At 72.1% G+C, this 53,781-nt stretch carries 57 protein-coding genes and 1 tRNA gene (1 of these 58 only partly in view); 30 read left to right on the forward strand and 28 right to left on the reverse strand.

Annotation, left to right across the window (positions count from 1 at the left end; genetic code table 11):
• Together ACLF3M_RS14585 and ACLF3M_RS14590 are read left to right on the forward strand one after the other, a co-directional pair.
• The coding region (locus ACLF3M_RS14585) for an energy transducer TonB (protein ID WP_430657671.1) at positions 1-571 on the forward strand (571 nt) is incomplete at its 5' end.
• Between the two features lie 161 nt (positions 572-732).
• Positions 733-1,293 carry a cob(I)yrinic acid a,c-diamide adenosyltransferase gene (locus ACLF3M_RS14590; protein WP_430657672.1) on the forward strand — a complete coding sequence of 187 codons (561 nt, stop codon included), beginning with the start codon at positions 733-735 and terminating at the stop codon, positions 1,291-1,293.
• Positions 1,294-1,315: 22 nt separating this feature from the next.
• Here ACLF3M_RS14590 and ACLF3M_RS14595 read toward each other — a convergent pair whose 3' ends face one another.
• Positions 1,316-1,939: a glutathione S-transferase family protein gene (locus ACLF3M_RS14595; protein WP_430657673.1), complete on the reverse strand. Its 624-nt coding sequence runs from the start codon at positions 1,937-1,939 to the stop codon at positions 1,316-1,318.
• Positions 1,940-1,986: 47 nt separating this feature from the next.
• Positions 1,987-3,096, reverse strand: coding sequence for an acyltransferase family protein (locus ACLF3M_RS14600; protein WP_430657674.1), 1,110 nt, complete (start codon positions 3,094-3,096; stop codon positions 1,987-1,989).
• Positions 3,097-3,195: 99 nt separating this feature from the next.
• Between ACLF3M_RS14600 and ACLF3M_RS14605 the strand changes: the two genes are divergently transcribed.
• Both ACLF3M_RS14605 and ACLF3M_RS14610 read left to right on the forward strand, forming a co-directional pair.
• Positions 3,196-3,678 (forward strand): disulfide bond formation protein B, encoded by a 483-nt coding sequence (locus tag ACLF3M_RS14605; RefSeq protein WP_430657675.1) that lies wholly within the window; start codon positions 3,196-3,198, stop codon positions 3,676-3,678.
• A gap of 2 nt (positions 3,679-3,680) precedes the next feature.
• Complete coding sequence (locus ACLF3M_RS14610) at positions 3,681-4,562, forward strand: hypothetical protein (protein ID WP_430657676.1); 882 nt, start codon at positions 3,681-3,683, stop codon at positions 4,560-4,562.
• Positions 4,563-4,568: 6 nt separating this feature from the next.
• On the opposite strand, the gene ACLF3M_RS14615 is transcribed toward ACLF3M_RS14610, so the two are convergent.
• From ACLF3M_RS14615 to ACLF3M_RS14625, 3 genes are all read right to left on the reverse strand, one after another.
• Entirely contained in the window at positions 4,569-5,729 is a 1,161-nt protein-coding gene (locus tag ACLF3M_RS14615) for a helix-turn-helix transcriptional regulator (RefSeq protein WP_430657677.1), read from the reverse strand.
• Between the two features lie 209 nt (positions 5,730-5,938).
• Positions 5,939-6,514 carry an HNH endonuclease gene (locus tag ACLF3M_RS14620; protein WP_430657678.1) on the reverse strand — a complete coding sequence of 192 codons (576 nt, stop codon included), beginning with the start codon at positions 6,512-6,514 and terminating at the stop codon, positions 5,939-5,941.
• A gap of 163 nt (positions 6,515-6,677) precedes the next feature.
• The gene (locus ACLF3M_RS14625) at positions 6,678-7,337 is read right to left on the reverse strand and encodes an alpha/beta hydrolase (RefSeq protein ID WP_430657679.1); all 660 of its coding nucleotides are present in this window, start codon (positions 7,335-7,337) and stop codon (positions 6,678-6,680) included.
• A gap of 41 nt (positions 7,338-7,378) precedes the next feature.
• Here ACLF3M_RS14625 and gluQRS point away from each other — a divergent pair, with 41 nt between their 5' ends.
• On the forward strand, positions 7,379-8,233 hold the full coding sequence (gluQRS, locus tag ACLF3M_RS14630) for a tRNA glutamyl-Q(34) synthetase GluQRS (protein ID WP_430657680.1): 855 nt from the start codon (positions 7,379-7,381) through the stop codon (positions 8,231-8,233).
• A 76-nt stretch (positions 8,234-8,309) separates the two neighbouring features.
• On the opposite strand, the gene ACLF3M_RS14635 is transcribed toward gluQRS, so the two are convergent.
• Entirely contained in the window at positions 8,310-8,918 is a 609-nt protein-coding gene (locus ACLF3M_RS14635; RefSeq protein ID WP_430657681.1) for a histidine phosphotransferase family protein, read from the reverse strand.
• A gap of 81 nt (positions 8,919-8,999) precedes the next feature.
• On the opposite strand from ACLF3M_RS14635, the gene ACLF3M_RS14640 reads away from it, so the two are divergent.
• From ACLF3M_RS14640 to ACLF3M_RS14705, 14 genes are all read left to right on the forward strand, one after another.
• Positions 9,000-9,194: a DUF3553 domain-containing protein gene (locus ACLF3M_RS14640; protein WP_430657682.1), complete on the forward strand. Its 195-nt coding sequence runs from the start codon at positions 9,000-9,002 to the stop codon at positions 9,192-9,194.
• Positions 9,191-9,946 carry a sulfite exporter TauE/SafE family protein gene (locus tag ACLF3M_RS14645; protein WP_430657683.1) on the forward strand — a complete coding sequence of 252 codons (756 nt, stop codon included), beginning with the start codon at positions 9,191-9,193 and terminating at the stop codon, positions 9,944-9,946. The genes ACLF3M_RS14640 and ACLF3M_RS14645 overlap by 4 nt, the downstream gene beginning before the upstream one ends.
• A 109-nt stretch (positions 9,947-10,055) precedes the next feature.
• On the forward strand, positions 10,056-11,048 hold the full coding sequence (moaA, locus tag ACLF3M_RS14650) for a GTP 3',8-cyclase MoaA (protein ID WP_430657684.1): 993 nt from the start codon (positions 10,056-10,058) through the stop codon (positions 11,046-11,048).
• 5 nt (positions 11,049-11,053) lie between these two features.
• Positions 11,054-11,446 (forward strand): hypothetical protein, encoded by a 393-nt coding sequence (locus ACLF3M_RS14655; protein WP_430657864.1) that lies wholly within the window; start codon positions 11,054-11,056, stop codon positions 11,444-11,446.
• A 92-nt stretch (positions 11,447-11,538) separates the two neighbouring features.
• Positions 11,539-11,910, forward strand: coding sequence for a hypothetical protein (locus ACLF3M_RS14660; RefSeq protein WP_430657685.1), 372 nt, complete (start codon positions 11,539-11,541; stop codon positions 11,908-11,910).
• Positions 11,911-11,969: 59 nt separating this feature from the next.
• Positions 11,970-12,842, forward strand: a complete 873-nt coding sequence (locus tag ACLF3M_RS14665; protein ID WP_430657686.1) for a carbon-nitrogen hydrolase family protein — start codon at positions 11,970-11,972, stop codon at positions 12,840-12,842.
• 163 nt (positions 12,843-13,005) lie between these two features.
• Positions 13,006-13,767 carry an NAD kinase gene (locus tag ACLF3M_RS14670; RefSeq protein WP_430657687.1) on the forward strand — a complete coding sequence of 254 codons (762 nt, stop codon included), beginning with the start codon at positions 13,006-13,008 and terminating at the stop codon, positions 13,765-13,767.
• Between the two features lie 166 nt (positions 13,768-13,933).
• Positions 13,934-15,130, forward strand: coding sequence for an MFS transporter (locus ACLF3M_RS14675; RefSeq protein ID WP_430657688.1), 1,197 nt, complete (start codon positions 13,934-13,936; stop codon positions 15,128-15,130).
• Between the two features lie 49 nt (positions 15,131-15,179).
• Positions 15,180-15,896, forward strand: coding sequence for an ATP phosphoribosyltransferase (hisG, locus tag ACLF3M_RS14680; RefSeq protein WP_430657689.1), 717 nt, complete (start codon positions 15,180-15,182; stop codon positions 15,894-15,896).
• On the forward strand, positions 15,893-17,188 hold the full coding sequence (gene hisD, locus ACLF3M_RS14685; protein WP_430657690.1) for a histidinol dehydrogenase: 1,296 nt from the start codon (positions 15,893-15,895) through the stop codon (positions 17,186-17,188). The genes hisG and hisD overlap by 4 nt, the downstream gene beginning before the upstream one ends.
• Positions 17,189-17,299: 111 nt before the next feature.
• Positions 17,300-17,518: a translation initiation factor IF-1 gene (gene infA / locus ACLF3M_RS14690; RefSeq protein ID WP_026033499.1), complete on the forward strand. Its 219-nt coding sequence runs from the start codon at positions 17,300-17,302 to the stop codon at positions 17,516-17,518.
• A gap of 134 nt (positions 17,519-17,652) precedes the next feature.
• Complete coding sequence (locus ACLF3M_RS14695; RefSeq protein ID WP_430657691.1) at positions 17,653-18,246, forward strand: Maf family protein; 594 nt, start codon at positions 17,653-17,655, stop codon at positions 18,244-18,246.
• Positions 18,231-19,349 carry a ribonuclease E/G gene (locus tag ACLF3M_RS14700; RefSeq protein ID WP_430657692.1) on the forward strand — a complete coding sequence of 373 codons (1,119 nt, stop codon included), beginning with the start codon at positions 18,231-18,233 and terminating at the stop codon, positions 19,347-19,349. The genes ACLF3M_RS14695 and ACLF3M_RS14700 overlap by 16 nt, the downstream gene beginning before the upstream one ends.
• Entirely contained in the window at positions 19,346-19,525 is a 180-nt protein-coding gene (locus ACLF3M_RS14705; protein WP_430657693.1) for a DNA gyrase inhibitor YacG, read from the forward strand. Before ACLF3M_RS14700 ends, ACLF3M_RS14705 begins: the two co-directional genes overlap by 4 nt.
• Here ACLF3M_RS14705 and ACLF3M_RS14710 read toward each other — a convergent pair.
• Positions 19,471-20,688, reverse strand: coding sequence for an FAD-dependent oxidoreductase (locus ACLF3M_RS14710; protein WP_430657694.1), 1,218 nt, complete (start codon positions 20,686-20,688; stop codon positions 19,471-19,473). The two genes, ACLF3M_RS14705 and ACLF3M_RS14710, sit on opposite strands and share 55 nt — an antisense overlap.
• A gap of 144 nt (positions 20,689-20,832) precedes the next feature.
• On the opposite strand from ACLF3M_RS14710, the gene ACLF3M_RS14715 reads away from it, so the two are divergent.
• The 6 genes from ACLF3M_RS14715 to ACLF3M_RS14740 all read left to right on the forward strand — a co-directional run bounded on the left by ACLF3M_RS14715 (position 20,833) and on the right by ACLF3M_RS14740 (position 27,971).
• Positions 20,833-20,908, forward strand: a tRNA-Phe gene (locus tag ACLF3M_RS14715).
• A gap of 688 nt (positions 20,909-21,596) precedes the next feature.
• Positions 21,597-22,625, forward strand: a complete 1,029-nt coding sequence (locus tag ACLF3M_RS14720) for an ABC transporter substrate-binding protein (protein WP_430657695.1) — start codon at positions 21,597-21,599, stop codon at positions 22,623-22,625.
• A gap of 27 nt (positions 22,626-22,652) precedes the next feature.
• Positions 22,653-23,675 (forward strand): ABC transporter substrate-binding protein, encoded by a 1,023-nt coding sequence (locus tag ACLF3M_RS14725; protein ID WP_430657696.1) that lies wholly within the window; start codon positions 22,653-22,655, stop codon positions 23,673-23,675.
• A complete protein-coding gene (locus ACLF3M_RS14730; protein WP_430657697.1) occupies positions 23,675-24,688 on the forward strand; it encodes an ABC transporter substrate-binding protein in 1,014 nt (337 codons plus the stop codon). Before ACLF3M_RS14725 ends, ACLF3M_RS14730 begins: the two co-directional genes overlap by 1 nt.
• A complete protein-coding gene (locus ACLF3M_RS14735) occupies positions 24,685-26,901 on the forward strand; it encodes an ABC transporter permease (protein WP_430657698.1) in 2,217 nt (738 codons plus the stop codon). Before ACLF3M_RS14730 ends, ACLF3M_RS14735 begins: the two co-directional genes overlap by 4 nt.
• Entirely contained in the window at positions 26,898-27,971 is a 1,074-nt protein-coding gene (locus tag ACLF3M_RS14740; RefSeq protein WP_430657699.1) for an ABC transporter ATP-binding protein, read from the forward strand. The genes ACLF3M_RS14735 and ACLF3M_RS14740 overlap by 4 nt, the downstream gene beginning before the upstream one ends.
• 192 nt (positions 27,972-28,163) lie before the next feature.
• Here ACLF3M_RS14740 and ACLF3M_RS14745 read toward each other — a convergent pair whose 3' ends face one another.
• The 15 genes from ACLF3M_RS14745 to ACLF3M_RS14815 all read right to left on the reverse strand — a co-directional run bounded on the left by ACLF3M_RS14745 (position 28,164) and on the right by ACLF3M_RS14815 (position 43,209).
• Positions 28,164-28,964, reverse strand: coding sequence for a MetQ/NlpA family ABC transporter substrate-binding protein (locus ACLF3M_RS14745; protein WP_430657700.1), 801 nt, complete (start codon positions 28,962-28,964; stop codon positions 28,164-28,166).
• Between the two features lie 11 nt (positions 28,965-28,975).
• A complete protein-coding gene (locus ACLF3M_RS14750; RefSeq protein WP_430657701.1) occupies positions 28,976-29,773 on the reverse strand; it encodes a MetQ/NlpA family ABC transporter substrate-binding protein in 798 nt (265 codons plus the stop codon).
• Positions 29,774-29,786: 13 nt separating this feature from the next.
• On the reverse strand, positions 29,787-30,449 hold the full coding sequence (locus ACLF3M_RS14755; RefSeq protein ID WP_430657702.1) for a methionine ABC transporter permease: 663 nt from the start codon (positions 30,447-30,449) through the stop codon (positions 29,787-29,789).
• On the reverse strand, positions 30,446-31,501 hold the full coding sequence (locus ACLF3M_RS14760) for a methionine ABC transporter ATP-binding protein (protein ID WP_430657703.1): 1,056 nt from the start codon (positions 31,499-31,501) through the stop codon (positions 30,446-30,448). The genes ACLF3M_RS14755 and ACLF3M_RS14760 overlap by 4 nt, the downstream gene beginning before the upstream one ends.
• A gap of 90 nt (positions 31,502-31,591) precedes the next feature.
• Complete coding sequence (gene ssuD, locus ACLF3M_RS14765; RefSeq protein WP_430657704.1) at positions 31,592-32,791, reverse strand: FMNH2-dependent alkanesulfonate monooxygenase; 1,200 nt, start codon at positions 32,789-32,791, stop codon at positions 31,592-31,594.
• Positions 32,788-33,726, reverse strand: a complete 939-nt coding sequence (locus tag ACLF3M_RS14770) for a sulfonate ABC transporter substrate-binding protein (RefSeq protein WP_430657705.1) — start codon at positions 33,724-33,726, stop codon at positions 32,788-32,790. Before ACLF3M_RS14770 ends, ssuD begins: the two co-directional genes overlap by 4 nt.
• Positions 33,727-33,746: 20 nt before the next feature.
• Positions 33,747-34,514, reverse strand: a complete 768-nt coding sequence (locus ACLF3M_RS14775) for an ATP-binding cassette domain-containing protein (protein ID WP_430657706.1) — start codon at positions 34,512-34,514, stop codon at positions 33,747-33,749.
• Positions 34,515-34,516: 2 nt separating this feature from the next.
• On the reverse strand, positions 34,517-35,353 hold the full coding sequence (gene ssuC, locus ACLF3M_RS14780; protein ID WP_430657707.1) for an aliphatic sulfonate ABC transporter permease SsuC: 837 nt from the start codon (positions 35,351-35,353) through the stop codon (positions 34,517-34,519).
• Positions 35,350-36,300 (reverse strand): sulfonate ABC transporter substrate-binding protein, encoded by a 951-nt coding sequence (locus tag ACLF3M_RS14785; protein WP_430657708.1) that lies wholly within the window; start codon positions 36,298-36,300, stop codon positions 35,350-35,352. Before ACLF3M_RS14785 ends, ssuC begins: the two co-directional genes overlap by 4 nt.
• 12 nt (positions 36,301-36,312) lie before the next feature.
• Positions 36,313-38,058, reverse strand: coding sequence for a hypothetical protein (locus ACLF3M_RS14790; protein WP_430657709.1), 1,746 nt, complete (start codon positions 38,056-38,058; stop codon positions 36,313-36,315).
• A 476-nt stretch (positions 38,059-38,534) separates the two neighbouring features.
• Positions 38,535-39,548, reverse strand: a complete 1,014-nt coding sequence (locus ACLF3M_RS14795) for a Bug family tripartite tricarboxylate transporter substrate binding protein (protein WP_430657710.1) — start codon at positions 39,546-39,548, stop codon at positions 38,535-38,537.
• Positions 39,499-40,731 carry an FAD-dependent oxidoreductase gene (locus ACLF3M_RS14800; RefSeq protein WP_430657711.1) on the reverse strand — a complete coding sequence of 411 codons (1,233 nt, stop codon included), beginning with the start codon at positions 40,729-40,731 and terminating at the stop codon, positions 39,499-39,501. The genes ACLF3M_RS14795 and ACLF3M_RS14800 overlap by 50 nt, the downstream gene beginning before the upstream one ends.
• Positions 40,728-41,522 carry a shikimate dehydrogenase family protein gene (locus ACLF3M_RS14805; protein ID WP_430657712.1) on the reverse strand — a complete coding sequence of 265 codons (795 nt, stop codon included), beginning with the start codon at positions 41,520-41,522 and terminating at the stop codon, positions 40,728-40,730. Before ACLF3M_RS14805 ends, ACLF3M_RS14800 begins: the two co-directional genes overlap by 4 nt.
• Entirely contained in the window at positions 41,522-42,310 is a 789-nt protein-coding gene (locus ACLF3M_RS14810; RefSeq protein WP_430657713.1) for a TIM barrel protein, read from the reverse strand. Before ACLF3M_RS14810 ends, ACLF3M_RS14805 begins: the two co-directional genes overlap by 1 nt.
• The gene (locus ACLF3M_RS14815) at positions 42,307-43,209 is read right to left on the reverse strand and encodes an alpha/beta fold hydrolase (protein WP_430657714.1); all 903 of its coding nucleotides are present in this window, start codon (positions 43,207-43,209) and stop codon (positions 42,307-42,309) included. The genes ACLF3M_RS14810 and ACLF3M_RS14815 overlap by 4 nt, the downstream gene beginning before the upstream one ends.
• A 44-nt stretch (positions 43,210-43,253) precedes the next feature.
• Here ACLF3M_RS14815 and ACLF3M_RS14820 point away from each other — a divergent pair, with 44 nt between their 5' ends.
• Positions 43,254-44,099 carry an IclR family transcriptional regulator gene (locus ACLF3M_RS14820; RefSeq protein WP_430657715.1) on the forward strand — a complete coding sequence of 282 codons (846 nt, stop codon included), beginning with the start codon at positions 43,254-43,256 and terminating at the stop codon, positions 44,097-44,099.
• On the opposite strand, the gene ACLF3M_RS14825 is transcribed toward ACLF3M_RS14820, so the two are convergent.
• From ACLF3M_RS14825 to ACLF3M_RS14835, 3 genes are all read right to left on the reverse strand, one after another.
• Positions 44,024-44,923 carry an alpha/beta fold hydrolase gene (locus tag ACLF3M_RS14825; RefSeq protein ID WP_430657716.1) on the reverse strand — a complete coding sequence of 300 codons (900 nt, stop codon included), beginning with the start codon at positions 44,921-44,923 and terminating at the stop codon, positions 44,024-44,026. The two genes, ACLF3M_RS14820 and ACLF3M_RS14825, sit on opposite strands and share 76 nt — an antisense overlap.
• Positions 44,920-45,561: a nuclear transport factor 2 family protein gene (locus tag ACLF3M_RS14830; RefSeq protein WP_430657717.1), complete on the reverse strand. Its 642-nt coding sequence runs from the start codon at positions 45,559-45,561 to the stop codon at positions 44,920-44,922. Before ACLF3M_RS14830 ends, ACLF3M_RS14825 begins: the two co-directional genes overlap by 4 nt.
• A gap of 519 nt (positions 45,562-46,080) precedes the next feature.
• Positions 46,081-46,962 carry an aldolase gene (locus tag ACLF3M_RS14835; RefSeq protein ID WP_430657718.1) on the reverse strand — a complete coding sequence of 294 codons (882 nt, stop codon included), beginning with the start codon at positions 46,960-46,962 and terminating at the stop codon, positions 46,081-46,083.
• 194 nt (positions 46,963-47,156) lie between these two features.
• Between ACLF3M_RS14835 and ACLF3M_RS14840 the strand changes: the two genes are divergently transcribed.
• Both ACLF3M_RS14840 and ACLF3M_RS14845 read left to right on the forward strand, forming a co-directional pair.
• The gene (locus tag ACLF3M_RS14840) at positions 47,157-47,939 is read left to right on the forward strand and encodes a DeoR/GlpR family DNA-binding transcription regulator (RefSeq protein ID WP_430657719.1); all 783 of its coding nucleotides are present in this window, start codon (positions 47,157-47,159) and stop codon (positions 47,937-47,939) included.
• On the forward strand, positions 47,939-49,411 hold the full coding sequence (locus ACLF3M_RS14845) for a mannitol dehydrogenase family protein (protein ID WP_430657720.1): 1,473 nt from the start codon (positions 47,939-47,941) through the stop codon (positions 49,409-49,411). Before ACLF3M_RS14840 ends, ACLF3M_RS14845 begins: the two co-directional genes overlap by 1 nt.
• Before the next feature lie 28 nt (positions 49,412-49,439).
• Here the strand turns inward: ACLF3M_RS14845 and ACLF3M_RS14850 are convergent, their stop codons facing one another.
• On the reverse strand, positions 49,440-50,603 hold the full coding sequence (locus tag ACLF3M_RS14850) for an acyl-CoA dehydrogenase family protein (RefSeq protein WP_430657721.1): 1,164 nt from the start codon (positions 50,601-50,603) through the stop codon (positions 49,440-49,442).
• Positions 50,604-50,703: 100 nt separating this feature from the next.
• On the reverse strand, positions 50,704-50,928 hold the full coding sequence (locus ACLF3M_RS14855) for a hypothetical protein (protein ID WP_430657722.1): 225 nt from the start codon (positions 50,926-50,928) through the stop codon (positions 50,704-50,706).
• 117 nt (positions 50,929-51,045) lie between these two features.
• On the opposite strand from ACLF3M_RS14855, the gene ACLF3M_RS14860 reads away from it, so the two are divergent.
• Entirely contained in the window at positions 51,046-52,104 is a 1,059-nt protein-coding gene (locus ACLF3M_RS14860) for an amidohydrolase family protein (protein WP_430657723.1), read from the forward strand.
• Complete coding sequence (locus ACLF3M_RS14865; protein WP_430657724.1) at positions 52,101-53,204, forward strand: amidohydrolase family protein; 1,104 nt, start codon at positions 52,101-52,103, stop codon at positions 53,202-53,204. Before ACLF3M_RS14860 ends, ACLF3M_RS14865 begins: the two co-directional genes overlap by 4 nt.
• Here the strand turns inward: ACLF3M_RS14865 and ACLF3M_RS14870 are convergent.
• Positions 53,201-53,781 carry the 3' portion of a Bug family tripartite tricarboxylate transporter substrate binding protein gene (locus tag ACLF3M_RS14870; protein ID WP_430657725.1) on the reverse strand. 400 nt of this gene lie beyond the right edge of the window, so only the last 581 of its 981 coding nucleotides appear in the window; its start codon lies off the right edge, out of view; its stop codon occupies positions 53,201-53,203. The genes ACLF3M_RS14865 and ACLF3M_RS14870 overlap by 4 nt on opposite strands.

The raw sequence follows: 53,781 nt of genomic DNA on the forward strand, positions 1-53,781 counted from the left end.
GCAATTGCCGGTGACGCCGGTCCCGCCACAGTTGCCCCCGCCACCGGCCGCACCGGCCCCACCGGCGCAACTGGCGATGCTGCCGCCGCCCCCGCCGCCGGAGGAACGGCAGGCCTCCGCGCCGCCGCCGGCCGAGGCGCCGAGCACGCCGCCGGCACCGCCGCGCCCGCCCCCGCGCCCGGCCCAGCCCGCGCAGCCGGCGCCGCGCACCATCTGGTCCCCGCCCTCGCGCACCGCGCCACCGGGCGAGGGCGTGCCGATGGCCAGTGGCGCCGGCACCGCGGCCGGGGCGCTGGTGCCGCCGCGCACGGCCTCCGGCGTCCGCAATCCGCAGCCCGACTATCCCCTGGCGTCCCGCCGGCGGGGCGAGCAGGGGCGGGTCGTGCTGCTGGTGCACGTGGAGCCGGACGGGCGGGTGCGAGACCTCGCCGTGGTCGGCTCCTCCGGTTATCCCACCCTGGATGCGGAGGCCGAGCGCGCCGTGCGGCGCTGGCGCTTCGAGCCTGCGACGATCGACGGCCGCGCCACCTTTTCGACCACCACCGTCGGCATAAGTTTTAGATTGGAGTAAGCCTCGATCGCCGGCGCGCGCTTGGCTTGCGCGCCTACGCGCTGTTGCGTGGGGCCTCGCTGTCGTTCTGTGCGCGGGGCCGCGTTCGCGGCCCTGCTGCCGGCGAATGGTCGGTGGGACCTGCTGTTGCGCTTGGGGGTATGCGGGTTGGAAGGGGTCGGATGGTCAGGCTCGACGTGATCGCGACGCGGGGCGGGGATGCCGGGGAGACGTCGCTCGGCGACGGCAGCCGCGTGCGCAAGGACGCGCTGCGGGTGGAGGCCTATGGCACGGTGGACGAGGCGAACGCCGCGATCGGGCTGATCCGCCTGCACCTCGCCGGTGACGCCGAGGCCGACGCGACGCTCGCGCGCATCCAGAACGACCTCTTCGACCTCGGCGCCGATCTCTGCGTGCCGGGCGAGGGCGGCGAGCGCCTGCGCGTGACCGACGCGCAATGCGCGCGGCTCGACGCCGAGCTCGCCGCGATGAACGCCGCCATGCCCCCCTTGCGCAGCTTCGTCCTGCCCGGCGGCAGCGCGGGGGCGGCGCATGCGCATCTCGCGCGCACTGTCGTGCGGCGGGCGGAGCGGCACGTCGTCGCGCTCGCGGCCGCCGAGGCGGTGAACCCCGCGGTGGTGCGCTACCTCAACCGCCTCTCCGACCTGCTCTTCGTCCTGTCGCGCCGGCTCAACGCGAACGGGGCGCAGGACGTGACCTGGCAACCCGGCGCGACGCGCTGAGCCGCCGGCGCGGCGCGCGCCGTCAGGTCATCGGCAGCGCGACGTGCTTCGCATAGCCCGGGCGCGTCTTCAGGCGCTCGAACCAGGCCTCGAGCCGCGGCATCGGGGCGCGCTCGATCGGCAGGTTGAACCAGCGCCAAGCATAGACGCCGAGCACGATGTCGGCGAGGGTCAGCGCCGCGCCGCAGACGTAATCGCCCGCGCCCAGCCTGGCATCCACCATCGCCCAGAGCTTCTCCGCGGCGTCGCGCGCCTTCGCCGTCGCGGCCATGTCGCGCTCGGGCTCCGGCGTGCGGACATAGGTGAAGAAGATCGTCGTCATCGGCGCGTTCAGCGCGCTGAGCTGCCAGTCCATCCAGCGCTCGCAATCCGCCGCGGCCTTCGGGTCGGCCGGCAGGATCGCGCCACCCGGCGCGCGGGTGCGCGCGAGGTAGCGCAGGATCGAGTTGCTCTCCCACAGCGTGAAGTCGCCGTCCTGGATCGTGGGCACGAGCGCGTTCGGGTTCATCGCGAGGTAGCCCGCGTCCTGCGTGCGGCCGAAGGCGCCGCCGGCATCGATGCGCTCGAAGGCGATGCCGAGCTCCTCGCAGGCCCAGAGCACCTTCATCACGTTCGACGAGCTCGTGCGGCCCCAGATCGTCAGCATCGCGTCCTCCCTTGCCGGACGGCGGCCCGCGCCGCCATCGCCCTCCGTTACCGCGCGCCGGCCCCGCCCGGCAACCGGCGCTTCAGCGCCTGGCACGGCGCCTCGACCAGGTGCCAGGACAGCCAGGCCATGAGCAGGATCGGCGGCAGGGACAGCAGGAAGATCGCGAAGGGCCCGAACCGGCCATCCGCGACCAGCAGCAGCGTGTTGGTGATGGGGAAGGAGTAGAGATAGACGCCGTAGCTGAGGTCGCCGGCCGCCCGGTGCAGCCGCTGTCCCCAGTCGCCGGCGATGGCGACGGCGAGCACGAGGTAGCCCAGGCAGAACTTCAGCAGGAACATCGCCATCGGCGTGCCGCGCGCGGCGACCAGCAGCAGGAGCGCGACCGCTGCGCCGCCCGCCGTCACGCGGAGCCGGTCGCGGTACTTCCAGGCGCAGACCCCGGCCATGAAGTAGCTGAAGTAGATGACGAAGACATAGACCGGGATGCCGCGGAAGACCTGCGGCCCCTGCTCGTTATCCATGCCGAGCTGCTTCATCATGAGCTCGGCGCAGACGGTCGCGGCGAAGACGGCCAGCCACAGCGCCCGCCGCATCCGGATCAGCGACGCCATCACGACCAGGCAGAGATAGAACGAGACCTCGAGCGGGATGGTCCAGAGCGAGCCGTTGACCACGTTGTGCGGCAGCCCCGTGAAGACGTTCGGCACATAGGGGTCCTGCGGCCAGAGCAGCAGGTTGCGCAGGTGGAAGCCCAGCCAGCGGCGCCCGTATTCCGATAGCGGCCCTTCGTAGAGCAGCGGCACCAGGACGAGGGCCTGCAGCAGGATGACGACGGCGAAGGCGGGATAGATCCGCAGGAAGCGCGCGGCGACGAAGCGCCCGGTGCTGCCCTGTTCCTGCGACGCCGCGACGAGGAAGCCGCTGATGAAGAGGAAGACCCAGACCGCGACGAGCGCGGCGGAGCTGTAGCCCAGGAAGGCGGAGAGCGGATCGGTCGGTCGGCCCGCGAGCGACCAGGTGTGGGAGAAGGTGACGACGAAGGCGGCGGCGAGCCGGATGGCGTCGAAATTGTTCACCCGCGGATCGAAGCGAGCGGCGAGCGTCGCGGCCTCGGCGCCCGCGCGGCGATCGGATGGGGCGGGTCCGGAATCCATGGCCGTCGCGGCCTTACCAGGGATCGGGGGGCGGACCAAGGCGCGGCGTGGCGGGGCCAGGTGGTTGCGGGCCCGCCGGGGCTGGCGGAAGCTCGCGCCATGCAGTTCGCCCTTCTCGCCGCGGCGCTGTCCGCCGCCGCCCCCCTGATCGCGCTCGGCAGCGAGACCTGGCCGGGGCTTGCGCCCTGTGCGCTCTGCCTCTGGCAGCGCTGGCCGTATTGGGTGGCGGCGGCGATCGCCGTTGTCGCGGCCTTCCTGCCGGAGGAGGCCCGGCGCTGGGCGCTGCGCGCCTCGGCGGTGGCGGTGCTGGTCTCCGGCGCGATCGCCTTCCTGCATGTCGGGGTGGAGTTCAAGTTCTGGCCCTCGCCGCTGCCGGCCTGCCAGGCCGCGACGGCGGGGCCGACGGCGACGGTGGAGGACCTCATGCGCTCGCTCGCGCCGGGGGCCAACAAGCCCTGCGACGAGCCCGCCTTCTTCTTCGACTTCCTGCCCTTCTCGATCGCCGAGATGAACCTGGTCTACGCGCTGTGCCTGGCGATCTTCATCTGGCGCGGCACGCTGGCGCCGAAGCCGCGGGGCTAGCGATGGGGGCCTGGGGCCGCGGGCTCTACGCCAACGACTTCGCGCTGGACCTGCGCGCGACAATCGCGGCCATCGCCAAGCTGCCCTTCGACGGGCCCGAGCTGCTGCGATTGGCGCGGGAGTCCGAGCCCGGCGCGGCGGCGAGGCCGGACGACCCCGACCACGCGACCTTCTGGCTGGTTGTCGCGCAGCAATTCGCGCGGCGCGGGATCGCGGCGCCGGAAGCCGCAGCGCGCGCGCGCGGCCTGCTGGCGGCGCTCGAGCCCGCGGATGCGAAGCGGCGCGCGGAACTCGCGGCGCTGGCGCGCGAGATCGAGGGCGCGCCGGAGCGGACCGTCGCGCGCAGGACGCTGGCGGCGCCGCAGCCGCTGCTCTTCGTGCCGGGCGACGCCTTCGCCTTCCCGGTGATGCGCGGCAAGGGGATCAACCCCTTCTTCCCGGTCGAGGCCGGGCTGCGCGGCTTCCGCCCGGACGGGCGCGCGGTCTGCGTGATCGTCCAGGCCGGGCGCGCCTTCGGCTACCTCGCCTGGTACGTGCCGCTGATGCTGGCCGATGCGGTGGCCGAGGATCCGCCGCTCGCCGCCCTGGCCGGGTCGGGTCCCTGGGCGATCGGCACGCCGGGAACCTACGGGCGCAGCCAATTCCGGCGCATGCAGGCCGCGCCGATCGGCAGGATGGCGATCGACGAGGCAAAGCTCGCGCATTGGCTCGGGCCGCTGAAGGACGGCCGATCCGCGGCGGTGTCCGACATCAGCATGTGCAACACCATGCACATCCGGCCCGCGATGCCTGACCGCGTGCTGGTGCCGCCAGGCGAGCAGGCGAGCATCCGCGGCCTGCGCCAGGCCCGCACCGTCGCGCGGCTGGGCGACATTCTGGCCTGAGCGCGCTCAGCCGCCTTCGACCGGCGGGGCGAGGCGCGCGACCAGCGCCAGCAGATCCGCCTGCCGCGTCACGCCGGCCTTGGCGAGGATCCGCGAGAGATGCGTCTTGGCCGTACTCTCCGCGACGGTGAGGCTGCGTGCGGCCTGCACCAGCGTCTCGCCGGCAATGAGCCGCTCCAGCACGCGCGATTCCGCCGGCGTCAGGTCCAGCGCGCGGCTGACGATGTCGAGCCGCGTGCCGCCGACGGCCGGCGCGACGAAGACCGCCGCGGCGGCGCGCGGCACCAGCCCCGGGCGCAGCTGCCCGCCTGTCAGCGGCAGGACATGGGCGACGGAAGCACGCTCCGCCCGGGCGGGGCTGCCCAGCACCACGCCGAGTCCCTGCCGGCCGAGCCGCGATTCGTCGCGCTGCGCGGTGCCGATGGCGGCGAGAAGCTCCGCCGTCGCCTCCGGCCGGCGCGCGGCGAGCCGGCCGCCGCTGTCGCGGATCGGGCCTTCCGCATCGGCCATCATGGCGCGCGCCGCGGCGTTCGCGTGCAGGATCGCGCCGTCGGCCGCGACCACGCCGACGCCGACCGCCAGGCCGTCCATCGCGTCGCGCAGCGCGGCCGCTTCCAGGGCGCGCATGTCGAGCATGTTGCCGATCGCCACCGCGCGTCGGAGATGCGGGGCGAGCAGGCGCATCAGCGCGACCTCGCGGTCGGTGGCGACCCCGACGCTCTCGTGCCGCGCGGATCCGAGCAGCCCGACCCGCCGGTCCTCTTGCAACACCACCGCGGTGATGGCGTCGCAATAGCCGAGCGTGCCGGCCCAGCCGCGGAAGAAGTCGGACCGGACGAGTTCCTCGGCATGCGGCAGGCGGCGCAGCACGAAGGGCTCGTCGGGGTCGGCATCGGCGGGACGCGCGGCCAGCGCCTGGCGCTGCCAGTCGGAACTCGGGCCCTGGTAGCGCTCGACCAGCAGCCGCGTCGCCTCCGGCGGCTCGCCCCAGCCCGTGGCGAAACTGTGTCGCCCGGTCTCGAGGTCCAGCAGGTAGAGCTGGCTGGCGACGCAATCCAGCGCCTCGCAGACCTGGCGCAGCGCGTCGGGCCAGCGTTCCGGCGCCATCGCGCAGTCGTAGATCGCGCCGATCAGCGCCGAGAATTGCTGGGCTGGCAGCTCCGCCATGCTTCCGCTCCGTCCACCTTTCCCAGAAGGTACCGGCCGCAAAGGGCTGGCATCCTCCGTTCGGGTGATGCAAGCGCGGCGGTGTCAGACCGGCGTGGGTGCGATGGGCCGGGCGCAGATCGGGCACGTCCGTCCATCGCGCTCAGCCTGCCAAGCCGGCTGGCGCGCGAATCCCGGATGAGCCGGGCGCGGGGGACGCGGCGGCGCCTTCAGCTCTCCAGCTCGGAATCCCAGTAGAGGTAGTCGCGCCAGCTCTCGTGCAGGTAGTTCGGCGGGAAGGCGCGGCCGTTCTCCTGCAGCTCCCAGCTCGTGGGCTGGCGGGGCTCCTGCCGGGGCAGCATGTGGCATTCCCGCGGCAGGCGGTTGCCCTTGCGCAGATTGCAGGGGCCGCAGGCCGTGACGACGTTGTCCCAGGTCGTGCGCCCGCCCTTCGAGCGGGGGATCACATGGTCGAAGGTGAGGTCCTGGGTCGGCCGGTGGTCACCGCAATACTGGCAGGCGAAGCTGTCGCGCAGGAAGACGTTGAACCGCGTGAAGGCGGGGCGGCGAGCGGCAGGGATGTATTCCTTCAGCGCTATGACGCTCGGCAGCTTCATCCGCAGCGACGGCGAATGGACGACCGCGTCGTATTCCGAGAGGACCGAGACGCGGTCGAGGAACACCGCCTTGACCGAATCCTGCCAGGACCAGACCGAGAGCGGGAAATAGGACAGCGGACGGAAATCCGCGTTCAGCACGAGGGCGGGATAGGACCGTTCACCGACGAAGGCTCCGCCATCAGGCAAGCGCCACTCCTCTCAGCCAAGGAGCGGTCCCAAGCCCTGGGGCCGATCACGGCAGGCTGGCCCCAGATACTGTGGCACCGCCGCGTTGTCCCGCTTTCATGCCAGCGCTTGCGCCGCGGTGCAACAGAGCCGGCGCGCGGCGGAGCGTGGTGTCACCGCCGCGTCATGCGGCGCCGAGGCGGGCGGACAGCAGATGCGCTCCCAACGCGATGCCGTGCTCGTCGATCCCATGGGCCAGGCCGGGACGAAAGGCGGCCTCGACCGGGACGCCGGCCTCGCGCAGCGCGACCTCGGCCAGTCGCGATTCGGCGACGGGCACGACGTCGTCAGCCTCGCCATGGACCAGCAGGACGGGCGGGCGGCTGCGCAGCTCGGCGGCGAGCAGGTCGCGGCCAACCAGGCGGCCCGAGAAGGCAAGGATCGCGGCCGGGCCGGGATCGCGGCGCAGCCCGGTGAAGAGCGCCATCATCGCACCCTGGCTGAACCCCATGAGCGCGACGTCGGGCATCCCGATGCCGAGGCGCGCGGCCTCGGCGTCGAGGAAGGCGTCGAGCGCGACCGAAGCGGCCCGCGTCCCGGCCAGGCGCTGCGTGTCGGACCGGTCCCCGACGCTGAACCATTGCCGGCCATGGGGGGCGACGTCGCAGGGATCGGGCGCGTGCGGGGCGACGAAGAGCGCGTCGGGCACCGCCTCCCCCCATGTCGGCGCGAGGTCGATCAGGTCGAAGCCGTCGGCGCCGAGGCCGTGCAGCAGCACGACGAGCTTGCGCGGCGTCTTGCCGGAGGCGGGCCCCCAGCGGGGTCCGTCGAGGAGCGCGGTCATCCCCGGTTCCTTGTCGCGTGGCTTGAGGGTAGGGCTTCAGGATGGCGCCGGTTCCCCGCCCCGTCACCCGTTTCGCGCCGAGCCCGACGGGTCTGCTGCATCTCGGCCACGCGCATTCCGCCCTGCAGGGCTGGCGGCGGGCGCGGGCGGCGGGCGGGCGCTTCCTGCTGCGGATCGAGGACATCGATCCCGGGCGCTGCCGCCCGGAATACGCGGCAGCGATCGAGCAGGACCTGGCGTGGCTGGGCGTGGATTGGGACGGGAAGGTGCGCGTGCAGTCGGCGCATCTCGGGGAATACCGCGCGGTGCTGCACGCGCTGGCGCGGCGGGGGCTGGTCTATCCCTGCTTCTGCACGCGGGCGGACATCGCGCGGGAGGTCGCAGCAAGCGCGGCGGCGCCGCACGGGCCTGACGGGCCGCTCTATCCCGGGACCTGCCGGCGCTTGACCGTGGACGAGCGGCAGGCGCGCGTGGCGGCGGGAGAGCCGCATGCGCTGCGCCTCGACATGGCGCGCGCGCTGGAATGCGTGCCGGCGCTCGCGTTCGAGGAGGAAGGGCAGGGGCGCATCGCCTGCGATCCCGCGCGCTTCGGCGATGTCGTGCTGGCGCGGAAGGACGCACCGGCGAGCTACCACCTCTGCGTGACCCATGACGACGCGCTGCAGGGGGTGACGCTTGTCACACGGGGCGAGGATTTGAAGGCCGCGACGGATGTGCACCGGCTGCTGCAGGCGCTGATGGGCTGGCCGGCGCCGGCCTATGCGCATCACGGGCTGCTGCTGGATGCGGGCGGTCGAAGGCTGGCGAAGCGGGACAGGGCGGCGACGCTGCGGGACCTGCGGGAGGCCGGGCGGAGCGCGGCGGAGGTGAGGGCGATGGCGGGGTTTCCGGACTAGGTTGCGCGGGCCCCTGCGCTCCCCGGCTGCGCGCGGGCCCCTCCCTCCCCCGCAAGCGGGAGAGGGAACATCGGCGCTACCCCAACACGGTCAGCATCAGCGGTGACGGGCCATGGCCCACCGCGCCCATCAGCAGGTCGAGCCGCACCTTCCCCGCCTTCGCCGTCGCGGCGAGCAGGGGGAGCGCCACGGTGCGCGGGGTCGGCACCGGCTCGTCGCCGGCGACGAGCGCGGCGAGGCCTGGCGGCCAGGCCGCATGAGGGCCGTCCGGCAGCAGGGTGAAGCCGACCGCCGGGCCGCCCGCGACGCGCAGCGCCCCGCCGCGGGGCAGGGCCTCGACGCCGACCAGCATGGCGAGCAGCAGGGGTTGCGCGACCTCGGGGCTCACCTGGCAGCCCGGCGCCAGGCCTGACAAATCGACCCTGGCCTTGCGGCCGAGCGTCAGGCCCTCGACGAGCTGCGCGAGCTCGGCGGCGTCGAGCTCGCCCGACGCGCCGCCCACCGCGACGCGCCAGAAGCGCAGCCGCCGGTCGATGATCCGCGCGGCGTCGCGCGCGACCTCGGCCGCGTCGTCCGCCGTGTCCTCCAGCATCTCGAGCGCGCCGCCGAGCGCGCCGACCGGCCCGCCGAGGTCGTGGCAGAGCCGCGTGCACACGGCCTGCGCGAGCGCGAGGGTGTCCGCCATCCTGGTCTCCTGGCCCGGCGCGTTCTGCGGCCGGCACGTTGATCAAGCCTTCCTACCAGACGGCTGGTCGACGGATCGTTAATGGATGTCTATGGCTGCAACGTGTCCAGCGACCTCGTCCCCGGCCAGCGCATCCGCCTGCCCGCCCGCCCGGATTGGGGCATCGGCCAGGTGCAGTCCGTCGCGGGCGACCGGGTGACCGTGAACTTCGAGAATGCGGGCAAGGTGACGCTGCGCCTTTCCGGCGCCGAGATCGAGCCGGTGGAGGATCAGTGACGGGCTTCCTGTCCGAATTCGTCGATCTCCTGACGGATTGGCGCGTCATCGCCGCGGCGCTGGTGACCGCGGTGGCGGGGCTGATGCGGGGCTATTCGGGCTTCGGCACGGCGATCCTGCTGGCGCCGGCCTATTCGACGCTCTGGGGTCCGCGCATCGGCATCCCCGTGATGCTGATGATGGAGCTCTTCGTGTCCATGCAGTTGCTGCCCAAGGCCTTCGGCCAAGCGGACAGGCGGGTGATGCTGCCGATCGGGGCGGCCGCGATCTGCTTCACGCCGCTCGGCGCCTGGGTGCTGATCACCGCCGACCAGGAGGTGCTGCGGCGGGCCATCGGCCTGCTGGTGCTGGTCTTCGGCTTCGCCCTGATGTCGGGCTGGCGCTACCACGGGTCCCGGCCGCTGCCGCTGAACCTGGCGGTGGGGACGGTCGCGGGGCTGCTGAAGGGCGCGGTCGGCGTCAGCGGCCCGCCGGTGATCCTCTATCTCCTGGCGGGGCCGGAGGAGGCGAAGCGCCACCGCGCCAACCTGATCCTGTTCTTCGCCTGCATCGCGGTGGTCTCCGTCATCCCGCCGATCTGGGCCGGGCTGGTCGGCCAGCGGGAGATCGCGAAGCTCGTCCTGCTGCTGCCGATCCTGCTGGCATGCGTGCCGATCGGCGCGCGGCTGTTCCATGTGGTCCCGGAGCGCTGGTACCGGCGTTTCGCGTTCGGGCTGCTGGTATCGACGGGGGCGGTGGCGCTGCTGGCCTGAGGGCCTGCCCGCCCCGCCGGCCCGGGGCTTGCGCGCGGGGGGGCCTCCGGACCAGATACCGCCGCAAGGGGGCGGGGATCACGGCCGCCCCGTGGGAATGACGCCTGCCATGATCGACCCCTTCGGTCGCACCGTCAGCTATCTCCGCGTGTCGGTCACCGACCGCTGCGACCTCCGCTGCGTCTACTGCATGGCGGAGGACATGACCTTCCTGCCGAAGCGGGAGGTGCTGACGCTCGAGGAGCTGGACCGGCTCTGCGGTGCCTTCATCGCGCTCGGCACCGAGAAAATCCGCCTGACCGGCGGGGAGCCGCTGGTTAGGAAGGGGGTGATCCAGCTCTTCCAGAGCCTCGGCGCGCGGCTGGATGGCGGCGGGCTGAAGGAGCTGACGGTCACCACCAACGGCACGCAGCTCGTGAAGATGGCGGAGGACATCGCGAAGGCCGGGGTGAAGCGGATCAACGTCTCGCTCGACAGCCTCGACCCCGCGACCTTCACCGCGCTGACGCGCTGGGGGAAGATCGAGCCGACGCTGGACGGCATCTTCGCCGCCAAGGCCGCGGGCCTGGCCGTGAAGATCAACGCTGTCGCGATGAAGGGCGTGAACGAGCACGAATACGACCGCATGATCACCTGGTGCGGCGAGCACGGCTTCGACCTCTGCCTGATCGAGACCATGCCGATGGGCGAAATCACCGGCGACCGCACCGACCAGTACCTCCCGCTGTCGCGCGTGCGCGACAGGCTGCGCGAGCACTGGACGCTGCAGGACACGGACTACAGCACCGGCGGACCGGCCCGGTACTACGTGATCAAGGAGACGGGGCGGCGCATCGGCTTCATCACGCCGATGACCCACAACTTCTGCGAATCCTGCAATCGTGTGCGCCTGACCTGCACGGGAACATTGTACATGTGCCTCGGCCAGGACGATGCGGCCGACCTGCGAGCGCCGTTGCGCGACCCCTTGGTTGACGAAGCCGGGCTGCAGGAGGCCATCCTGTCAGCGATCGCGCGCAAGCCGAAGGGGCATGACTTCGTGATCGACCGCCGCAGCCAGGCGCCCGCCGTGGCGCGGCATATGAGCGTGACCGGAGGTTGAACGAGGTGCTGCAGCAGATCGCCCAGGCGCTGACCATCCCCGGCCTGCCGGACTGGGCCGGGCTGGTCGTGCTGCTCGTCGGGCTGCTGGTCGCGCTCGCCTACCTGCTGATGCCCTTCAGCGTCTTCGGGGTGAAGGGCCGGCTCGATTCGATCGAGGCGCAGCTGGACGAGATCCAGACGGAGCTTCGCACGCTTGCGCTGCGGCTGCCCGAGCCCGGCCGCGCGCGCCGCCCGCCGCCCTCGGAGGATGACTGGGCAGAGCCGCCGACGACCTTCCGCCGCGCCGAGGCGGAGCCGCCGCCGCCACGCGCCACCCCGCCGGTGCCGCCGCCCGCGGCCTGGCCGGAGCCGCGGTCCGGCCGCGCGGAGCCGCGCATCGAGTGGCCGCGCCGCTGAGGCGGAAACCGGGGCTTTTCTTCAACTCGAGGTCATGATCCCTTCATGTGCGCCGGGACTCGCCGGCGCGCATCAGGAGGGACCCTTTCAGCATGAATCGTCGCTTCGGTTTTGCGGCCGTCGGGCTGGCCGCTCTCGCGCTCGGCGCCTGCACGCCGCAGGCGCAGAACGTGGTGGTGGTGCCGAGCCAGGCCTGCGACACCTCCTTTCGCGTCGCGAACAACTCCACCATGACGGTGAACCAGCTCTTCTTCAGCCATTCCAGCCTGGCGGGCTGGGGCACCGACCAGCTCGGCAACTCCGTCCTGCCGCCGGGGCGCTTCGTGAACTACCGCGCCGCCAACACAGGCAACTACGATTTCCGCGTGGTCTGGTCGAACGGCCAGGCCGCCGAGATCCGGGGCGTGAATGTCTGCCGCGCCAGCCAGATCACGGTCACCAACCGCGGGTTGACGGCGAGCTGACGCGCCGGGGGCGCGGCGCCCCCGTAGGCGCGCGCCTGCCGCGGTCGTAAGGTCGCGGCATGCGCGTTGCCGTCATCCAGATGAACCAGGGCTCCGATAAGGCCGCCAATATCGGCCAGGCGCGGCGCTTGATCGAGGGCGCGATCGGCGCCGACCGTCCGGACATGGTCTCCCTGCCGGAGACCTGGACCAATCTCGGCGGCGGGCGCGACGCGCGCTTCGCGGCGGCCGAGGCGCTGCCCGAGCCAGGGCAGACCGGCGGCGAGGCCTATGAGTTCCTGCGCGAGGTCGCGCGCGCCAACCGCATCCATGTCCATGGCGGCTCGATCATCGAGCGCGGCGAGGACAAGCTCTTCAACACCTCGCTGCTCTTCGACCCGGACGGGAGGGAGATCGCGCGCTACCGCAAGATCCATCTCTTCGACATCACGGCGCCGGACGGCACGGGGTATCGCGAAAGCGCGCTCTATGGCGCGGGGACGGAGCTGGTCTGCGTGAAGGCGGGCGAGGTGATGCTGGGGCTTACCGTCTGCTACGACATGCGCTTCGCTGAGCAGTATGTCGCGCTGCGCCGCCTGGGCGCGGAGGCGATCTTCGTCCCCTCCAACTTCACCCTGCAGACCGGCAAGGACCATTGGGAGGTGCTGCTGCGCGCGCGCGCGATCGAGACGCAGTGCTGGATCGTCGCCGCGGCGTCGCATGGTTCGTACGAGGAGCGCGGCGCGACGCGTCAGGTCTACGGGCATTCGCTGGTCTGCGATCCCTGGGGCCATGTCGTCGCGAAGTGCAGCGACGGCACGGGCTGGGCGACGGCGCGCATCGATCCCGCGGTGACGGCGCGCGTCAGGCGCGACATGCCGGTGCTGGAGCATCGGGACGCGAGGCGGGTGGACGCACTGGACGATGCGCGGCGGGTGGAGGGGTTGCGGTGAGGGGCGGGATGGTTCGCTTCCCCGCGGCCCTGTCCCGGCGGCGGCAATCCGGCACCGATCGAGCGCCGATCTTTCCCGCCCCCCTCGCCCATCCGTCTCCCCCCTGTGGGGGAGGAGGGTATGCGAGCGGCGGGGGAGGGGGCCGCGTGCGGTCGGCGCGCCCATGACCGCCATCGCCTTCCTCGCCGCACCGACCGAGGTCGCGCGGGCCGCGCAGGATGTGCTGGCCGAGCGCTACGGCGCAGCGCCGCTCGATCGCGCGAAGGCCGTGGTCTGCCTCGGCGGCGACGGGATGATGCTGGAGACGCAGCACCGCCTGCTCGGCCGCAACCTGCCGGTCTATGGGATGAATTGCGGCTCGGTCGGCTTCCTCATGAACGACTACCGCGAGGATGGCTTGGTCGAGCGGCTGGAGGCCGCGCAGGCCGCGATGCTGCATCCCCTGCGGATGCGCGCGCATACCGGCCATCCCGAGCCGACCGAGGCGCTGGCGATCAACGAGGTCTCGCTGCTGCGCGAAATCCGCCAGGCCGCGAAGATCCGCGTGATGGTGGACGGCAAGGTGCGGCTGCCCGAGCTGATCTGCGACGGCATCCTGGTCAGCACGCCGGCGGGCAGCACGGCCTACAACCTGTCGGCGCATGGGCCGATCGTGCCGCTGGGCGCGAATCTGCTGCCGCTGACGCCCATCAGCCCCTTCCGCCCGCGGCGCTGGCGCGGCGCGTTGCTGCCGGCCGAGGCCGAGGTCGTCTTCGAGGTGCTGGAGCACGAGAAGCGCCCGGTCGCGGCGGTGGCCGACTATACCGAGGTCCGCGACGTCCGGCGCGTGGAGGTGCGGGAGGACCGCAGCGTGATGCTGACGATGCTGTTCGATCCCGACCACGGGCTCAGCGAGCGGATCATCGCGGAGCAGTTCACGGTGTGAGCTTGCGCTGCTGCGCAAACCCCCACCCCGACCCTCCCCGGCAAGCGGGAGAGGGAGCAGTCGCGCCCTTGAACCCTCCCCCGCTTGCGGGGGAGGGTGCCGAGCGTAGCGAGGCGGGTGGGGGTCGGCGCGCCTCGGCCAGTTTCGGGCACGCCTCCACCACCCCATGACCGAACGCTCCCTCATCTGGTCGATCGCCATCCACCAGCTGATCGTCTGGGGCACGATCTACCTCGCCTTCCCCGTCTTCATCGCGCCGATGGAAGCCGAGCTCGGCTGGACCCGCGCGGAGATCTCCGGCGCCTTCACCGCGGGGCTCTTCGTCTCGGGCCTCGCGGCGATCCCCGCCGGGCGCTGGATGGACCGGGCGGGATCCCGCGTGCCGATGACGGTCGGGACCGCGATCGGCGCGGCGCTGCTGGTGGCCTGGGCGATGACCGACAGCCTGGCGGCCTTCTACGGGATCTGGATCGCGATTGGCGTCACCCATGCGCTGTGCCTGTCGGAACCCGCCTATGCCGCGCTGACCGCCAACACCCGCGACCCCAGGCGCGCCATCACGCAGGTCACCTTCGTCACGGGCTTCACGACCTCGGTCTTCGTGCCCCTCGGCGCCTGGATGGTCGGCTGGATGGGCTGGCGGGAGACGCTGGTCGTCTTCGCTGCGATGCAGCTCGTCATGGCGGCGCTGCCCGCGGTCTGGCTGAAGGGCGCGCGCGGCAGCCTGACGGGCTCGACGCTGGCGGCGGGCGAGCCGCTGCGGCAGGCGATGCGCCGGCGCGCCTTCTGGGCGCTGATGCTGGCCTTCTGCTGCCAGGCCTTCATGGGCACCGGCATCTCCTTCCATATCCTGCCGCTGCTGCAGGAAAGCGGGATGTCGCTGAACGCCGCGCTGGCGGTGATCGCGATCTTCGGCCCCTGCCAGGTGGCGTCTCGCGCGGTGCTGGTCTGGCTCGGCCCACGCGCCGGCGACATCCGCCAGGTCGGCATCTTCGCCTTTGCCATGCTGCCGGTGGCGCTGACGCTGCTGGCGGTGGGGCCGCCATCCCTGCCGCTGGCGCTGCTCTACGGCGTCGCCTTCGGGATCGGGAACGGGCTGATCACCATCGTCCGCGCCGTGGGCCTGGCCGAGATCCTGGGGCGGGAGGGCTACGCCCAGATCTCCTCGGCCATCACCATGGCGGCGATCCTGCCGCGGACGGCCGCGCCGCTGGCGCTCGGCCTGATCCATGACGCCGCCGGCAGCTACCATGCCGTGCCCTGGATCCTGGCCGGGGTGATCCTGCTCGGGGGCTTGGCCTTCCTCGTTGCGATCCTCGATCGCGTCCCGTCAGGGGGCAGACCCGCGCGACGGGACGGTTGACCCGCCGCGCCGGCTCTGCGATGGCCGGCCCCGCCGCAGTGCCAAGCCCATGGAAACCCTGACGACCGAGACCATCCCCGCCGATCCTTCCACCCCCGCCGAGGCCGGCGGGGCGCTGATCCTCGCCCTGCCCAAGGGCCGGATCCTGAAGGAGCTCGCGCCGGTGATGGCGCGCGCCGGGATCGTGCCGGCCGCCGACTTCGCCGATGAGAACAGCCGGCGGCTGCGTTTCGAGACCAACCATCCCGGCCTCGATGTCGTGCGAGTGCGGAGCTTCGACGTCGCGACCTTCGTGGCGCATGGCGCGGCGCAGATCGGGGTCTGCGGCGCAGACGTGCTGATGGAATTCGACGACGACCAGATCTATGCGCCGCTCGACCTCGGCATCGGTCGCTGCCGCGTCAGCGTGGCCGAACCGGTGGAGAGCGCAGGGCAGGACCTGGCGACGGCGTCGCGGGTCAGCGTCGCCACGAAATATCCGCAGATCGCGCACCGGCATTTCGCGCAGCGCGGCATCCAGGCCGAGGTCGTGCACCTCAACGGCGCGATGGAGCTGGCGCCGGCGCTCGGGCTCGCGCGGGTGATCGTGGACCTCGTGCAGACGGGCTCGACGCTGAAGGCGAACGGGTTGGTGGAGACGGACGTGATCGCGAACGTCACCTCGCGGCTGATCGTGAACCGCACCGCGCTGAAGACGCGGCCGGAGGCGATCGCCGGCTGGATCGCGCGCTTCCGCGCGGCGCTGGCGGAGCGGGATGCACGGTGAAGATTCTCGGCACGATCGATGTAGGCTTCGACGACGCCTTCCGCGCGCTCCTCGACGATGCGCGCGAGACCACGGCGAAGGTGGACGGCGCCGTCGCCGGGATCATCGCGGAGGTCCGCGCGAGGGGCGATGCCGCGCTGCTCGACCTTACCGCGCGCTTCGACCGCTGGACGCCGGCCGGCGCCGCGGCGCTGCGCGTGACCGCAGCCGAGATCGAGGAGGCCGTCGCCGGCATTCCGGCCGCGCGCCGCGACGCGCTCGCGACTGCGGCGAGGCGAATCGAGGCCTTCCACCGCGCGCAACTGCCGCGTGACGTCGAACTCTCCGAGCCCGGCATTCGCACCGGCATGCGTTGGGGCGCGCTGGACGCCGTCGGGCTCTACGTGCCCGGCGGCAAGGCGGCCTATCCGTCCTCCGTCCTGATGAACGCGCTGCCGGCGCGCGTCGCCGGCGTCGGGCGGATCGCGATGTGCGTGCCGACCCCGGACGGCGTGCTGAACCCGCTGGTGCTCGCAGCGGCCCGGCTCGCCGGCGTCACCGAAGTTTTTCGGATCGGCGGCGCGCAGGCCGTGGCGGCGCTGGCCTGGGGGACGGACACCATCGCACCCGTGGACCGCATCGTCGGGCCCGGCAACGCCTATGTCGCGGAGGCCAAGCGCCAGGTCTTCGGCCGCGTCGGGATCGATTCCATCGCCGGCCCGTCCGAGGTCGTGGTGATCGCCGACGCATCGAACGACCCCCGTCATGTCGCGCTCGACCTGCTGGCCCAGGCCGAGCATGACGAGGCCGCGCAATCCATCCTGGTCACCGACGACGCCGGCTTCGCGTCGCGCGTCGCCGCCGCGGTCGAGACCGAGCTCGGGACCCTGCCGCGCGCCGCCATCGCCGGCGCGTCCTGGGCGCAGCACGGCGCGGTAATCGTCGTCCGCGACTGGGACGAGGCCGCAGCGCTGACGAACCGCCTCGCGCCCGAGCACCTGCAGATCATGGTCGCCGACCCCCGCGCGCTGTTCGGCAGGATCCGCCATGCCGGCGCGGCCTTCCTCGGCCGCTGGTGCCCGGAGGCCGTGGGCGACTACGTCGCCGGCCCCAACCACGTCCTGCCGACGGCGCGCACGGCCCGCTTCGCCTCCGGGCTGTCGGTCTTCGACTTCCTCAAGCGCACGACCTGGGTGGAGGTGGACGAGGCCGGGCTCGCCGCCATCGGACCCGCCGCCGTGACGCTCGCCGAGGCCGAGGGGCTCGACGCCCATGGGCTCAGCGTGGCGGTCCGCCTGGGCCTGCGTCCTTGACCACGGGGGCCGCGGCGCTCATGTTCCGCGCCCAACCGCGATTTTGCGCCTGTCCCGCCTTCCCCATGCCGGGGGATCGCGGGGCGGGCCGACCTGCATAGAAGGAGCCTCATGTCGAAAGAGGACATGATCGAGTTCAGTGGCCAGGTGGTCGAATTGCTGCCCAACGCGATGTTCCGCGTGAAGCTGGACAACGACCACATGGTGCTCGCCCACACCAGCGGGAAGATGCGCAAGAACCGCATCCGCGTGCTGGCGGGCGACCGCGTCAACGTCGAGATGACGCCCTACGACCTGACCAAGGGCAGAATTACATTCCGTTTTAAGTAGCCTCAGACGCCCGGCGCCGCCTCCGGCGGCTTGGCTTTCGCGCAGGCGACTGTCACGCTTGTTGCGCTGTTGGTTTGTGCGCGGGCCGCATTCGCGGCCTCGGCCCCTGCGGGGCCGCCAGCTCGGAATTGGTGATGTCCATTGCGGGTGTACGCCCGCCGCTGGTTCTGGCGTCCGCCAGCCCCCGGCGGCTCGAGCTTCTCGCGCGGATCGGCGTGGTGCCGGATCGCGTGCTGCCCGTGGACCTCGACGAGAACCCGCTGAAGGCGGAACAGCCGCGCGCCCTGGCGCAGCGCCTGGCGCGCGCCAAGGCGGAGGCCGCGCATGCCGAGGCCCCCGACGCGATCGTGCTCGCCGCCGACACCGTCGTCGGGGTCGGCCGCCGCCAGCTCGGCAAGCCTGCGGACGAGGCGGAGGCGCGCCGCTTCCTCGACCTGATGTCCGGCCGCCGCCACCGCGTGATGACGGGCGTCTGCCTGCTCCGGCCCGATGGCAGCTGCTCCGAACGCCTGGTGACCACCATCCTCGCCTTCCAGCGCCTGACGCCGCAGCAGATGGACCAGCACATCGAATCTGGCGAGTGGCGCGGCGTCGCCGGCGGCTACCAGATCCAGAAGCGCGCCGAGGCCTGGGTCCGCTTCCTGTCGGGCAGCCATTCCAATGTCGTTGGCCTGCCGCTCTTCGAGACGGCGCAGCTGCTGCGGGGCGCGGGGTGGCTGAAACCCTAGTCCGCGTCTCCGTCTCGCCTGGCGAGCGCCGCGTCGCGCTGCTGCGCGATGGCGTGCTGGACCTCGCCGCCATCGAGCGCCCCGCGCGGCCCGACAGCGTCGGCGACCTGCACCGCGGCCGTGTCACCGCCGTGTCGAAGCCGATGAGCGGGGCGTTCCTCGCGCTGGCGGACGGCACGACGGCCTTCCTGCCGGAATCCGAGGCGCCGGACCGCAAGGCGCTGCAGGAAGGCGCGCTCCTGCCCCTGCGCCTCACCCGCGCCGCGCAGGGCGGCAAGGGACCGCGCGCCACGGCGCGGCTGACGCCGGAGGAGATCGCGGCCTGCGCGGGGCAGGGCGCGGCGCTCGTGCGCCGCGGGCCCGACGCCGTGCTGCGCTTCGCCACGCGCGCGCCTGTCGTGCTGGACAGCCCGACGGAACTCGCGCGGCTGCGCCCCCTGCTCGGCGACCGCGTGACGCTGGACCGCGCCGCCTTCGACGATGCGCTGGAGGCCGAGTTCGACACCCTCGCCGGCCCCGAGGTCGCGCTGCCCGGCGGCGGGCGGCTCACCATCCACCCCACGCCCGCGCTGACCGCCATCGACGTGGATGCCGGCAGCCATGCCGGCGGGCGCGACGCGGAGGCGCTCGCGCGGCTCAATCGCGACGCGATGGCGGAGGCCGCGCGGCAGATCCGGCTGCGCGACCTCGCCGGCGCCATCCTGCTCGACATTGCGGGCATGCCGGTGAAGAAGCGCGAGGCGCTCGCCGCACCGCTCGCCGCCGAGCTGGAGAAGGACCCGCTGAAGCCGCGCCTGCTCGGTCTGACGCGGCTTGGCCTGTTCGAGATCCAGCGGCCGCGAATCCACCCGCCGCTGCACGAGGTGCTGGGCTGGCCGCTCTCGCCCCTGACGCATGGGCTCGCCGCGCTGCGCCGGGCCGCGAAGGAGGCAGCCGCCGCGCCTGGCACCGCGCTCCGCCTGCGCGCCGCGCCCGCCGTGACCGCTGCGCTCCAGGCCATGCCGGAGGCGCTGGCGGACTACGCCGCCTCGGCCGGCCGCGTGCTGGTCCTGCTCCCCGATCCCGCGATCCCGCCGGGGCGCGAGGCGTTGGAACCCGCATGACCAGGCCTCCGCCGAAGCCCGTCCGCAAGTGCCCCGTCTGCGGCAAGCCGCTGCAGCCGGGCCAGCGCTTCTGCTCCGAGCGTTGCCAGCGCGTGGACCTCGGCCGCTGGCTGTCCGGGGACTACGCCATCGCGGCGGAGGAGGAGGAGCCCGCTGGCGACGAGAGCGAGGCCTGAGGCGCGTCGGCGCCCCAAAGCCCGTCCTTCAGCCCGGCCAGCGTCAGCAGCGCCTGGCGCCGCACCGGCGGCAGCCGCCCGACCGGCCCGGCGAAAGCATCGCGCAGCGTCCCCAGGCCTGGCCAGTCCGACTGGAACACCGGCGTCAGCAGCCGGCTCGCCCAGCGGTAATAGCCAGCCCGCCGGCGCCGCGCCTGCCAATAGGCGGCAAGCCGCGTCTCGAGCGGCGCATCCATCTCCAGCGCCTCCGCCAGCGCCCAGGCATCGCGCAGCGCCTGGGTCGTGCCCTGGCCAAGCTGCGGCGAGGTGCCATGCGCGGCGTCGCCGATCACCACGAGCCTGCCGGCGAAGGGCGGATCGGCCCAGACGTCGCGGTAGCTCGCATACTCGACCTCAGCCTGCGTCAGCCCGTCGAGCAGCGCCGCGGCCCCGGGCCAGGCTTGCGCGACCTGGTCCTGCCAGGCCGCGAAGGGCGCGGCGCGCCAGGCCGGGACGTCGGCGTTGCGGATGCTCCAGTAGAGCGCGGCGACGCGCCGGCCTGCCGCGCGTCCTGTCGGCAGCACGCCGACCATGATCCGCGTGCCGACGCAGCGCTGCGCCAGCACCTCGCCCGGCCAGTCATCGGGCAGCGGCACCGTCGTCCAGAGGCAGCCCCAGGGATAGAGCCGCGCGCGATGCCCCGGCCGCCCAGACCAGAGTGGCGAATGCGTACCGCTGGCGACCACGACGAGGTCGTGGGAGAGCCGCGCGCCGTCCGCCAGCGCGACCTCGCCGGCTTCCGTCGCCCCCACCACCTCGCAGCCCGCGAGCAGCCCGGCGCCGGCGCGCGCCGCCGCATCCCGCAGCGCCTGCCAGATCGCCGGCCGCGTCAGGCCGAGGCCGCAGAGACCGGGCGCCAGCCCGGCATAGTCGAGGTCGATCAGCGTCGCGCCGGAGCGCGCCCGGCTGTCGAGCCTGGTGATCCGCGCGGCATCCGGCAGCAGCGGCGCGAGCGCCCCGATCCGGTCGAGGATCGCCGCCCCGGGCGGCTGCAGCAGCAGCCCTGCGCCGAGCGGCCGCGGCGCCGGCGCGCGTTCCAGGACATCCACGCGATGGCCGCGCCCCGCGAGGCACGCCGCCGCGGCGAGTCCCGCCAGACCGGCGCCGATGACGGCAATGCGCAAGCCGATAGCCCCGTGCCGAACGCCTGCGAGCCTGCGCCGTCGTTGCGGGCGCGGCAAGGCGGCGGGATGGGTGGACAGCCCCGCGGCCTTCCGCTATCTCCCGCGGCCTCTGCCGGCCGGCCCTTCGCGGGGCCGTCGCGATGGGCCCAGGTAGCTCAGTTGGTAGAGCATGCGACTGAAAATCGCAGTGTCGGTGGTTCGATTCCGCCCCTGGGCACCACTTCATGTTCCAGCAGGATTTGGCGATTTGGGCAGGCCGTGGAACGGCTCGTTGGAACCGTGTTCCGGCATCGCGGACCTACGGCGAACTCATTTGCCCTGATTGCGCCAGGCGCGCTTCCGCTCACCGTATGTGCCGAAATCGCGGCAGGACCCTAAGCCGGGCAGGGCGTGCAACGCGCGGGCTGAACCCGTTGGGTTGCGCTGGACCTGTTGCACTTGCCTGCGACGATGCTGAATAGCGAAGCCGCGACGTCCGAACGACTGGATTGCTCTTGTGCAGGGAGCGGCCCCAGATCTTCCGCTTCGGTGGTTACCCCGCCCAGCCCACGGCAGGTCAAGGTTCGGCCTGGATCGCCGCCCGCTCCGACAATTCGGCCGGATCACCCCGGTGCCCCCGTCTCCCGGCCGCTGGCTCGTTCGGCCAGCGCCTGGCGGACCGCGTCGTCGCCGTTCGGCAGCAAGGCCGGCGCGATCTGCGCGTTCGGCAAGCCCCTGATGCGGGTGCGGTAGACAGGCAGGGGCAGGGCGCGGATGGCGACATCAGGTTGGCCTCTTGCCACGACTGTACCGTTCGCGGCAGCCGCCCGCGCTTGCGATTGTGACAACTTTGTTGCAAGGAGGTCAGGCGATCCGGTCGCCCCGCGTCACGGCGCGGCAGCGGGGATCGGCAATGAGGGAGGAAAGCCGTGCACCGCCGCCTGCTCCATCTTGTCGCGCTCGGCGCACCGCTTGCCTGGTCCGCCCCGGCCGCGGCGCAGGGTCAGCTGAACCTGATCTGCTCCGTGCAGATCGAATGGTGCCAGGCGGTCGTCACCAACTTCCAGCGCGACACCGGCATCCGCGTGAATATGACGCAGCGCGGATCGGGCGAATCGCTCGCCGCCATCCGCGCCGAGGCGCAGAATCCGCGCAGCGACGTCTGGTTCGGCGGCACCGGCGACCCGCACCTGGCCGCGGCCGAGGAGAACCTGACCCAGGCCTACGAATCCCCGAACAACGCCCAGCTTCAGCCCTGGGCGCTGACGCAGTGGCGCCAGTCCGACCGCCGCGCCGTCGGCATCTACGCCGGCGCGATCGGGTTCGGCTACAACACGGAACTGCTGGCGCGGAAGAACCTGCAGCCGCCGACTTGCTGGGCCGACCTGCTCGATCCCCGCTACCGCGGCGAGGTGCAGATGGCCAACCCGAACTCCTCCGGCACCGCATATGTCATCATCGCGACATTGGTGCAGTTGATGGGAGAGGACCAGGCCTTCGACTACCTCAAGCGCCTGCATCCCAACATCAACAGCTATGCCCGCAGCGGCACGGGGCCGATCAAGGCCGTGGCGCGCGGCGAGAGCGGCATCTCGCTCTCCTTCGTCCATGACGCCGTGACTGAGCGCAATGCCGGCTTCCCCGTGGCCTACAACACGCCCTGCGAGGGCACGGGCTTCGAGATCGGCTCGATGTCGATCGTGCGCGGCGCGCGCAACCTGACGCAGGCGCGGCGCTTCTACGACTGGGCCCTGACCGCGCCGGCGCAGCGGCTGGGCTTCGACGCCGGCGGCCAGCTGCAGACGCCGTCGAACCGCGAGGCCCCGCTGCCGCAGGGCGCGCCCGACCTCACGCGGATCCGCCTGATCGACTACGACTTCGCGAAGTATGGCCGCGCCGCGGAACGCCGCCGGCTGATCGAGCGGTGGGACCGCGAGGTCGGCTCCCTGCCGCGCTGACGCCATCACCCCCAGGGGATCACCGCCATGCCGTTCCGCCGCCTGCTGCTCGCCGCCGGGCTGACCTTCGCGATCAGCGCGCCCGCCGCGGCGCAGGGCCAGCTGAATATGCTCTGCGCGCCCGCCGCGGACTGGTGCGAGGCGATCGCCGCCGGCTTCACCCGCGACACCGGCATCCGCGTGAACATGACGCGCAAATCGGCCGGCGAGATCCTGGCGCAGGTGACGGCGGAGGCGCAGAATCCGCGCACCGACGTCTGGTTCGGCGGCAGTGCGGAGACGCATATCACCGCGGCGCAGCGCAACCTGCTGCAGCCCTACACCTCGCCCAACATGGGGCAGCTGCAGGACTGGGCGGTCGCGGCCTATCGCGCGGCGCAGCAGAACTGCGTCGGCGTGTCGTCGGGTGCGATCGGCATCGCCTACAACCGCGAGCTGATGCAGCGGAAGAACCTGCCGATCCCGCGCAGCTGGGAAGACCTGCTGAACCCCGCCTATCGCGGTGAGGTGCAACTGCCCAACCCGAACAGCTCCGGCACCGCCTACACGATCATCGCGGGGCTGGTGCAGCTCTGGGACGAGGATCGCGCGTTCGACTACCTGAAGCGCCTCAATGCCAACGTGAACGCTTATGCCCGCAGCGGTGCGGCGCCGATGCAGGCGGTGGCGCGCGGCGAGACCGCACTGGCCGTCAGCTTCAACATGGAGGTCGCCTCCATGCGGGAGGCCGGCTTCCCCATCGACATCGTCTACCCCAGCGAGGGGACCAGCTACGAGGTCGCGTGCCTGTCCATCATCCGCGGCGCGCGCAACCTGACCCAGGCGCGGCGCTTCGTGGACTGGTACCTGACCGCCGGGGCGATGGATATCGGGCCGCGCGTCAACCAGTGGCACGTGCCCGCGCATCGCGGCGCCGCGCCCGATCCGCGCATCCCCGACCTCTCGCAGATCCGCCTGGTGGAGTACGACTTCGCGAAGTTCGGCGATGCCGAGATGCGTCGGCGCATCCTGGCTCGCTGGGATCGCGAGATCGGCTCGCTGCCGCGCTGATGCGGGCAGTCCTCGCGGCGGCGCTGATCGCGCTGCCGCTGCCCGCGCTGGCGCAGGGGCAGCTCAACCTCTACTGCTCCGCCACGATCGAATGGTGCCAGCCCATCGCACGCGGCTTCGAGCGCGAGAGCGGCATCCGCGTGACGCTGAACCAGAAATCCACGGGCGAGATGCTGGCCGCGATCCGCGCGGAGGCCCGCAACCCGCGCGGCGATGTCTGGTGGGGCGGCACCGGCGACCCGCATGTCGCGGCCGGCGAGGAAGGGCTGACGCAGGCCTATGAGAGCCCGCGCATCGCGGAGCTCTGGGACTGGGCGCAGGCGCAGTGGCGCCAGACGCAGGGGCGGACGGTCGGTGTCTATGCCTCCGTCCTGGGATTCGGCTTCAACACGGAGCTGATCGCGCGGCGCACCCTGCCGACGCCGCGCTGCTGGGCCGACCTGCTCGATCCCCGCTACCGCGGCGAGATCCAGGTGGCGAACCCGAATTCCTCCGGCACCGCCTACATCGTCATCGCGACGCTCGTGCAGATGATGGGCGAGGACCCGGCCTTCGATTACCTCAGGCGCTTGCATGCCAGCGTGAACGCTTATCCCCGCAGCGGCACCGCGCCGATCACCGCGGTCGCGCGCGGCGAGACCGCGGTCTCCATCTCCTTCGTGCACAACGCGGCAGAGGAAGCCGCGGCGGGCTTCCCCGTAGGCCACGCCGTGCCCTGCGAGGGCACAGGCTACGAGATTGGGTCCATGTCCATCCTCCGCGGTGCGCGCAATCCGGCCAACGCGCAGCGCTTCTACCACTGGGCGCTGAGCGCGGAGGCGCAGACGGAAGCGAGCCGGGAGGCGCGCAAACTGCAGACCATGGCGAACCGCAACGTGCCGCTGACCGACGGCGCGCCGAACATGGCGACCGCTGCGATCATCGATTACGACAACGCCCGCTTCGGCGCCTCGGCCGAGCGGCGCCGCCTGCTCGCGCGCTGGGACCGCGACGTCGGCGCGCTGCCGCGATGAGGTTCCTCGGCACTTCGCTCTTCTTCTGGACGCTGGCCGCGATCGGCGTCGCGCTCTTGCCCTGGCACATGCAGCAGGACGGGCTGGACCTCGGCACGCTCTTCGCGCTGGGGCAGGAGGATCCGGAAGCCGCCAGCGCGCTCTGGCAGGCCGTCGCGCATCACCGCTTCTGGTTCTGGCCCGTCATCGCCTTCATCGCGCTGGCACTGCCCGGCGCGCTGCCCGTCGGCACCAACGCGCGGCGCGCGATCTTCCTGCTGGTGGGCGGAGGGCTCGGGCTGCTCGCCATCGTCGTGCAGGGCCTCGCGATCGGCGTGCAGGGCTGGTCCTGGCCGTGGCTCGAATCGACCTTCGGCCCGCTCGACGACCGACAGTTCGGCATCGGGCTCGGTGGCTGCATGGCCTTCGTGGGCTGCCTGGTGATGCTGACCGACGGGCTCGCGCTGCGCGGGCTCTTCAAGGGCGACCGCTTCGTCGCCGGGGCGGTCGGACTGCTCGTCGCTTCCATCGTGATCTTCACGGCCTGGCCGGTGCTGACGATGATGTCGCAGGCCTTCACGCCGCGCGGCGAGCTCTCGGTCGGCGCGGCGCTGGCCGACCGCTTCATGGACCGCAAGATCTGGGGCTTGTCCTGCCTGACGGGCTCGGTCAACTGCGGCGTGTTCTGGAATACGCTGGCGCTCGCGACCTCCACGGCGACATCAGCGACCATGCTCGGCCTCTGCTTCGCGCTGATCGTCACGCGCACGGCCTTTCCGGCGCGCCGCGCGCTGCGCATGCTGACGGTGCTGCCTATCATCACGCCGCCCTTCGTCATCGGGCTCGGCCTGATCCTGATCTTCGGGCGGTCGGGCGTGGTGAACCAGATCGTCGAGGCGACGATGGGCATCCAGCTCGGCCGCTGGATCTACGGCTTCGACGGCGTCTTCCTCGCCCAGGTCTTCTCCTTCACGCCGACCGCCTTTCTCGTGCTGATCGGCGTGGTGGAGGGCATCTCCCCCACCATGGAGGAAGCATCGCAGACGCTGCGCGCGTCGCGCATGCGCACCTTCCGCGCGGTCACGCTGCCGCTGATGATCCCGGGCCTGGCCAATGCCTGGCTGGTCGTCTTCGTGGAGAGCCTCGCCGATTTCGGCAACCCGATCGTGCTCGGAGGCTCCTATGGCGTGCTGTCCACCGAGATCTTCTTTGCCGTCGTCGGTGCGCAGCAGGATTTCGGCCGCGCCGCGGTGCTGGCGGGGATCATGCTGGTGGTCGGGCTTTGCGCCTTCCTGCTGCAGCGCGCGGTGGTCGGGAAGCGATCCTATGTCTCGGTCACGGGCAAGGGCGATTCGGGGCTGCAGCAGACGCTGCCGCGACCCGTGAAGATCGTCGCCTTCGCCGTCGCGATCCCCTGGGCGATCCTGACGATCACGGTCTACTGCATGGCGCTGGCCGGCGCCTTCGTCCGCGTCTGGGGTCGCGACTGGACGCCGACGCTGTCGCATTTCCAGCGCGCCTTCGCGATCGAATGGGCGGCGGACGGCCGCATCCTGTTCTCCGGCGGCGCGTGGCATTCGCTGGTGACGACCATCGAGCTTGCCGCGATCGCCGCGCCGATCACGGCCGGCATCGGGCTGCTCGCGGCCTGGGTGCTGACGCGGCAGCGCTTCGTCGGCCGCACCGCTCTGGAGTTCAGCCTGATGCTGACCTTCGCCGTCCCGGGGACGGTGATCGGCGTCGCCTACATCCTGACCTACAACATCCCGCCGCTCGAGATCACGGGCACGGCAATGATCCTCATCGCCTGCTTCGTGTTCCGGAACCTGCCGGTCGGCGTGCGGTCCGGCGTCGCGGCGATGAGCCAGCTCGACAAGTCGCTGGACGAGGCCGCGATCACGCTGCGCGCCTCCACCTTCCGGGCGCTGACGACGGTGGTGCTGCCGCTGCTGAAGCCCGCCATAATCACCGCGCTGGTCTATTCCTTCGTGCGCGCGATGACGACGGTCTCGGCGGTCATCTTCCTGGTCTCGGCGGAATACGAGATGGCGACGGTCTTCATCATCAACCGCGTGATCAACGGCGACTATGGCCTGGCCATCGCCTATTGCGCGGTGCTGATCGTGCTGATGATGGCCGCCATCGGCCTGATCAACCTGGCCGTCGGCCGCCGCAGGCTGGGCCGTCGCGCCGCCGCGGCGCCGGCCGTCCTTCCCGTCGGAGGCCGCGCATGACGCTCGCGCTCAAGACCCGCGGCGCCGAGGTCCGGCTGCAGGGCATCGGCAAGCGCTACGGCCTGGTGCAGGCGGTGAAGCCGCTCGACCTCACGATCGAAGGGGGCACGCTGGTCACGCTGCTCGGGCCTTCGGGCTGCGGCAAGACGACGCTGCTGCGCATGATCGCGGGGCTGGAGCAGGCAACCGACGGCCGGCTCTTCATCGGCGGCAAGGACGTCACGCTGCTGCCGGCGGGCGAGCGCAACGTCTCCATGGTGTTCCAGTCCTACGCGCTCTTTCCGCACATGAGCGTGCTGGACAACGTGGCATATGGCCTCGTCTCCTCGGGGCTCAGGAAGCGCGACGCGCATGCGCGCGCCGAAGCCGCGCTGGAGACGGTGGGCCTGAAAGGCTTCGGCGGCCGCCTGCCGTCGGAGATGTCGGGCGGGCAGCAGCAGCGCGTGGCCGTTGCCCGCGCGCTCGTGCTGGAGCCCGAGGTGCTGCTCTTCGACGAGCCGCTGTCGAACCTGGATGCCAGGCTGCGGCGGTCCATGCGGGAGGAGATCCGCGCGCTGCAGCAGCGCCTCGGTCTGACCGTCGTCTACGTCACGCACGACCAGTCGGAGGCGCTTGCCGTCTCCGACCGCATCGTCGTGATGCGCAACGCCGAGATCGCGCAGGCCGGCACGCCGGCCGAACTCTACACTCAGCCCAATTCCGTCTTCGTCGCGACCTTCATGGGTGAGGCGAACCACATCCGCGGCCGCATCGAGACCGTGCAGGACGGCATCGCGCATGTCTCGCTGGACGCGCTGCGGATCGACCTGCCGCATCGCGGCCTGCCGCCGGGCGAGGCCGATCTGGTGGTGCGGCCCGAAGCCGTGCGGATCGCGGACCCGGACGAGCCCGGCACGCTCCACGCCACGGTCTCCCGCGCGACCTATATGGGCTCGCACACCGAGTACTACTTCGCGACGCCGGTCGGCGAGCTCTTCGCGATCGGCCCGGACCGCCTGTCCCGTCGGCAGCCGGGCGAGGCCGTCCGGATCCGCTTCGACGCGCAGGGTGTGGTGCTGGTCCGCCCGTGACGGGGCAGCCCCCCAGTTCCGCTGTCACCAAGCGGAGCGATGCCCCGCGAGAAGGTCTGCATTACGCCCTGTGGTGACAGTCACATACCGGCCTGACCGATAGCGACGCGGCTGTTCAGGAACGTTGCCCCGGGCCGCGTCCTGTCGCCGGGCGTGAGCGCCGGCGCGGAAGCGGCCATGGCGACGGACGCGTCAGGCGCCGGGGATGACGGCGCCGCCGAAAGTCGTCACGACGAAATCCTTCACCTCGGGATGCGCATAGCCGCCCGCGAGGCGCCTGGCCCAGGGCCGATCGGCATCGGCGCGCCGCACGACGACGAGCACGGTGTAGACGCTCTGCTCGGTCTCGCGCGCGAGCGCGTCGCGAAGCGGGTTGAGCCCTGCGGGAACGGCGAAGTTGCCGGTGATGGCGGCGGCGTCCACGTCGTCGAGCGCGCGCACGATGGATGCCGCCTCCAGCTCCACGATGCGGATCCGCTTCGGGTTGTCGGCGATGTCGGCGACGGTCGCGCGATGATCCACGCCCGGGCGCAGGCGGAAGGCACCATTCTCCGCCAGCAGCAGCAGCGCGCGGCCGCCGTTCGTCGGGTCGTTGGGGATCGCAATGCGCGCGCCCTGCGGGAGCGCGTCGAGGCTGCGGAGACGGCGGGAGAACACGCCCATCAGCGTCAGCACGGTCCGTCCGACCGGCACGAAGTCGTAGCCGCGCTGCGCGCGCTGCGCCTCCAGGAAGGGCAGGTGCTGGTAGGCGTTGGCGTCGAGGTCGCCGGCCGCCAGCGCGGCATTCGGCTGGATGAAGTCGCCGAACTCCACAGCCCGCGTGACGAAGCCGTCGCGCGCCAGCACCGTCTGCACCTTCTCGAAGACCTGGGCGTGCACGCCCTGCGTGACGCCGACGCGCAGCGGCCGCGCGGCCGTGCCGGGCTCCGGCGTTTGGGCAGAGGCCAGCGCCGGCAGCAAGGCGGGCAGGGTCAGGACCGAACGTCGCAGCATCGTCGTTCTCCTCAGAAGGCCGGCACCACGGCGCCGCCGAAGGTCGCCTGCACGAAATCCTTGATCTCCTGCGTCTGGTAGGCCGCGACGAGGCGCCGCACCCAGGTCGCGTCGCGGTCCTGCTCGCGGACGGCGATCAGGTTCGCATAGGGGCTGCCCGCGCTCTCGATCGCGATGGAATCGCGGACGGGATTGAGCCCGGCCTGCAGCGCGAAGTTGGAGTTGATGGCCGCCGCCTCCACCTCGTCCAGCGCGCGCGGCAGCTGCGCGGCCTCCAGCTCAACGACCCGGATGCGCCGCCCGTTCTCGGCGATGTCGGCGACGGTGGCACGGAAATCCGCGCCGTCGCGCAGCCGGAAGGCACCGTTCTGCGCCAGCAGCACCAGGGCGCGGCCGCCGTTCGTCGGGTCGTTCGGGATGGCGATGCGGCCGCCGGCCGGCACCTCGGCGAGGCTGCGGTGCCGTCGCGAATAGACACCCATCGGGAAGACCAGCGTCTTGCCGACGGAGACCAGCGGCAGCCGGCGGTCGCGCACCTGCTGATCGAGGAAGGGCTGGTGCTGGTAGCTGTTGGCGTCGAGGTCGCCCGCCGCCAGCGCGGCGTTCGGCTGGATGAAGTCCTGGAACTCGATGATGCGCAGCACCAGGCCGTCGCGCGCCGCGATGTCGCGCACCTTCTCGATGACCTGGGCGTGCGGGCCGGCGGTAACGCCGATGCGCAGCGGGCGCTGGGCGCTGCCGATCTCCTGCGCCTGCGCGGCAAGCGGCAGCGCAAGGGGGGCGAGAAGCAGCGAACGGCGGACAAGCATGCGGGGTTCTCCGTCAGCGGTGAGAGAGGCGGCGGACCAGCCAGTCCCCGATGGACTGCAGGCCTTGGACAAGAACGATCAGGAGGAGGACGACGGTCGCCATCACCTCCGGCATGAAGCGCTGGTAGCCGAAGCGGATGCCGAGGTCGCCAAGGCCCCCGCCGCCCACCGCGCCGGCCATGGCGGAGAAGCCGACCAGCGAGACCAGCGCGACGGTGGTCGCCGCGATCAGGCCGGGCAGCGCTTCCGGCACCAGGACCTTCAGCATGATCTGCAGCCGCGTCGCGCCAACCGCGCGCGCCGCCTCGATCACGCCGCGGTCCACCTCGCGCAGCGCGTTCTCGAACAGTCGGGCGAGGAAGGCGGTCGCAGCGATCGCCAGCGGCACGATCGCGGCCCCCGTGCCGATCGAGGTGCCGGCGACCAACCGCGTGAAGGGCACGATCGCGACCATCAGGATGATGAAGGGGGTCGAGCGCGTCGCGTTGACCAGCAGGCCGAGCGGGCGGTTGACTGCCGGCGCCGGTCGCAGCCCGTCCGGTCCCGTCGCGTGCAGCAGCAGCGCGACCGGCAGGCCGACCGCCACCGCGATCGCCGCACTCGCGCCCACCATCAGCAGCGTCTGCCAGAAGGCTTCCAGCAGCAGGTCCTGCATCGTCGGCGTCAGCCAGCTCATGGCGCGAGCTCCGTCACGTCGAGCCCGAGGCCCTTCATCCAGTCCAGCCCCGCCTCGACCCGCGCCGGCGGGCCGTAAGCGGCAAGCGCCATGACGCCGAAGGGCTCGCCCGCGATCTCGTCCACCCGGCCCGAGATGATGTTGATGTCGAGCCCGAAGTCGCGGCTGGCTTCGCTGACCACGGCGCGCGTGCTGTGCGGCCCAGCGAAGACGACCTGCACCAGGCGCCGCTCCTGGCCTTCGGCCGGCGCGGGCAGCCGGGCCAGCGTGCCCGGCGGCACCGCATGGCCGATCACCTCCGCCACGAAACGGCGCGTCGTGACATGGGCGGGGCGGGTGAAGACGTCGAAGACGCGCCCTTCCTCGATGATGCGGCCAGCTTCCATCACCGCGACCCGGTCGCAGATCGCCTTCACGACCGACATCTCATGCGTGATGAGCAGCACCGTCAGGTCCAGCCGGTCGCGCAGATCGCGGATGAGGGCGAGGATCTCCCGCGTCGTCTCCGGATCCAGCGCGCTCGTCGCCTCGTCGCAGAGCAGGATGCGCGGGTGCGACGCCAGGGCGCGCGCGATGCCGACGCGCTGCTTCTGCCCGCCGGAGAGCTGCGCGGGATAGGCGTCGCGCCTCGCCTCGAGCCCGACCAGCGGCAGGATTTCCGCCACTCGTGCCGCGCGCTCGGCCCGCGGCAGCCCCGCCACCTCGAGCGGGAAGGCCACGTTCTCCGCGACCGTGCGGCGGGTGTGCAGGTTGAAATGCTGGAAGACCATGCCGGTGCCGCGCCGCGCGGCGTTCAGCGCGGCCTCGTCGAGCGACAGCAGGTCGGCGCCCAGCACCTCGACGCGCCCGGCATCCGGCCGCTCCAGCAGGTTGACGCAGCGGATCAAGGTGGACTTGCCTGCGCCCGACCGGCCGACGATGCCGAAGACCTCGCCCTGTCCGACCTCCAGCGAGACGTCGTCGAGCGCCGTCACCCCGCCCGCCGCAAAGCGCTTGCGCAGGAACGACAGGCGGATCGCGGCCGGGCGCGAAGGGGCGATCGGATCCAGCATGGTTGCGGGGATGTGCGGCGGAAGGGCCGCCGCGTCAGCCCCCGCCTTGCGCAGGTCAGCCATCACGGTGACGGGGACGTGATTACCCCGTCATCCCGCCGCATGCCGCGCGCCTTCCGCGCCCGGGCGGTGCAGGTTGGCAATCGTCTCGCCGAAAGGCCCGTCATTGGCCGCCCGCGCCAGACCCGCGGGATGGGCGAGGTCGAGCAGCGGGAAGACCAGTTCGGCGAAGCGGTAGGCTTCCTCCAGATGCGGGTAGCCCGAGAGGATGAAGGTCTCGATCCCGATCGCTTGGTATTCGCGGATACGCGCCGCGACGCTTTCCGGGCTGCCGACCAGCGCCGTGCCGGCGCCGCCGCGCACCAGGCCGACGCCGGCCCAGAGATTGGGGCTGACCTCGAGGCGGTCGCGGCCGCCGCCATGGAGCTCCCGCATGCGGCGCTGGCCCTCGCTGTCCATGCGCGCGAAGACAGCCTGCGCCTTGGCGATCGTCGCATCGTCGAGATGCCGGATCAACTCGTCTGCCGCGGCCCAGGCCTCCTCCTCCGTCTCCCGCACGATGACGTGCAGGCGGATGCCGAAGCTCAGGCGGCGACCGAGGCGCGCCGCGGCGGCGCCGACGCGCGCGATCTTCTCCGCCACCTGCGCCGGCGGCTCGCCCCAGGTCAGGTAGGCATCCACCTGCTCCGCGGCGACAGCGATGCCGGCGTCGGAGGAGCCGCCGAACCACAACGGCGGCCCGCCCGCCTGGTGAGGCGGGAAGATCAGCTTGCCGTCCTCGACGCGCAGATGCTTGCCCGCCTCGGTCACCGCCTCGCCGGCGAGCAGCCGCTTGTAGATGCGCAGGAACTCGCGCGTCACCTCGTAGCGCGCATCGTGGTCGAGGAAGAGGCCGTCTCCCGCATTCTCCACGGGGTCGCCGCCTGTCACGACGTTGATCAGCAGCCGACCGCCGGAGATGCGGTCGAGCGTCGCGGTCATCCGCGCGGCGAGCGCCGGCGAGAGAAGCCCGGGTCGCACTGCGACGAGGTAGCGCAGTCGCTCGGTCAGCGGCGCGAGCGCCGAGGCAACGACCCAGCTGTCCTCGCAGGACCGGCCCGTCGGTAGCAGCACGCCGAAATAGCCGAGCGCGTCGGAGGCCTGCGCGATCTGGCGCAGATAAGGCAGGTCCACGGCGCGTCCGCCGACCGAGGTGCCGAGATGCCTTCCATCGCCATGCGTCGGCAGGAACCACAGGATGCGCGCGCGATCCGCCGGCGCGACGGCGCCATTCGACGTCACGGCGTTCATCCCGCCACCCCCCGCACCGCTTCGCCGACCCGGATCGCGCGCGGCAGCAGGCCGAGGCCGTGGAACACGTCCGCGATGCGCTGCTGCTCCGCCACCACCGACTCCGACAGCGGCGCGATGCCGAAGCCCTGTCGGAGCAACGCGACCTCGAGCACAGGTGCGGGGATGCCGGTCTCCGGCGCCAGCTCCCTCGCAGCGCGCGGGATGTCGGCCTGCACCCAGCGGTTCACCTCGTCGATGGCTTCGACAATCGTCCGCACTACCTCCGGGTGCTGCGCCGCGAGGCGGTCATGCGCAAGGTAGAACTGGTGGTTGGCCACGATCCCCGTGCCGTCGGCGAGCTGGCGGGTCGTGCCCGCGGCCTCCGCGGCGGCGAGAAAGGGGTCCCAGATCGCCCACGCGTCCACCGTGCGACGCTCGAAGGCGACGCGCGCATCGGCAGGGGCAAGGAATTGTGGCTCGATGTCGGCATAGCGCAGGCCTGCCGCCTCCAGCGCGCGCACGACGAGGTAGTGCACGTTGGAGCCGCGGTTGAAGGCGACCTTCCTGCCGCGCAGCTCCGCCACGCGCTGGATCGCGCTGTCGCGCTGCACCAGGATCGCCTCGCCGCGCGGCGATGCCGGCTCATGCGCGACATAGGCGATCGGCGCGCCGGCGGCCTGGGCGAAGATCGGCGGCGCCTCGCCGGTCGAGCCGAACTCGACGGCGCCGGCGTTGATCGCCTCCAGGATGGGCGGGCCCGCGTTGAACTCCGCCCAGGCGATCCGGAAACCCTGGGCGCGCAGCCGCGGCTCCAGGCTGCCGCGCGCCTTGAGCAGCACGAGGTTGCCGTACTTCTGGTAGCCGATGCGCAGTTGCCGTTCCTGCGCGAGGACGGCCGGGGCGACCAGGGGTGCGAGGCTGGCGCCGATCAGGGCGCGGCGACGGAAGCTCATGGCGGGGATCCCTGCAATGGTCATGCGGCGTGGTCATCGCGGAAGAGCTGGCCGAGCACCTGCGCCTCCAGCGCCGCCACCTCGGGCGTGCCGCGGTGGCGCGGGCGGGGCAGGTCCACGGCGAGCTCAAGCGCGATCACGCCGTCCTCGATCAGCACGACGCGGTCGCCGAGGATGATGGCCTCGGTCACGTCATGCGTGACGAGCAGGGCGGTGAAGCCCTCCTCCTGCCAGACGCGCTCGACGAGGCGCTGCATCTCGATCCGCGTCAGCGCGTCCAGCGCACCGAGCGGCTCGTCGAGTGCCAGGAATCGCGGACGGCTGACGAGCGCGCGGGCCAGTGCGACGCGTTGCCGCTGGCCGCCGGAGAGAACGGTGGGCCAGTCGCCCTCGCGCCCGCCAAGCCCGACCTCGGCGAGCTTGTGGTGGGCGAGGTCGCGTCGTTCCGGCCCGCGCGCGGTGCCGAGCCCGACCTCGACATTGGCCAGCACGCGTGCCCAGGGCAGCAGGCGCGACTCCTGGTACATCAGCCGCGCGACGGCGGAGGGGTGCACGGAGGCGTCGCCATCGAAGGCGAGCGTGCCGCCGTCGGCGGCGTCGAGACCGGCGAGGATGCGCAGCAGCGTGCTCTTTCCGCAGCCCGACCGGCCGACGACGCTGACGAACTCGCCGGGACGGATGTGAAGGTCCACGCCGCGCAGCACGCGGTTGACGCCGAAAGCCTTCGTCAGGCCTGACACGGTGATGGCTGTGCCGCGCGCGGAGGCGTGAAGGATGCTGCCGTCCATTGTCACGCCTCCTTCCGGCGGGTCTGGAAGGCGGGATGCCACTGCAGCGTCAGCCGCTCGAGCAGGCGGGCGACACTGTCGGCGAGCTTGCCCAGCAGCGCGTAGAGCAGGATCGCCAGCACCACGACGTCGATCAGCATGAACTCGCGCGCGTTCATCGCCATGTGGCCGATGCCCGAGTTGGCGGCGATGGTTTCGGCCACGATCAGCGTGAGCCACATGATGCCGAGCGCGTAGCGCACGCCGACGAAGATGGAAGGCAGCGCGCCGGGCAGGATGACTCGGCGGAACAGGTCCCAGCGAGACATGCCGTAGGACCGCCCCATCTCCACGAGCTGCGAGTCCACGGTGCGGATCCCATGGAAGGTATTGACGTAGATCGGGAAGAAGACGCCGAGGGCGACGAGGAAGATGCGGGCGTCGTCCTCGATGCCGAACCACAGGATGACCAGCGGGATCAGTGCCAGGTTCGGTATGTTGCGGATCATCTGGATCGTGGTGTCGGTCAGCCGCTCACCGAGCTTCGAGACGCCGTTGAGCAGCCCGAAGCCGAAGGCGAGGGAACCGCCGATCAGGAAGCCGATCGCCGCCCGCTTGAAGGAGACGAGGATGTTCGTCGCGAGCTCGCCGCTCAGTGTCAGTCGCCAGGACGCGGCGAGCACGTCCGATGGTGCGGGCAGCAGGTTCTTCGGGATGGTGCCGAGCAAGGAGAACACCTGCCACAGCGCGATGATCAGCGCCGGCACGAGCCAGGCGCCGGCCGGCGTGTCGAGCAGGCCGGCGAGCGGGCGCACGCGCCCGCCCTGCGCGGGCGCCGTCCCGGCGGTCGTCGCGCTCATGCGCCGATCCGCCACGGCCAGACGATGTCGGCGATGCGGACATCGCGCGGGATGAGGTTCAGCCGACGGAAGCGGTCCGCCACGCGCTGCTGCTCCTCCACGACCCGCGGCGTGACAGGGCCCACGCTGAACTCGCGCCGCGCGATGGCACGCTCCCAGGCCGGCAGCTCGATGCCGGAGGCTTCCGAGAGCACACGGGCCACCTCGGCCCGGTTGGCCTCGCACCAGGCCGCGGTGCGCGCCAGCTCCTCGTTCACCGCGGCCACGGCGGCAGGGTGGCGGTTCACGAAATCACGGTTGGCCAGGTAGAAGCTGTTCTGCCGCGCGATATCGCTGGCCGAGGCGAGCGTGCGCACGCCGGGCCGCCCTTCCGCGAGTGCGAAGAACGGATCCCAGATCGTCCAGGCGTCGAGCGCGCCGCGCTCGAAGGCCGCCCGCGCGTCGGCGGGCGGCAGCTGCACCGGCGTGATGTCGCTCCAGGCCACGCCGGCCTTGTCGAGCGCGGCGATGGTGAGGGCGTGCGCCGAGGAGGCGCGGGCGAAGCCGACCCGCTTGCCGCGCAGCTCCTCCAGCCGCTGCAGCGTCGAGCCGGGCGGCACCAGGATGCCGCTGCCCGAGCCCGCCGCCTCCTCCACCGCGACATAGAGCAGGTTGGCGCCGGCCGCCTGGGCAAAGATCGGCGGCGCGTCGCCGACCGTGCCGTAGTCGATCGAGCCGACCGCCAGCGCTTCCAGCAGCGGCGGGCCGAAGGTGAACTCCACCCAGCGCACCGCCACGTTCTGCTGCCGGAAGCGGTTCTCAATGAGGCCGCGCTGCTTGTCGATGTAGAGCAGCCCGGTCTTCTGGTAGCCGATGCGCAACTCCCGCAGCGCGCTGGGCTGGGCGACGGCAGGCGCGGCGAGCAGCGCGCTGGCGGCGGCAAGGATGCCGCGTCGTGTGCTAGTCATGGTGCTCTCCCTTCAGATCGTGACCTGGGTGCCGTCGAAGCGGGTGAAGCGGAAGCCGTCGAAGGGCTCCGCGAAGGTCGCGCGCTCGTCGCGCAGCAGGGCGATCGCGATCTCCTCGCCCAGCGCGAAGGACGCGGCGATGTCTGAGCGCCAGTGGATCCCCGCCCAGCTCCGCCCGGCGCCGTAGTTGTGCGCGAGCTTGTTGAGCTCCCCGCCGACCGTCAGCGGCCGGCCCGTCCAGGCCACAAGCCGCGTCGGGTCGCGCGGATCCGGCTGCACGGGATCGGGAATGACAAGGCTCTCGTCGAAGAAGGCCTTGAGCAGCGTCGCGCCCACCGCCGCGATCACCGCCGCGCCCGAGGAGTAGGAGGTGTGGATCGGCGCGCCTTCGGGATAGGCGTGCGGCAGCAGGAAGCTGCCGAACTTCGCGCGCGACTGATCGAGCGCGCGGGACCCCAGCACCGCCTGATGCACCGGATACTCGGCGACGTTGTTGGCGACGCGGTGATGCACGAGGCCGCCATAGGCTTCCGGCCGAAGCGTGCGGTGGACGCGGAACTTGTGGAGGTAGGCGACGCGGATCGTCCGCGACGTGCCGGTCGCGAGCAGCGACTGGAAATAGGGCAGGCCGAAGGTGCTGGCGCCGCCCACCTGGTTGCGCGACCGGCGATAGGGGTTCGTCGGGTTGGACGTGTTCACCGATGCCGGGAACAGCCCGGGATACCCGCCCCCGCCGGCTTGCGGCACGCCCAGCAGCAGCGCCGCCGCCCAGAACGCCGCCGGCGCGAAATGCGCATAGGTCGCGAGGTCGCGGCCGGTGGCGGCGAACCGCGCGGTGCCCTCATAGGCTACTCGTCCGGCGGGCGCCTCGCCGTTCTGGACGCGCAGCCACTCCGTGCTGTCGGTCAGGAAATCCCGGGCCGTCAGCGGGCGAAGCTGCGCGGGGACGACCTGCGCCGCGTAGGGCGCGTCGCGCAGCAGGAACTGCGACACCGGCGGCCCATCCAGCACGCCGTGGATCGGCACCGAACGCGCGCTGCGACCCGATGCGTCGCGCGTGTCCACATAGAGCGCGTTGCCGCGGAACAGCGAGCCCGGCGTGATGCGTCCATTGGCGCGCGGCCCGTCGAACTCGGCGAGCCGGTTCAGCTCCTCGACCGCGGCCAGGATGCCGGGATGCGCGGTGTCGTCGCGGTATTCCGCGAAAGACACATCGCGCAGCAGCGCCTGCCAGTAGAGCTCCACTGCCTCTGCCGCCCTGCCCGCGCTGTCGAGGCGGTGCGTCGGCGGCAGCGCAAAACGCGTCGCGTCGGCGCCTGACAGCGACACGGCGAAGGAGCCGACAGGATTGAGCAGGCGGCGCGTGCCGCCGAGCGGGATACGTTCGAAATCCGCGGGATCGCCGGTCTCGTAGGCCCTGAGCGCCAGGTCATAGGCCGCGCGGTCCACCTCCCCCCGTGCGTCGTGCGGTAGGGCGCGGGTGTCGGAGCCGATGCGGTTGGGATACCGCGCATCGTCGCCGTTGTTCGGCAGCGGCGGCACGGCGAGCGCGTCGGTTGCGTGCGCAAGGTCACTCCGGACGCGGAGCGAGCGTCGACGCAGCGCCTGGTCGGGCCCGGGCGGTGGCTCGCTCGCCGGCGTCGAGGCAAGCGCGGGCGCGGAGCCTGGCAGCGGCGGGCTGGCCGCGGCGGCGGCGAGTCCGGTGGCGGCGGCGAGGACGCTGCGCCGGGCCGGCGCGCGCAGGGAAGAGTGGGTCATGATGTCGGTCTCCGAGGTGATGCGGGTCAGGCGGCGAGCGGGGCCGCGCGACATCGCGACGGAAGCCGGTGGCGGTCGGAGACGATGCTGGACATGAGCGATCGCTGGGCGAGGAGGAGCGGAAGCCGCGAAGGCTAAGGACGGAAAGACGGGGCCTCTTCCGTCAACAGCGCGCGTCGTGCCCTGGCAGTCCGGCGGTGCCGGTGCCGGGTCGCGTAGTCAGCGTAGTGGGGTGTCTCGTGTCCACGCCGATTGGATTCCACGACCGATGAACGTGTGTCAACATAAATCACGTGGAAAGCGACACTCACCTCGAAACGCAGTACGACAAGGCTGCTGAGCAAGGCAGCCCGCCCGGAAGGATCCCGGCTTCTCGCAATGTATTGCCAAATACGCGAACAAAAATAGTGGAAAACAGATGCGCCGCAATGGCGGCGATCCGCCATACCGATCCGTGTCATGCCTGCAGGACGGGCTCACGCATCAGGGGTCACACCGAGGCGACGGATCAGGCCACCCCAGCGCTCCACATCCGCCGCGGCCTGGCGAGCGAATTCGGCCGGCGTGGAGGCCACGATGTCGAAGCCCACGCGCTCCAGCGTCTCGCGCGTCGCCTCGTCGCGCAGCGCGGCGCCCGCCTCGAAGGAGAGGCGGTTGACCAGCGGCGGCGCCGCCGTGCCCGGCGCGACCAGGCCGATCCAGCCGTAGCTTTCGAGGCCCGCGACGCCCGCCTCGGCGAGCGTCGGCACCTCCGGCGCCTGCCGGCTGCGGGCATGTGCCGTCGTGACCAGCGGCCGCGCCGTGCCTTCCCTCACCTGCGCCAGGATCGCTGCCGCGCTCAGCATGATCGTTTGGATGCGCCCGGCGACGAGATCGATCACCGCCTGCGGGAAGCCGCGATAGGGCACGTGGACGAGGTCCATCGCGAAGCGCGCCTTCAGCTCCTCCATCGAGAGGTGGCCGAGCGATCCGGCCCCGACCGAGCCGAAGGAAAGCCGGCCGGGGTTGGCCCGCGCATACGACACGAACTCGGCGAGCGTCCGCGCCGGGACCGCGGGATGCACGACGAGCAGTTGCGGCGCCTGCACGAGGTTGGAGACGAAGGCGATGTCGCGCATCGGATCGTAGCCGAGGTCGCGGAACATCGCCGGCGCGGTGGCCAGCGGGCCGAGGATCGAGACGCCAATGGTGTGACCGTCCGTCGCGCGCGCGATCACCTGGGTGCCGAGGTTGCCGCTCGCGCCGACGCGGTTCTCGATGACGAAGCTCTGGCCGAAGGCCGAGCGGAAACGTTCCGTCAGCGCCCGGGCCGCGATGTCGGGCGTCGAGCCCGCGGGGAACGGCACGATGAAGCGCACGGGACGCGAGAAGCCGACCTCCTGCGCCGGCGCGATGCGCGGCAGCGCAAGGCCGCCCAGCCCGAGGAGCAGCCTGCGCCGCCTAAAGGATCGCGCCCTGCCGCCGCAATTCGCGCCTGATATCGGCTGCATCCTTCGTCCTCCCTGAAAGCGCCGCGGCCACGCCCGCGGCCTGGCCTGTCGCGAAGGCCGTTCCCATCACCTGCAGCGAGCCGTAGGCGCCGGACTCCGCGCCGACGAGCCGCCCGGCGACCCAGAGGTTGGACACGCCGCGTGCGCGCAACGCGTCGAGCGGCACGTCGAAATGGCCATCGCCGCCGATCAGCGCGTAGCGCGCGCGCCCGATGGCCTCATGCACCTCCATCGGCCAGCCCGCCCGCGCGATGCCGTCCTGCGGGCGCAGCCGGCCGGCCGCCGCGTCGGCGTCGGCGACGGTCTCCTCGGTCGCGGCACGACCGCTCTCGCGCAGCCCGACCTGCGGCCCGCTGCCGAGCAGGAAGACGCCGGACCAGGCCGGCCCGCCGACGTGCCGCAAGGCAGCGACGAAAGCCGCGGCGAGCTCGCGCCCCAGCATCTCCGCCGCGGTCAGGTCCTCTGTCGCCAGGTCCACGCCAAGCCACCAGACCTCGTCGCGGTCGAACAGCCGGTGGCAGAAGCCGCCATTGGCGCGCAGCGCGCCAGCTGGACCGCGCGGCGCATCCGCTGCGGCGACGGCCGCGCGCATCAGCTCGCGCCCGATGGGCGCGTCGCGCGGGACGCCGCCGATCCGGATGGGGAGGGAGCCAGGCTGCGCGCCGCGATGCGGGTCGAGCAGCGCGCCGGCGCCGCGGGCCACCGCACCATCGCCGCTGGCATCGACGAAGGCCCGCGCGGCGATCCGGCGCGGGCCGTCCGGCGTCGCGATGGTCACCGCCACCAGGACGTCGCCGTCGCGCTCGACCTCGGTGACGAAACCATGCAGGCGAACCGAGGCGCCGGCGGCGCGCACCACGCGGTCCAGCGCGAGCTTCAGCGCCTCCGGATCGAGCGCGACCACCCAGTTGCCGGTGGAGGATCGGCGCGGCGCTGTCGGCTGGTCCAGCGCGCGCAGGGCTGCCAGCACCTCCTCCGCTGCGCCGGCCACCGCGGGCCGCGGGCGATCGCCCGCAACGTAGAGCCCGCAATAGGTGAGCACGCCGGCTGCCGTCGCCGCGCCGCCGAGGAAGCCGTAGCGCTCCACCAGCAGCGTGCGCGCGCCGCAGCGCGCGGCCCCTATCGCCGCCGCGACACCGGCGGAGCCGCCGCCCGCCACGATCACGTCGAAGTCGGGCGTCACGACAGCTCCGGGAAAAGGAAGCCCGCGAGCAGCGGCAGCTGGTGCTCCATGACGAGGCGGCCGGGGAAGACCTGCAGCCCATGCGCGGCGGCTGCGCGCAGCAGCCTGGTCTCGGCCGGCTTCATCACGACCTCCGCCACGGCCGCTCCGGGCGCCAGCGCTGCGGGGTCGAAGGGCAGGGGATCGTCCTCGGCCATGCCGAGCGGGGTCGCGTTCACCGCAAGGTCGCAGCCCGAGGCGTCCGGCGCGTCCACCGCGCGCGCCTGCGGCACGCGTTCCGCCAGCGCGGCTGCGCGCGCGGGATCGCGGTCGTGAATCGCAATCTCCGCGGCGCCGGCATCGGCCAGCGCGACGGCGATCGCCGCGCCGACGCCGCCGGCGCCGACCAGCAGCACGCGTCGGCCCGCGGGATCGAAGCCGCCCGCGCGGAGGCCGGCACCGAACCCTTGGCCGTCCACCATGTCGGCCTCCCACCCGTGGTCCGTCCGGCGCAGCACGTTCGCCGCCCCGATCCGCATCTCGCGCGGCGTGCCCCGCGCCGCGGCGAGGGCCGCCGGCTTGTGCGGGATCGTCACCACGAGCCCGGCGAGCGAGGGCGAGCGCGCGATCCCGGCCAGGAACGGCGCGAGGTCGTCCGGTGCGACTTCGAAGGGCACGACCATCGCATCCACGCCGCGTCCGCGCAGATGCGCGGTCAGTGCATGCGGCGCCTGCACCTGCGCGACGGGATGGCCGATGATGCCGACGACGCGCGTCGTGCCGGACGGCAGATCGGACAGGGGCGCTGCCATCACGCTGCCTCGGCCAGCCAGGCGCGGAAGGCCGCGCCGGCGCGTATCGCGCGCTCGCGCGGCGACAGGCCGGCATCCAACGAACGCGGCACCTCGAGGCTCAGCGGCGTACCGGGCGGAAGCGCGCGCAGCAGCGCGCGGAGCGGCAGCGCGCCTTCACCGGGATAGCGGCGCTCGCCGATCGCCTCGGCGCGCAGCTCCGCGAAGGGCGGCGCTTCCGCCGGCGCGTCGCAGATCTGCGCATGCGCGACCAGCCCGGGCGGCACCGCGGCGAGCTCCGCCGGATCACCGCCGGAGCGTGCGAGATGCAGCGCGTCCACCACGACGCCGAGCCCCGCCGCGTGTGCCAGCGCGACCGCCGCCGCGAGGTCGCGCACCGTGGTGTAGGGCAGGAACTCCAGCATCACGCGGATGCCATGCGCGGCCGCGTCCTCTGTCAGGATCCCGAGCCTGTCGCGCACGCGGCCGGGCTCGGGGTCATCGATGTTGATGACGAGATGCCGCGCGCCGAGAAACGCGCCAGCCGCCAGCGCCGGGCGCAGCAGCCTGACGTCGGTGGCCGGCATCAGCCAGGCCGCCTCGATCTCCAGCACCGCAAGGCCCGCGCTGCGCAGCGCCGCGGCCGCCGCGCTCAATCCCGCCGCATCGGGTACGCGCAGCGCCTCGGGCAGGTAGCGTCGCGGCTCGACCAGGCGCAGCCCGACGGCTTCGAAACCGCCCGCGGCGGCGGCCTCGATCGCCTCGGCGGCCGCGGCATCGCCATAGGTCATGGGCGCGATCGCGATCATCTCAGGTGCTCCCGCAGGAAGGGCTGAACCTCGGCGAGCACCAGGTCGGGTGCCGTCTCCGCCATCAGGTGCCCGGCAGCGATCGGCGCGCCGGCGACCGGGGCTTCCGACCAGCGCCGCCAGATGTCGGCCGGCGTCTCGCCATCGCGCCAGCGCGCAGCTTCCCACAGCACCAGCATCGGGCAGCGCAAACGCCGCCCGGCGGCCTCGTCGGCCAGGTCGTCGGCCTCGTCCGTCGTCGCCGCGGCGCGGTAGTCCGCGACCATCGCGCGCCGCACCTCGGGCCGGCGGAAGGCGTTGCGATAGGCCTCGAAGGCGCGAGGATCGAGCCGCCCGGCCCCGCCCGCCATCCGGTCGAGGATCCAGTCCAGGATGAAGTCGGGATCGGCGGCGAGCATGCGCTCCGGCAACTCGCCGGGTTGCTGGAACAGGAACCAGTGCCAGGCGCCGGTCGCCATGCGCCGGTCCACGCGGCGCCACATCTCCACCGTCGGGATCACCGTGAGCGAGACGAAGGCCGCGACCCGCGCCGGCGCGTCGAGGGCGAGCCGGTAGCCGACCCGCGCGCCGCGGTCATGGGCGAGCACGCCGAAGCGCTCATGGCCGAGCAGGTCCATCAGCGCCAGCGCGTCCTCAGCCATGGCGCGCTTCGCGTAGGCACGATGCGCGCCGTCGGGCTCCGGCCCGTCGCTGCCGCCATAGCCCCGCAGGTCGGGCGCGATCACCGTGAAGTCGGCCGCGAGCCTCGGCGCGAGGCGATGCCAGGCGGCGTGGGTCTGCGGCCATCCGTGCAGCAGCAGAAGCGGCGGGCCGGCGCCGCCGGTCACGAAGTTCACCGCGAGCCCATTGGGCAGCGTCGCGCGGTGCAGTTCGAAACCGGCGAACAGTGCGTCCGTCATGGCGCGGCTTGACCATGTTCACACTTATGAACACACTTGCGCGCATGCCCCAGCCCGCCGGCGATGCCGTCAAGTCCGCCTTCCGTGTCCTCGACATCCTCGAGCTGCTCGCGGAGCGCCCGCTGCCGCTCAGCCACGCGCAGATCGGGTCGGCACTCGGCATTCCGAAGAGCAGCCTGACGGGCCTGCTGCGGACGCTCGCCGCGCGCGGCTATGTGGAGACCGAGGCGGGCGGGCATCGCCTCGGCCCGCGCGTGGGCGACCTGCTCGCCGGCGCGCGCCGCCGTGCCGGCGCGGCCGAGGCTGCGGGCCCGATCGTCGCGCGTCTCTCGGCCGAGGTGGGCGAATCCGCGGGCTTCAGCGTGCCGGAGGGCGATGGCGCTCGGCTCGTCGCGGCGACCAATGCGCGCCATCCGCTCGTCTTCGTCTTTCATGTCGGCACGCGGCTGCCGCTGTTCGCCACCTCCTCGGGCAAGGCGATCCTTGCGCACCTGCCCGAAGCCGAGCTCGCCGACTATCTCGCCCGCGAGACCTGGCAGCCGCTGACGCCGCGCACCGTCCGGTCGGAGAAGGCGCTGCGGAAGCAGCTGGCCGAGACCCGGCGCGACGGCCTCGCCCTCTCCTTCGAGGAACGCCATCCCGGCATCGTCGGCATCGCGGCGCCTGTCCTGGACGGCGAGGGCCGTCCGCTCGGCGCGGTCAACGTGGCGCTGCCGACCGCGCGCTTCGACGCGGCGGCGCGGACGCGCGTCGGCGCCGCGCTGCGGCGCGCGGCGGAGGCGCTGGCGCGCCGGCTGGTCGGGGCCGAGGTCGCTCACGCCGGCGGCTCGCCGCGGAAGAAGGCGAGCAGCGCCGCCGCGAGCTCCGCGGGGCGTTCCTCCGGCACGTAGTGGCCGCAATCGCGCGCGATCCAGCCGACTGGATCCTGCGCCACCTTCCGCATGGTATTCAGCGAGCCCTCGGCATAGCCATGATCGGCGCCGACCGCCATCACCGGGAGCGCCAGCTTCTCCGCGCCGAAGCGCAGATTGTCGTCCCGGTCCTGCGGGATCAGCGCCTCGTAGTGCGCGAACATGCCGCGCAGGCCGCCGGGCGCGGCGGCAGCCGCGGCATAGACCGCGATATCCTCCTCGCCGATCGCGGTCGGATCGAACACGCCGACCGTCTCGCGACGGATCATGTGACGGATGAAGAGATGCTCCCGCCCGCGCACGAGCGCCTCGGCGATGTCGCCGGCGCGGTTGAAGCCGAAATGCCAGCTGCCGCCGGCGGCGACGTCCATCCCACGCTCCTGCCCGAAGCCGGGCAGGCCGCCTTCGATGAAGACCAGGCCGTGCGTGCGCGTCGGCCATTGCGCCGCGAAGGGATAGGCGACCTGCGCGCCCATGTCGTGCCCGACCACCCAGGCGCGGGCGGCGCCAAGATGATCGAGCAGCGCGAGCAGGTCCGCCGCCACCGTCTTCTTGTCGTAGCCGCCGGCGGGCTTCGAGCTTGCGCCGAAGCCGCGAAGATCGGGCGCAATGCAGCGCATCCCGGCTGCGGCCAGGATCGGCATGACGCGCCGCCACGCGAACCAGGTCTGCGGCCAGCCATGCAGCAGCAGCACGGCCTCGCCATCCGCCGGACCGGCCTCCGCGACATGCAGCCGCACGCCGGTCGGCAGCTTCGCCGAGCTATGCGCGACGGCGTCGCGCGGTTGCCCGGGCCCGCTCACGCCGAACCCGCCGCGCCGAACGCCGCGTCAGCCGGATGGCCTGACGCCCCGGCGAGCCAGGCGGTGCCCCGCGCCCGCAGCCGATCGGTCGCAGCTCCCATCAGGCCGGGCATGTCGGTCTTCACGTCGTAGCCGAGCTGGGTCTGCAGATAGGCCAGGTGGCGGTAGCCGACGGGGAAGCGCCGCAGCGTCCCGGGGTCGAGGACGAGGCGCGCGGCCGGATCCACGGGGTCCATGCGGTCCTTCTCGAAGATCGGCTGCCGCAGCACGATCGCCCAGCGTCCGTCCCGCTTCGCGAGGCAGTCGCAGAAGCGTCCGGTGCAGACCACGTCAACCACGACGCCGTGCACCTCCGCGCGCTGGCTGATCGTCATCTTCGTCTGCGCGACCGCCCGATCGCCCGCGACATCCGCCGTGTGGCCCCCGAGGAAATGCAGGATCGAGACGCCCTTGCGCCAGGCGTCCTGGCTGGCTGCGACGAAGGCGTCGGCGGTGCCCTGCGTCCAGGTCGCCATCATCACCCCGTCGGCGTGCCAGCACGTGCGGAATCGCGACCACTCCCCGGCGTCGCGCCAGATCGCCCAGTCCTCCACCAACTGGCGGATGGCAAGCCGGTCCTCGAGCGTGGGATCAGTCACGGATACGTCCCTCCTGCGTGACCGGTTGGCGCGAAGCGCTCTCCAAGACGACCTCCGACATCTCGTGATCAGCGAAGTGAGTGTTCGCGTACATGAACACATCCGATATGCCGAACAAAACTGCGTTGCCGAGCAGCTCCTGTCAAGCGTTGAAGGCGCGGCGGTCCGACTGCGGCCGGACTGGCGTGACAACCGCATTCGACTAGCGCGCATCCGACGAGGCCAAGCATGCCGCCCTCGTCCGCCTTCTTCGCCTCTGCCGAAGAGAACGGGAAACGGGGCAAGTCGCGCCCGCGGGCGGCGTTGCAGGCCCGCCTTCGTATTGCAGGCACCAACGAAAGAGTTCGTTCGGCCGCGACGCGATCGGCTTCGGCTCTCGCGTTCGCCAGCAAGCAGCAGATCAAGTCGCGGCAGATCGGCCGTTCCGCTGCTCGGGGCAGCCCTCGCCTTCGAACACCGACCCGGCGCCGCGGCGGCGCTTCACCGCCTGCAGCACCCTCTGCTCGGCGGTGGCCGCCGTCAGCCCGCGACCGCGCGATCCACCACCTCGGCCAGCCGCTGCAGGCGCGGCACGGCGTCGGTCCTGAGTGCGGCCTCGATGTCGGGCTTGCCGATCACTGTGCGCCAGACCGCGCGCCCCGCAAGGAAGCCGGACGCGCCCTCCCCGCAGGCCCAGTCCACGGCCTGGGGGAAATCGTCCGGCTCGACGCCGGAGGACAGCACGACCCAGGGCCCCTGCACCGTGCGCGTGAGCTCCGCGCAGGCGCGGCGCACCTCGCTTTCGCTGCCCTTGCCGAACAGCGGCATCTCCGCCTTGTAGATGTCGGCGCCGAGCCCGCCGAGCTCGCGCGCCGCGGGCAGGATGCCGTCCGCGTGGTTCCAGGCGATGCCGTCGCGCCGCTTGCGCCCGACGGGCTCCACGATGCTGATCAGGCCGCCGGCGCGGCAGCGCGCGACGAAATCCTGGACCAGCGCGATGCGGGGTTCCGGCGGGTCGTCCGGCCGCCAGATCACCAGGAGCTTCAGCGCGACCGCGCCCTGCGCCTTCACCGTCGCGGGCACGACGAGGTCGTCGATGCTGGATTCCGAGACGAGCTCCCCGTTGCCGGGCAGCAGGACGTCGGCGGCGACGATCTTCGCGCAGCCAGGTGCCACCGCGCCTTCGGCGATGGCGCGATCCCAGGCGAGCTCGCGGTCCAGCAGCGCAGCAGAGGCGTGCGGCGTCAGCGCGCGCAACGCGGCCATCTTGAAGTCCGCCATCTGCCGGTCCGTGACCGGCGCCTGCTGGAACGCCGCCATCATGGCGCGGAGGCCCTCGCGCTGGTCCACCGCCAACATGGCAAAGGCGCCGGAAGGACGGGCGAGGGCGCGCAGATCGGCCTTCGGGGCGGTGCTCGTCATCGGGCTCTCCTGTTTGGAAGGCATCGCGGTCTCATGGCGACAGCACGGGCTTCAGCCGCTCGCCCCGCGCGAAGGCAGCGAACAGCGCTTCGAGGCCATCGACGGTTGCGGGGCGCAGTGAAGCCGGATTATGTTCGCTTCCGCAAGCCCGTTTTCGTTTTCGCAAACGTCACGAGGGGCAGGGGAGGGCAGCGATGGGGATGGAAAGCCGGCACGCCGCCATCCTCGACGCGCTGCGCCGGTGCGGCGGCTATGCCGGCGTAGAGGAGCTCGCGACCAGCCTTGCCGTGACGCCGCAGACCATCCGCCGCGACGTCTCGGACCTCGCGGAAAAGGGGCTGCTGCGGCGCCACCATGGCGGGGCGAGCCTGCCTTCCTCCATCGCCAACACGGATTACGCGCTGCGTCATGTCGAGAACAGCGCGGCCAAGCAGCGCATCGCGCGCGTCGCAGCGGCGCTGATCCCGGACGGGTCCTCCCTGTTCCTGACCCCCGGCACGACGGTGGAGGCGACCGCGGCCGCGCTGGCGGCGACGCATCGCGACCTGCTGGTCGTCACCAACAGCAGCGCCGCGGCACGCATCATCGGCGCCGCGCCGGGGATGAAGGTGCAGCTGCTCGGCGGCGCCTGGCAGCCGCGCAACGGCGCGCTGGCCGGCGCGACGGCGGCCGAGATGGCCGCGCGCTGGCGCTGCGATGCGCTCGTCACGGGCTGCGGCGCGGTCGGCGCCGACGGATGGCTGCTGGACTACCACGAGGACGAGGTTGCCGTGGCACGCGCGATGCTGGCCGGCGCCGGGCGGCTGGTGGTGGTGGCGGACGGCGCGAAGTTCCGCCGCGCCGCGCCCTGCCGCGTGGCGCGCCCGGGGCGCGGGGCGGTGGTGGTGACGGAGGCGGCGGTCCCACCGGCCACGCGCAAGGCACTTGGGGCGGCCGGGGCGGAGCTGGTGATCGCGCGAGAAGGAGGGAAGGCGTGATGGACCTCGGCCGCGCCGCGCTGCGCGCCTTGCCGACTGGGCTGGACGGCCCGTCCTTCGACCCCGGCGGCGTCACCGCCGGCATCGTCCATCTCGGTCCCGGCAACTTCCACCGCGCGCACATGGCGCGCTACGCGCACGACCTGATGGAGCGTCGCGCGGATACGCTGTCCTGGGGCATCCTCGGCGCGGGGCTGATGCCGCGGGACGGCAGCATCGTGGAGGCGTTGGCGCCGCAGGACGGGCTCTACACGCTGCTCGAACGCGGCGAGGGCGAGGCGAAGGCGACCGTCATCGGATCGCTCGCCGGGCTCATCTTCGCCGGCGAATCCTCGGTCGCACTGCTCGATGCGATGGACAGCCCCGCGATCCGCATCGTCAGCCTGACCGTGACGGAGAACGGCTATGGCGTGGACCGCGCGACGAAGCGGCTCGATCCCGGCAATCCTCTGATCCAGGCGGACCTCGCCGCGACGCGGGCGCCGCGTTCCGCGATCGGCGTGGTGACCGAGGCGCTGCGGCGCCGGCGCGACGCGAAGCGCGGCGCCTTCACCGTGATGTCCTGCGACAACCTGCAGCACAACGGCCAGGTGCTGCGCGATGCCGTGCTGGAATTCGCCGCGCTGCGCGATCCCGAACTCGCCCGCTGGATCGAGGCCGAGGCCACCTTCCCCGCCACGATGGTGGACCGCATCACGCCCGGCACCACCGATGCCGACCGCGACGAGGTGCAGGCGCGCTTCGGCCTGCGCGACCGCTGGCCCGTCCCCTGCGAGGGTTTCCGTCAATGGGTGATCGAGGACCGCTTCGCCGCCGGCCGCCCGGCCTGGGAGGAGGTCGGCGTGCAGCTCGTGCCCGATGTCGGCCCCTATGAACTCATGAAGCTCCGCCTCCTGAACGCCAGCCACCACGCCGTCGCAGGGCTCGGCCGGCTGCTGGGCCATGAATACGTGTCGGACTGCATGGCCGACCCCGATCTCGCGGGGCTCATGCGCGCGGTGATGGACCAGGAGACCGGCCCGACCGTGCCGCCCGTGCCGGGCGTGGACATCGAGGACTACAAGCGCACGCTGATCGCGCGCTTCGCCAACCCCGCGATCCGCGATACGCCAGGCCGCATCGTCGCGGACGGGTCGCCCAACATCATGCTCGATCCGCTGCGCGACCGGCTGCGGGCGGGCCAGCCGGTCGAGCTGCTGACGCTCGCCGTCGCGGCCTGGATGCGCTGCGCGAGCGGCGTGGACGAGAAGGGCGAGCCGATCGCGCTGCGCCATTCCCTCGCGCCGCTCATCCGGGAACGGGCGCGGCAGGGCGGACCGGACCCCGGGCCGCTGCTGACAGTGGATGCGGTGTTCGGCGACCTCGGCCGACAGCCCGCCTTCGTCGGGCCGGTCGGCCGCTGGCTGCGGTCGCTGCACGAGGTCGGCGCCCGCGGCACGCTGGCCCTGGCGCGGGCACGGTGGCAGCGCTGAACGGCCAGTCAGCCCGCCGGGGCGCCCGTCAGTAGGATTTCGGCAGGCCGAGCGCCTTCTCCGCGACGAAGGACAGGATCATCTGCTCCGTCACCGGCGCGATGCGGCAGAGCAGCACCTCGCGCAGCAGGCGTTCGACCTGGAATTCCTTCGCATAGCCCATGCCGCCATGCGTCAGCACGGCCTGCAGGCAGGCCTGGTGGCCGGCCCGCGCGCCGAGGAACTTGGCGCCGTTCGCCTCCGTCGCGCAGGGCTCGCCGCGGTCGTAGAGGTCCGCCGCGCGCTCCGCCATCAGCAGCGCGGCCTCCAGGTTCAGCCAGCATTCCGCCAGCGGATGCTGGATGCCCTGGTTCCGGCCGATCGCGCGGCCGAAGACGACGCGCTCCTTCGCATAGGCCGCGGCGCGGGTCAGCGCGTCCTGCCCGATGCCGATCGCCTCCACCGCGACCAGGATGCGTTCGGGGTTCAACCCGTCCAGCAGGCAGCGGAAGCCCGCGCCCTCGGCGCCGATGCGATGCGCGTCGGGGATGAAGAGGTCGTCGATGAAGACGGCGTTGGAATCAACCGCTGCCCGGCCGTGCTTCGGGATGCGGCGGACCTCGATCCGGCTGCGGTCGAGGTCGGTGTAGAACAGCGTCATGCCCTCGGTCGGCCGGCGGCATTCCGCCTTGGGCGTGCTGCGCGTCAGCAGCAGGATCCTGTTGGCGACCTGGGCGGTGCTGGTCCAGATCTTCCGCCCCGTGACACGGTAGCCCCCCGGCACCTTGCGCGCGACGGTCGTGATGGAGGTGGTGTCGAGGCCCGCATCGGGCTCCGTCACGCCGAAGCAGACCTGGTCCTCTCCCGCGATCAGCCGCGGCACCCAGGCCGCGCGCTGTTCGTCCGTGCCGTGCACCAGCACGGGGTGGAAGCCGAAGATGTTCATGTGGATCGAGGAGGCCGCGGCCATCCCGCCGCCATGCGAGGCGACGGTGTGCATCACGATCGCGGCTTCCTTGATCCCGAGTCCGGCGCCGCCATGCCTCTCTGGCGCCGTCAGGCCGAACCAGCCATCGGCGGCCATCGCCTGGTTGAACTCGGTCGGGAAGCGTTCCGCGCGCTCGCACTCCGACCAGTACTCGTCGCCGAAGCGGCGGCAGAGCGCGGCGACGCCGTCCCGGATCGCGCGCTGTTCCGGCGTCAGGCCGAACATGGTGGGGCCGCCGCGCCGGCGGGCACGCCGCTGCGCGGTCCCTTCGATGATCCCGCCATCAGGCCGTCATGCTGCGAGCCCCGGCCACCGCCGGGACGCGTCAGGGCAGCTGGCGGGAGGTTCGGACGCTGTCCCAGCGCTGGCGGGCGTCGGCCCGGTCGCGGCGCTTGCGGTCCACGTCGAGGAGCAGCTGGCCCAGCATGCCCACCGCGATCAGCAGCACGACCATGGGCGCCCAGCCAGGCTGGGACAGGGCCAGCCAGAACAGTGCCCAACCCATGCCGAGCATGGCGGTCAGGCCGATCAGGAAGCGGGTCAGCTTCAAAGGGACCTCCCCGGATTAACGGACCGGCAAGATATGCCGCCGGCATGGCCATGGGCAAGCGCGACCGATCCGGCCGCCGCGCTACCCAGCCTGGCCGCCCGGGCCTAGACTCGGGGCATGAGAGCCATCCCGGCCGGCGGCGTGGATGCCGATGTCCATATCCCGCCGCCCTCGAGCCGAGCGCTGCTGCCCTATCTTGACGCGCATTGGCGCGAGCAGGCGGTGCTGCGCGGCCTGGACCGGCTGGACTTCACGCTTTCCTCGGCGCGGCCCCGCCTGCCGGTGGCGGCCCGGCCCGAGACGCGGGCGGACCCGTCGCTGGACGCGCTGCGGGCGCAGGTGCTGGACCCCCTGCGGCTCCGCTGCGCCATCGCCCATGCCCTGCATGGCGCGATCGCCCTGCACACCGAGGACATGGCCGCCGCCTTCTGCCGCGCCGTGAACGACTGGGTTGCGGCGGAATGGCTGGACCGGGAGACGCGGCTGCGCGCCTCCATCCTGGTGCCGATGCAGAACGTGGAACTCGCGGTCGCCGAGATCGAACGTTGCGCCACCGATCCCCGATTCGTGCAGGTGCTGGTCCCGGCGATGGGAGACATGCCGCTGGGCCGGCGGGCCTATTGGCCGGTCTGGGCGGCGGCGGAGAAGCACGGGCTGCCGCTGGCGATCCATGGCGGCAGCCTGTTCCGCCATGCCCCGGGCGCGACGGGTTGGCCGTCCTTCCATGTCGAGGATCTGGTGCTGCAGGCCCAGGCCTTTGACGCGCAGCTCGCCAGCCTGGTGTCGGAGGGCGTGTTCCAGGCCTGCCCGGGGCTGAAGGTCGTGCTGCTGGAGTCCGGGATCACCTGGCTGCCGACCTTCCTGTGGCGGATGGACAAGATCTGGCGCGGGCTGCGCGCCGAGGTGCCCTGGGTGAAGGAGGCACCGAGCACGATCATCCGAAGGCAGGTGCGGGTGTCGTTGCAACCGGTGGACGCGCCAGACGCGACGATGCTGTCCCGCACGCTGGATCACATCGCGGCGCCGGAGATGCTGGTCTTCTCCTCGGATTGGCCGCATTGGCATGACGACCGACCGGGGCCGGTGCCTGACGGCATCGACGACGCGCTGCTGCGCCGGATGCTGATCGACAACCCCGCCGAGACCTGGCCCCGCCTGAGGGAGACCGTGGCATGAGCGTCGCCGTGCAGGACCGCGATGCGGCAAGCGTTGCGACGACGGGCATCGTGGATTGCGACATCCACCCGAACCTGGTGTCGGAGGCGCAGCTTTTTCCCTGGATGCCTGCGCGCTGGGTGGAGCATGCGAAGGCCTTCGGCCAGAACAACCGCCAGGGCCTTGCGGCGACGCTGCAGCATCCCCGCTTCCAGCCCGCGGTGTCGCGCGCCGACGCCTGGCCGCCGAATGGCGGCCCGCCGGGGTCGGACCTGGATTTCCTGCGCCGCCACCACCTGGACGCGCATGGCATCGCGCATGGGCTGCTGATGCTCCTGCGGCCCACCGGCTGCGACGAGCGCAACCTCGATTTCGCTGCCGCGATCTGCGCCGCGGCGAACGACTGGCAGCGCGAGGCCTGGGTCGGGCCGGAGCCGCGCCTGCATGGCGGCATCATGGTCCCGCAGGAAGACCCGGACGCCGCCGTGCGCGAGATCGACCGCTGCGCCGCGCTCGGCGGCTTCGCGCAGGTGATCTTCCCGCCCAAGGCGCTGGAGCCGACGGGCCGCCGCCGCTACTGGCCGATCCTCGAAGCCGCGGCACATCACGGCTATCCCATCGGCCTGCATGTCGGCGGGGTGCCGGGGCATCCCTCCACCGGCGCGGGCATGCCGACCTACTACCTGCAGGAGCACCACGCGAACATGGCCAACATGCAGGCCGTGGTGACCAGCCTGGTGTTCGAAGGCGTGTTCGAGCGCATCCCCGATTTGAAGGTCGTCCTCATCGAGGGCGGCTTCACCTGGTCGCCGGCGCTGTGCTGGCGGATGGACCGCGCCTGGTCACGGATGCGCGGCGAGGTGCCGCATCTGAAGCGCCCGCCGTCGGAGTATGTGCGGGAACACATCTTCTACACGACGCAGCCGATCGAGGAGCCAGAGGATCCCGCCGACCTCATCGAGATCATCGGCTGGATCGGGCATGAGCGGATCATGTTCTCGACGGATTACCCGCACTGGGATTTCGACGACCCGCGCTTCGCCTTCCGCGCGCCGCTGACCGATGAGCAGCGCGCGGCGATCTTCGGGGGGAATGCGCGGAAGCTGTACAAGCTTTCCTAGCCCGGCGGGCGCGCGCCGTAGGTCCGCGCGATCACGGCCAGCCGCTCATGCAGGCTGCGCAGGTCGCGCGTGAAGCTCTCCGGGGTGGACGGGCGCGGGATCATGCCGAACTCGCGGAAGCGCGCGGTGATGGCGGGCTCCGCGATGATCTCGTTGATTGCCTGGGACAGCCGCGTCCGGAGCGCGTCGGGCATGCCCTTCCAGCCGAAGATCCCGGGAAAGCCCTCGACCTCGAGGTCGGGGAAGCCGGCCTGCGCGACGGTTGGGATATCGGCCGCGGCGGGCGACCGCACGGCGTTGGTCACCGCCAGCACGCGCAGCTTGCCCTGCGCGACGAAGGGCAGGAGGTTCGTCGTCAGCGGCATCACCGCCATCTCGACGCGGCCTTCCGCCGTGTCGGTCGAGCCCTGCGTCGTCGTGCGGTAGTTCACGAAGGTCATGTCCAGCCCGTCGCGGCGCAGCTGGGCGTTGGTCAGCAGATAGGTTGCGCCCGGCGCCGAGCACCAGCTGAACCTGCCGGGATTGGCGCGGACGTGCTGGAACAGCTCGGCCATCGTCGTTGCGGGGAAGCGGGTGT

Origin of the sequence: Falsiroseomonas sp. HW251 (assembly GCF_050563545.1) — a bacterium.
Classification (GTDB): domain Bacteria; phylum Pseudomonadota; class Alphaproteobacteria; order Acetobacterales; family Acetobacteraceae; genus Falsiroseomonas.

Bases quoted from the DNA above. Each gene is read 5' to 3' on its own strand.
- ACLF3M_RS14740 (WP_430657699.1), top strand. From the start codon at position 26,898: ATGACGCTCGCGCTCAAGACCCGCGGCGCCGAGGTCCGGCTGCAGGGC.
- ACLF3M_RS14835 (WP_430657718.1), bottom strand. From the start codon at position 46,962: ATGACGAGCACCGCCCCGAAGGCCGATCTGCGCGCCCTCGCCCGTCCT.
- ACLF3M_RS14805 (WP_430657712.1), bottom strand. From the start codon at position 41,522: ATGGCAGCGCCCCTGTCCGATCTGCCGTCCGGCACGACGCGCGTCGTC.
- ACLF3M_RS14600 (WP_430657674.1), bottom strand. From the start codon at position 3,096: ATGGATTCCGGACCCGCCCCATCCGATCGCCGCGCGGGCGCCGAGGCC.
- ACLF3M_RS14725 (WP_430657696.1), top strand. From the start codon at position 22,653: ATGCCGTTCCGCCGCCTGCTGCTCGCCGCCGGGCTGACCTTCGCGATC.
- ACLF3M_RS14840 (WP_430657719.1), top strand. From the start codon at position 47,157: ATGGGGATGGAAAGCCGGCACGCCGCCATCCTCGACGCGCTGCGCCGG.
- ACLF3M_RS14845 (WP_430657720.1), top strand. From the start codon at position 47,939: ATGGACCTCGGCCGCGCCGCGCTGCGCGCCTTGCCGACTGGGCTGGAC.
- hisG (WP_430657689.1), top strand. From the start codon at position 15,180: ATGGAAACCCTGACGACCGAGACCATCCCCGCCGATCCTTCCACCCCC.
- ACLF3M_RS14635 (WP_430657681.1), bottom strand. From the start codon at position 8,918: ATGGCGGACACCCTCGCGCTCGCGCAGGCCGTGTGCACGCGGCTCTGC.
- ACLF3M_RS14750 (WP_430657701.1), bottom strand. From the start codon at position 29,773: ATGCTTGTCCGCCGTTCGCTGCTTCTCGCCCCCCTTGCGCTGCCGCTT.
- ACLF3M_RS14590 (WP_430657672.1), top strand. From the start codon at position 733: ATGGTCAGGCTCGACGTGATCGCGACGCGGGGCGGGGATGCCGGGGAG.
- ACLF3M_RS14735 (WP_430657698.1), top strand. From the start codon at position 24,685: ATGAGGTTCCTCGGCACTTCGCTCTTCTTCTGGACGCTGGCCGCGATC.
- ACLF3M_RS14810 (WP_430657713.1), bottom strand. From the start codon at position 42,310: ATGATCGCGATCGCGCCCATGACCTATGGCGATGCCGCGGCCGCCGAG.
- ACLF3M_RS14730 (WP_430657697.1), top strand. From the start codon at position 23,675: ATGCGGGCAGTCCTCGCGGCGGCGCTGATCGCGCTGCCGCTGCCCGCG.
- ACLF3M_RS14670 (WP_430657687.1), top strand. From the start codon at position 13,006: ATGACCGCCATCGCCTTCCTCGCCGCACCGACCGAGGTCGCGCGGGCC.
- ssuC (WP_430657707.1), bottom strand. From the start codon at position 35,353: ATGAGCGCGACGACCGCCGGGACGGCGCCCGCGCAGGGCGGGCGCGTG.
- ACLF3M_RS14695 (WP_430657691.1), top strand. From the start codon at position 17,653: ATGTCCATTGCGGGTGTACGCCCGCCGCTGGTTCTGGCGTCCGCCAGC.
- ACLF3M_RS14595 (WP_430657673.1), bottom strand. From the start codon at position 1,939: ATGCTGACGATCTGGGGCCGCACGAGCTCGTCGAACGTGATGAAGGTG.
- gluQRS (WP_430657680.1), top strand. From the start codon at position 7,379: ATGGCGCCGGTTCCCCGCCCCGTCACCCGTTTCGCGCCGAGCCCGACG.
- ACLF3M_RS14815 (WP_430657714.1), bottom strand. From the start codon at position 43,209: ATGACGGACGCACTGTTCGCCGGTTTCGAACTGCACCGCGCGACGCTG.
- infA (WP_026033499.1), top strand. From the start codon at position 17,300: ATGTCGAAAGAGGACATGATCGAGTTCAGTGGCCAGGTGGTCGAATTG.
- ACLF3M_RS14665 (WP_430657686.1), top strand. From the start codon at position 11,970: ATGCGCGTTGCCGTCATCCAGATGAACCAGGGCTCCGATAAGGCCGCC.
- ACLF3M_RS14760 (WP_430657703.1), bottom strand. From the start codon at position 31,501: ATGCTGGATCCGATCGCCCCTTCGCGCCCGGCCGCGATCCGCCTGTCG.
- ACLF3M_RS14850 (WP_430657721.1), bottom strand. From the start codon at position 50,603: ATGTTCGGCCTGACGCCGGAACAGCGCGCGATCCGGGACGGCGTCGCC.
- ACLF3M_RS14785 (WP_430657708.1), bottom strand. From the start codon at position 36,300: ATGACTAGCACACGACGCGGCATCCTTGCCGCCGCCAGCGCGCTGCTC.
- ACLF3M_RS14625 (WP_430657679.1), bottom strand. From the start codon at position 7,337: ATGACCGCGCTCCTCGACGGACCCCGCTGGGGGCCCGCCTCCGGCAAG.
- ssuD (WP_430657704.1), bottom strand. From the start codon at position 32,791: ATGAACGCCGTGACGTCGAATGGCGCCGTCGCGCCGGCGGATCGCGCG.
- ACLF3M_RS14605 (WP_430657675.1), top strand. From the start codon at position 3,196: ATGCAGTTCGCCCTTCTCGCCGCGGCGCTGTCCGCCGCCGCCCCCCTG.
- ACLF3M_RS14775 (WP_430657706.1), bottom strand. From the start codon at position 34,514: ATGGACGGCAGCATCCTTCACGCCTCCGCGCGCGGCACAGCCATCACC.
- ACLF3M_RS14790 (WP_430657709.1), bottom strand. From the start codon at position 38,058: ATGACCCACTCTTCCCTGCGCGCGCCGGCCCGGCGCAGCGTCCTCGCC.
- ACLF3M_RS14640 (WP_430657682.1), top strand. From the start codon at position 9,000: ATGGATGTCTATGGCTGCAACGTGTCCAGCGACCTCGTCCCCGGCCAG.
- moaA (WP_430657684.1), top strand. From the start codon at position 10,056: ATGATCGACCCCTTCGGTCGCACCGTCAGCTATCTCCGCGTGTCGGTC.
- ACLF3M_RS14795 (WP_430657710.1), bottom strand. From the start codon at position 39,548: ATGCAGCCGATATCAGGCGCGAATTGCGGCGGCAGGGCGCGATCCTTT.
- ACLF3M_RS14705 (WP_430657693.1), top strand. From the start codon at position 19,346: ATGACCAGGCCTCCGCCGAAGCCCGTCCGCAAGTGCCCCGTCTGCGGC.
- ACLF3M_RS14745 (WP_430657700.1), bottom strand. From the start codon at position 28,964: ATGCTGCGACGTTCGGTCCTGACCCTGCCCGCCTTGCTGCCGGCGCTG.
- ACLF3M_RS14865 (WP_430657724.1), top strand. From the start codon at position 52,101: ATGAGCGTCGCCGTGCAGGACCGCGATGCGGCAAGCGTTGCGACGACG.
- ACLF3M_RS14755 (WP_430657702.1), bottom strand. From the start codon at position 30,449: ATGAGCTGGCTGACGCCGACGATGCAGGACCTGCTGCTGGAAGCCTTC.
- ACLF3M_RS14610 (WP_430657676.1), top strand. From the start codon at position 3,681: ATGGGGGCCTGGGGCCGCGGGCTCTACGCCAACGACTTCGCGCTGGAC.
- ACLF3M_RS14770 (WP_430657705.1), bottom strand. From the start codon at position 33,726: ATGAGCTTCCGTCGCCGCGCCCTGATCGGCGCCAGCCTCGCACCCCTG.
- ACLF3M_RS14820 (WP_430657715.1), top strand. From the start codon at position 43,254: ATGCCCCAGCCCGCCGGCGATGCCGTCAAGTCCGCCTTCCGTGTCCTC.
- ACLF3M_RS14675 (WP_430657688.1), top strand. From the start codon at position 13,934: ATGACCGAACGCTCCCTCATCTGGTCGATCGCCATCCACCAGCTGATC.
- ACLF3M_RS14615 (WP_430657677.1), bottom strand. From the start codon at position 5,729: ATGGCGGAGCTGCCAGCCCAGCAATTCTCGGCGCTGATCGGCGCGATC.
- ACLF3M_RS14660 (WP_430657685.1), top strand. From the start codon at position 11,539: ATGAATCGTCGCTTCGGTTTTGCGGCCGTCGGGCTGGCCGCTCTCGCG.
- ACLF3M_RS14860 (WP_430657723.1), top strand. From the start codon at position 51,046: ATGAGAGCCATCCCGGCCGGCGGCGTGGATGCCGATGTCCATATCCCG.